Consider the following 42,980-nt stretch of genomic DNA (forward strand, 5'->3'; position numbering starts at 1 on the left):
ACCCCACTCACAGATCGGCGTGGGGCGGGACGGCGTGGGGCGGGACGGCGTGGGGCGGGACGGCCGTGGGGACCGTCCGATTCACCTCATGCCTCGTAGGGCGGTCTGCAGGCGGTCCTGGGCACGGCGGCGGCGCTCGTTGCTCGCGCCGAGCACGAGCAGCAGGATGCCGACCGGAATGAGCGCCAGCCACGGGCCGAGGCTGAACAGCGCGTGGATCGCGGTGATCGCGGTGACCGACGCGCCGACGATCACCGGTGCCTGCTGCCGGCTGGACGAGCCGAAGATCAGCACCGCGACCGCGCCGAGCAGCAGCAGCATCTGCCGCAGTGTGCTGGACTCGGTGGCCAGCACGATGGCCAGTGTCGGCACGAAGGCGGTGACCAGTGCCGGCCCGTACGCCACCCAACTGCTCAGGTCCGGTCGGTGGCGCAGTTCCAGGACTCCGACGAGAAGGGCCAGCGCGGCGAACGGCAGCGTGTACGCCTCGGGCAGCGCCACGTCGGCGACCCGCATCAGGATCCACCACGCGGTGATCTCGCAGACCACCACCGCCCAGAACAGGATCCGGCGTTCCACCGGCCGGCGACCGGGGCGCGTCGCCGCCACTCCGAGAACCGCACCCCAGGCGGCCAGCAGGGCGGCGATGTGTCGGGGCGAGTCGAAGGCGAGGGCCAACGCGATAAGCGCGGCGGCGTAACCCGTCCACTCCACAGTCGACGCCTCCCGCTGCGCCTCGGGACGGCGCAGCCGGGGCAGGGTCGCGGCGAGCACCTGCAGGACCGCTCCGACCGCGAGCACCCCGAACGCGGACCAGACCGCGGCCAGCCCAGCGACCAGGCCGGCGGTGAGGACGAAGAGTTGCGCCATGAGTGAGGCGAAGAGCCAGCCGAGGATGCGCGCCCGCTGGGTGGTGCCGAACAGCGCCCCCACCGCGCCCACCGCGACACCGCTGCCGAGGGTGAACAGGGTCAACTGACGGTCGGCCAGACTGCCGGCGAGCCCGGCGCTGCCGCCGGCCAGACCGATGGCGAACACCAGCACCCGGGCCAGTCGTAGCGAGCGGGCCCGCTCGGCCAGCGGCGGCGGTGGGGTCAGCGCGAGACCGAGCATCGCGATGGTGAAGACGGAGAGGGCGGCGACGGTGCTGGCGGGCCAGCCCCGGCCCAACGCGATGGGTGCGATCAGCAGGGTGACGGCTGCCCCGGGCAGCACCACAGGCACGGCCCGGGACCGCCGCCCGCCGCTGAACCCGGTGGCGGCCAGCGCGGCGGTCGCGGTGAGCAGCAACGCCGTCAGCACGTGGGTCGGGTTGACCACATCCGCTGGCGGGGTGAGCAGCTCCGGCGGCGGGCCCTGCCAGATCCGGCTCAGTGTGCGGTGTGGGTCGACAAGTGCGGCGACCAGCGCGGGTGCGATCGAGGCGAGTGCCAGGGCGGTCGGAAGGGCCGCCGCGGCCAGTGCGCCGGCAGCCGGGTTGACTCGCCAGCGTCGTCGCTCCGGGTCGTTCGGCAGCCGCCGTAGCGCGCCGTCGAGGCGTACCGCCCAACGCCGGACCGGTTGAGCGGACCCGGTGGGCGGCACGGTGGCCGCTCGGATCAGCTCGGCCAGCACACCGAGCAGGGCGGCGGCGGCCGCGTAGACGCCTGCGGGAAGACCGGTGGGGATCGCGGCGAGGGCGCAGATGGTGGCCCCGCCGACCACCGCGGCGCTGACCCAGGGCAGATACTGCGGTACCTGCCGGCGGACCGCGGCCACGGCGGCCAGGCCGAGGCTGGACGCGGCCAGCGTGGCGGTCAGCACCACCTGCGCCGGGTGTTCGAATTCGGCGGCCATTGCCGCCACCGCGCCGGGGAAGGCCAGCAGCGCGGCACCGATCGCCGCACCACCGATCTGTACCAGGTGTGGTGGCATTCCCTCGGTGTCGATGTCGGTCACCCGTGGGCCGGCCAGGACACGTGCCAGCGTGGCCACCACCACGCCGATCAGCGCGATGCTGCCCAGGGCCAGTGCCGTGGTCCAGGGACGGACCAGGCCGGCTCCGGCGGCGTGCAGCGCGACCACCCCGGCCACGGTGGCCCGCGACAGCCCGGCGCGCGCCTCCTCCGTGGCCACTGCGGCCATCCCGTAGATGGTGGCGACCATTCCGCCGACCAGGACCGGCGACCACCAGGCCAGGTCGAACGCCGCCGGTGCGCCGATCGTGGCGAGCACCACCGCCACGCCGGACACGTCCCAGCGCCAGGGCGGGGGGAGCAGGATGCCGGCGGCGAGCGCCAACAGTGCCAGCGCCACCGGCGCCTGCCAGGTGGCGCCGCCAACGGGCGCGGCCGGCCAGCCGCTCAGGTCGCCGTTCCAGATCGGGCCGGGGGTGGCCAGCACGCCGACCCCACCGCGCACCGCCGACCAGCCGGCGAGTACGCCGATGAGGAGCCCGCCGATGGCGAGGCCGAGGATCGGCCCGCGTCGCCACTCCTCCGGCATGGTGCGGGCCGCCACGGCGACCATCAGGACCAGGGCGGCGGCCACCGCCAACTGCCCGCCCGGGGCGAGCACCGCCCCGATCCGCACCAGCGTGGCGATCAGGGCGGTGGTGACCGCCGCTGCGGCCAGGTCCGAGCCGTCGAGGGAGAGGTCGGCGCGGCGGCCGGCGTCGATGGATGGGGCCAGGAAGAGCAGCACGGCCGCGACCAGCAGGAGCGCGCCCACCCAGGCGTCGGCGACGGTCGCTCCGGGCGCCCCGAACGCGGCGGCCGTGACCAGCAACCCGCCCAGTCCGGTGCCGACCGACAGCGGCGCGGGGATGCGGCGCTGGGAGACCTGCACGACGGCCGCGTAGCCGAGGGTCACGCAGACCGCCAGGAAGCTGGCCGCCAGGACCGGGACGGTGACTTCCCGGAGGCTGGCCGGGGTGAGGGTCGGGTCGTTCGGCAGGCTGGCGGCCACGAACGCGGCCACCGCCCCGGGCAGCGCGAACGCCGCGCCGCCGGCGGCCCAGGCGGTGACCGTGTCGGAGGCGGCCGAGGCGATCCGGACCCGTGGTGCCAGCGCGACCAACGTGCCGGCGGCGAACAGGGTGAGCAGGACCGCAGCGGTGAGCGTGGGACGGGACAGGCTGGCGCCGGCGCCGAAGAGGCCGACCACCGCCGCCCCGATGGCGTGCGCCACCGCGGCTCGGTCGGTGCGGGCGGAGAGCCCGATGACCCCGATGCCGATCGCCGTGACCACCATCGGCCAGGGCGCTGCCGCCCAACCGAGACCGAGCGAGGCCGGGACGGCGAGCGCGGTCAGCGCCGCGCCGGCGACCGCGAACTCACGACGGATCTCCGTGGGCAGGGCCAGCACCGCCGCGATGGTGAGCAGGAACGCGGCGCCCGCGAGCTGCCAGGTGGTCGGCCCGACCGCGGCGGCCAGCTCGGCCGGGTACCTGTCGAGGTCGGCACCCCAGGCGGGCAGAGCCGCCCGGACCGGTGCCACCCCGGCACGTAACGCGCCTCCGGCGACCACCAGACCGCTGACGGTCAGCGCCACCGCCGAGGCGATCTGCGGGCCCCGGCGGGCCGCCTCGGGAACCGCGCGCACCGCCAGCCCGGTCGCCGTGATGACCGCCGCGATCAGCAGCAACGCCCGACCGGGGAAGGCCACCGAGGCGATTCGGCTGAGCGCGCCGATCACGGCCAGAGTGACGATGCCGGCCGCGACGTCGGGCAGCGGCGGGCGACGCAGCACCAGCGCGCCGGCCAGCCCGACCGTGGCGGCCAGCAGCAGCACCACGCCGGCCCCGGTCGCGATCGGCACGGTCTGCGCCCGGAGGAGGGCGGTGACCGCGTACGCCAGGGCGACCGCGACCGCCACCGCGTGCAGGAGCCAGGTCAGCTCGCGCAACCCGGGCACCGGGCGGGTCGGCCGCGGATCGGCGGAGCCCGCGCTGGCGTCGATCAGCTCGGCGGCCTCCTCCGGGTCGCCCTCGGGTCGGGCCTCGGCATTGCGCTGACGAGGTGCCGACGTGGTGCCCGGCGACGGCAGGTCCGGCCCGACGGGACGTTCCAGGGCCACGCCGGAGCGGGCCAGCCAGAGGTCGACGAGGGCGACCAGGGCCAGCACCAGCGCCCAGCCGCCCGGTCCGGTGATCCGGTCGTACGCCAGCAGCGGCAGCACCGGCTGCGCGGCGAGCACGGTGGCGAAGCGGGGTGCGCGCAGATTCGTCCAGCCGGCGTACCCGAAGGCGACGCCGGCGGTGACCGCGAAGATCACCCCGGCGAAGACCGTGGCGGAGGCGTCGCCGGCGCCGATCCGTTCCACGGCCCAGAGGGCATTGCCGGCGAGCGGCACCAGCAGCAGGCCGACTGCGGCGATGGTCTCGGCGGTCGAGGTGAGCCCGCGCCGGGCCAGCGCCGGCGGGGCGAGCAGCATCAGCACGGTGGCCAGGAGCAGGATGCCGAGCCGGGCCAGCGCGTCCATCGAACTGGTCGCCACCGCGGCGAAGACCACCGCGGCCACCCCGAGCAGCAGCGCGCCCAGCCCGAGGGGGATGTTCTGCACTTCGCGCGACGACGCCTCCGGGGGGTGCTCCGGATCGTCCGCGTCCAGCCAGGAGGCCCGGGGCGGGGGCGGCGGCGGGTCCTCCGGGGCGGGCGGGGTGCCCTGGCGCGGCACCCGGGGCGGGGCACCGGTGGTGGCGGTCGGTGGCCGCCGGCCGGGGCGTCGGCGCAGCACTCGGCGTGGCCGGGTGGCCTGCTTGAGTCGCTCCTCGCTGGCGTGGGCGAGGATGTCCCGCTGGAAGAGCGCGGCCTGCATCTTGGCGGCGATCTGCCGCTGCTCGCGGGCGATGGCGGCGTCGCGTGCCTTCATCTCCGCGATCGAACGCTCGATGTCCGCCAGATGCTCGACCCACTGCGGCTGATCAGCCCCGCAGTGCGGGCAGTGGACGGCCGGCTTGATTTCCCGGCCGCACGAGGAGCATTGAAAGTTCGCCACGACACCCCTCCACCCGCACTGTGGACTTCCACTGTCGCAGCATGCCCAAAGCTGGCGCGGATTTCGACTCTTGTCGGCGGGTCCGGGGCAAACAGACGACACCGGCCGGCCACCGAGACGCTCGATGGCCGGCCGGTGTCGGTCGTTGCGTCAGGGGCGGCCCATACCCCGGTACTCCCAGCCGGCCTGGGTCCACAGCGCCGAGTCGAGGCAGTTGCGGCCGTCGACCACCTTGCGGCCGTTGACCAACTCGCCGAGGGCGACCGGGTCGGCGTTGCGGAAGTCGGCCCACTCGGTGAGGACGCAGACCAGGTCCGCGCCGGTGACCGCCTCGTTGATGCCGTCCTCGTAGGTCAGCTCGGGGACTGCGCGGCGGGCGTTCTCGGTGCCCTGCGGGTCGTACACGTGCACGTCGGCGCCGGCCTTGTGCAGCAGTGCGGCGACGGCGAGCGCCGGGGCGTCGCGAACGTCGTCGGTGTTGGGCTTGAAGGTGGCGCCGAGCACGGCGATCCGGGTGCCGGAGAAGTCCGGGCCGGCCGGCCCGGAGCGGCGGCCGAGCAGGTCCGCCGCGAGCTGGAGCACCCGGGTACGACGGCGCAGGTTGATCAGGTCGACCTCGTGCAGGAAGCGCAACGCCTCGCCGGCGCCCAACTCCTGAGCACGGGCCTGGAAGGCCCGGATGTCCTTGGGTAGGCAGGCGCCGCCGAAGCCGAGGCCGGCCTGGAGGAAGCGGTTGCCGATGCGCGGGTCGTACCCGATCGCGCGGGCGAGTTGGGTGACGTCGCCACCGGAGGCCTCGCAGACCTCGGCCATCGCGTTGATGAAGGAGATCTTGGTGGCGAGGAAGGCGTTCGCGGCGACCTTGACCAGCTCGGCGGTGGCGAAGTCGGTGACGACCAGGGGCACCTCGCGGTCCTCGGTGGCGGCCAGATCGAACACGCCCTTGTGCGCGGCGTAGAGCATGCCGTTGGCCCACTCGCTCTTCACGCCGACCACGATCCGGTTGGGCCGCAGGACGTCGTCGACGGCGAAGCCCTCCTGGAGGAACTCGGGGCTCCACGCCACCTCGACACCCAGGTCGTGGGGGGTGTGCTTGCCGACGAGTTGCTCCACCCACTCGGCGGTGCCGACCGGCACGGTGGACTTGCCGACGATCAGCGCCTTGCGGGTCAGGTGCTGCGCGAGCCCGGTGACCGACGCCTCGACGTACGACAGGTCGGCGCCCATGCCGTCGGCCCGCTGGGGGGTGCCGACGCAGATGAAGTGCACGTCGCCGAAGTCGGCGGTCTCGGCGATGTCGGTGCTGAACCGCAGGCGGCCGGCGGCGAGGTTGCGCCGGAGCAGCTCGTCCAGGCCGGGCTCGTGGATCGGCACCTGACCGGCGTTCAACATCGCGATCTTGTCTGCGTCGACGTCGAACCCGAGCACGTCGTAGCCCAGTTCGGCGTAGCAGATGGCGTAGGTCGCACCGAGGTAGCCGGTCCCCAGGAACGTCACCCGCGGCCGAGGCGCGCCCGAGGGCGGAGTCACCGCGGCGATGGCGGGGGTCGGCTGGATGGTGGGGTAGGGGATCGTCACGCCTGTCTTCTCCGCTCGCACTGGCGGCGCGTCGTCGCGTCGCATTCTGCTGCGGCGCCTGGGCGGGGCACCGGTGGGTGGCTCACTGTTGTCCACCATCATTGCCTAGCAGCGTGGGTGCACCCTCATGCCCATACCTACGCGCCGGTAACATCTCCTGAACTGCAGTCGCTAGTCTTCAGTCTGCGCGGTCGGCGGTTCGGAGTCGTCACAGACTGCGCATGATAGCGGTGAAGAGGAGGGGCCGACATGGCCGCAGGGGAGTCGTTCGACGTCTACCGGTTGCCGGAGGAGCACGAGGCGATCCGGGAGGCGGTGCGTGAGGTCTGCGCGGCGAAGGTGGCCCCGCACGCGGCCGAGGCCGACGAGACCGGAGAGTTCCCGAAGGCGTCCTACGACGCTCTGCGGGCGGCCGACTTCCACGCCCCGCACATCCCCGAGGAGTACGGCGGCGCGGGCGCGGACGCGCTGGCCACCGCCATCGTGATCGAGGAGGTCGCCCGAGCCTGCGCGTCCTCCTCGCTGATCCCGGCGGTGAACAAGCTTGGCACGATGCCGCTGTTGTTGTCCGGTTCCGAGGAGCTCAAGCGCCGCTACCTGACGCCGGTCGCGGCCGGTGAGGCCATGTTCTCGTACTGCCTGTCCGAGCCGGAGGCGGGCAGCGACGCCGCCTCGATGACCACCCGGGCGGTGCGTGACGGGGATCACTGGGTGCTCAACGGGGTGAAGCGCTGGATCACCAATGCCGGGGTGTCCGAGTTCTACACCGTCTTCGCCGTCACCGACCCGGCCGCCCGCTCCCGGGGCATCTCGGCGTTCGTGGTCGAGAAGTCCGATGCCGGCGTGAGCTTCGGCGCACCGGAGAAGAAGCTCGGCATCAAGGGCTCGCCGACCCGCGAGGTCTACCTCGACAACGTGCGGATCCCCGCCGACCGGATCATCGGCGCGGAGGGCACCGGCTTCGCCACCGCGATGAAGACCCTGGACCACACCCGGGTCACCATCGCCGCGCAGGCCGTCGGGATCGCGCAGGGCGCGCTCGACTACGCCAAGGGGTACGTGGCCGAGCGCCGCCAGTTCGGCAAGGCGGTCGCGGAGTTCCAGGGCGTCCAGTTCATGCTCGCCGACATGGGCATGAAGCTGGAGGCGGCCCGGCAGCTCACGTACGCCGCGGCCGGCAAGTCCGAGCGCGGCGACGGCGACCTCACCTACTTCGGTGCGGCGGCCAAGTGCTTCGCCTCCGACGCTGCCATGGAGATCACCACCGACGCGGTGCAGTTGCTCGGCGGGTACGGCTACACGCGGGACTACCCGGTCGAGCGGATGATGCGGGACGCCAAGATCACCCAGATCTACGAGGGCACCAATCAAGTGCAGCGGATCGTCATGGCAAGACAACTGCTCAACGGCATCGTTTAGGCTGTTTTCCCAGCTCAGGGCCGTGGGGGCTGCTGAGTTGATCTTTCGGTTGGCTTCGACTGATCCTGGCTCGTTTCGCATGCCATGCTGGTCAAATGCTGGCCTGTGAGCTGATGCATTTCTATCGACTGATCTGCATCGACCTTTGTGGACCCACCTACCCGATCATCTGATTGGTTATCGCCCATGGGTAATCGGCAGCCCTGCGGCTGGCTGCTCGCGGGGCGCGAGCCGCCCACCGTTGCCCGCCAGGCCCTGACCTGACTCGGGGGCCGGGGCGGTACGGGTTCGGACGGCCGAACGGTGGCGTCCGGTGCGCCGGGATCGGGTATGACAAAAGGGGTGGCCAGACCGGGTCTGGAGTCCCCGGTCGTGGCGGCGCCCACCCGGCGGTGGGGGTGGGGCCACCGGGCGGCGCAAGGATCGGGCAGCTCGGCTATCGGGCAGCCGCTGGACCCGAGGCCGTCATCCGGACGTCGGCCTCGAAGCCGGTCAGTTCCGTGGGCGCACTCCGGTCGCGAGACGCCGAACGCACCGCTACCCTGGCCTTCACCCGCAGGTCGAGACGGGTCTCCTGGCCGGCGGCGACCTCGACGGTCACGGTGGCGGGTCGGACGCCCACCGCGCCCGCACCGCCCAGCGGCGGCCTCGCCGTCACCGTCACCTCGTGTCGGCCCGGTGGGAGGCGGTAACACCAGGTGCGCCAGGAGAGCGGGCGCCCGGCTCCGTCGATGAGCAGCGACGGCCACGGCAGCCAGGCGTTCGGGTCCACCGATGGTCTCGCCGCGACCTGGGTGCCGTTCCAGACGTACTCGCGGGTGGCCGTGGCGGTGACGACGAGGACGCCGTGGCCGCCGTCGGCGAGGCGGGGCGGGGGAGTGCCGTCGCCGAGGAACGCTCCGGTCTCCGCCGTGCGTGCGTCCGCGTCGACCTCGTGGGACACCTCGGCACGGTACCGGCGGTCGACCCGGCGTTTCGCCCGGATGATCAGCACGGTCGCCGCCGCCGTGATCGCGAACAGGGCGGCGACAAGGGCCGCGTTCGGCCGAACGCCGGCCGCGTCGGCGACCAGCGCGACGCAGGCCAGGGCCAGGAAGGCGGCAGCGATCCCGGATACTCCCGATCCCAGCCGCCGCCGTGCCGGGGCGGACACGAGTACCCCGTCGGCGCCACCGAAGGAGGCCGGCGTCCAGTACTCCAGCTCGGCGATCTCCCCGGCCCGGAGACGTACCCGTCTCGCCGTCTCCGCCGACAACCGTCCCCGCACCTCGACGAGATGCTCGCCAGGGTCGGTCACCACCACCATCCGACCGACGCCGTGCCACATCGGCTGGTCGTCGACGCCGACCGCCTTGGCCGATACCCAGTTGGCCGGGTCGGTGGTCCTGGTCCGGATCCGTACGGATATCCCGGCCTTCCCGGCGGGCAGACCGGGGGCGGGCTGCCCCACCGGCCAGGCCACGGTGGATGCTCCCGGGAACGGCGTCGGCGGTAGCAGTCTTTCCCATCGGTTCATCGGTTGGTGTCCAGTGCCTCGTCGATCTCGGTGTCGGACATCTGCGGGTCGCCGGCCTGCTCGTTCTTGATCCCGCCGGTACTGACGTTGACGAACGGTCCGGCATAGCCCCGCCAGTCCGCCAGGACCGAGGTGGCGATCCGGACGCCGGTCGACAGGGTGGCGCTCGCGGCGGAGAACTCGATCACGCTGCTCCCGACGTTCGTCTTCAGTGCCCCCGGCAGGAGCTTGCCGAGCAGGGCACCGATCTTGTTGAGCAGGGTGATCACCCGGTCCACGATCCGCACCGCGCGCGAGGTCGCGGCGGTCGCCTGCACCGCTGTCGCCGCCCCCGCCGCGGCGACCGATCCACCCATCGTCGGGGCGGCGAGGGCCATCGCGGCGACCCACTCGATGATCATCCATTCGATCAGGGTGGCCATGATCCCGATGATGATCTGCTGTGCGGCGGCCATGATCTTCGAGAACAGCGTCAGCAGTCCGGCGATGGAAGCCGCCTCACCGCCGGTGGCCTTGATCGCTTCGCTGAACTCGGTCAACCGGGCCTTCGCCGCGTCGGCATCCTTGCCCTGCCACTCGATGAGCTGGTCGGTGGCCGCCTGCAGGGTCGCCGCGCCCAGTGGCACCAGCGCCGCGCCGAGTTCCTGCCACTTCTGCGCGTACGCCTCGATGCGCTCGGCGTTGCCGGTCAGGAGGCTCAACAGGTCCTCGAGTGGCTGGACGAAGTCGATGAGAAAGGTCAGTCCGGCCGAGATGAGCCAGTTCAGGGGATCGATCGCGAACGAGACCGCGTTGCCGACGAGGTCGGCGGCCCCGGCGTAGATGTCCGACCACTCACCCTCGCTGATACCGGTGTAGAGGTTCGCCGTCGCCTCACCGAACGGCAGGACCGACTTCGGGTCGAGGTCGACCGCGTCGGTGATGCCGAGATTGCCGGCGTACTGGCTGTCGTCGCCGCCGTCGTTGCTGAGGTAGGCGTCGTTGTCGTCCAGGTCGGTCACGAGACCCCACCCCCGTCACGGGCTCGCCGCGTACGGGTCACTTTCCGCCGCCCAGTTTCTCCTGGAAGCGCTTGAACGCCTGCTCGAGCGCCTCGTCCAGTTGGCAGTAGCGGTTCGCCGTCTCGTGGATCGCGCCGCACTGCGAGTTCAGTGCCTCGGAGATCTTTCTGATGTGATCACGGGTCTCTGCGGCCTTCTGGTCGTACGAGCCCTTCATCAGCAGCCCGAGCGCACCCCACAGCACGTCGGGTGGATCGGCGTCCTGTAGCCCGTCCGCGATCTGACCGGCGCTCGTTCCCAGTCCCTTTAGCACCTCGGCGGTGCTGGTGAGCTTGTCGGTCGGCACCACGACTCCGTCACCCACCGGCATTCCCTCTCTGCGTCGGACGTACGGTCATCGGTGCCGCTCCCGGTGCTGCTCGACCGCATCGCGGACGTGCTCGGGGATCGCCTCGCGCACCATCTCCAGGGTGCGGCCGGCACCGAGGGCCGACCCGAGTTCGGCCAGTTTGAGCGCCCGCGCGGCCTGGGCCTCCCGGATCGCGGTGAGGATCATCTCCGCGAGGTAGCGGCCCCGGCGCAGGGCGGTGTCGGGGATGTCCAGTGCGGCGACGATCCCGTCGTGGTCGACCTCGGCCCGCACCGTCCCGTCGCTGGAGAATCCCTCACCGGTCAGATCGCCGACCTGCTCGACGTACTGTTCGTAGCGCCCGATCGCGCGCCGGTTGCTCTCCCGGATCCCCTCGACGAACGCCAGCACCTCCTCGGGGTGGTGGAACTCCCGCTTGGACCCCGAACCGGTCCGCCCGGAGGGCTGTTCACTCACCGCGCACCACCGTCCCCGCCATCGAGTTGGGTGCGCAGTTGCGCTGGCGTCGGCAGCGGAGCGAACGGCGGACGCGTACCGGCGCCTAGAATGTCGGCCATGATGGCCGACAGTTCCTCGGCCATCCGGGTGTTCGCCGCCCGGATCGTCGCGACCACGACCTGGCCCAGTTCGGCGCCACCATAGTGGAACGCGCGGGTACTGAGGTGAAGGTCCCGTACTGCGCCGCCCGGACCGACCACCACGGTCACCGCATGGTCGTCGCTGGTGACCTCCACGGACGCCTCCGTGATCGCCTCCTGTATGCGTCGCGTGCGTTCGGTCATCGCGTGGGGGTCCACGGCTGGCGCTCCTCTCGCTCCGATGCCAGCGAACGCATCCGGATTGCGAACCACCATAGGGGTCGGAGGCGTCTCGTGTCCGCCCGTGATCGCGCCGTCGCAGTGCCGGTCATCGCCGCGAGACAACCTTCCATGTCCCCGGGACGTGGAAGGAGCGTGACGGACCAAGCCAAACCACTGTCGACGGCGGATGCCCCCTACGCGGCATTCGTCGAGGTGGCCTGGCAACGCCATATCCGGTTGGCGCTGGTCACAGAGCTGAGGAGTCGAATGCGATTCAGACGAGGAGTCGGCGGCGGAATGGCCGCGGCCATGCTGGTGGCGGGCACCGCACTCGCCGCAGCGAGCGCTGCGAGTGCCTCTGCGCCACCAGCCTCCGTGCAATCATCGGCGGCCCATGGCCCCGTGCGTACGGTCACCCTGGTGACCGGCGATCAGGTGACAATGTCCCCCGACGGTGCTTCCGTGTCGGCGAAGGCCGGCCCCGGTCGAAAGGGTGTCACCTTCACGATCACACAGGGAGACGGCCGCGTACGAGTGGTTCCCAGCGACGCGGTGTCGTTGTTGGCGGCCGGGCGGCTGGATCCCCGGTTGTTCGACGTGACGGGCCTGCTGGAGTCCGGGTACGACCGCCCGGATCACTTGCCTTTGATCGTGACCGGCGGCAAGGGTGCCACGGCCACCACGACGCGCCACAGCATCGCCGGGGTGGGCGGGCTGAGCGAATTACGCGACCTGCCAGCGGTCCGTGGTGTGGCGGTACGCCAGTCACGCGGAGCGTCGGTCACGTCGTGGCGTGCCCTGACCGGGGGGAGTCCGGCGCCACGCTCTCTCCGATCCGGGGTGGGGAAGGTTTGGCTGGACGGTCTGCGCAGGCCGACCCTCGACGTGAGTGTGCCGCAGATCGGTGCCCCGGCGGCCTGGCAGGCCGGCTACACGGGCATGGGCAGCACCGTGGCGGTGCTGGACACAGGTGTTGACGACACCCACCCGGACCTGGCCGGGCAGGTGGTCGGCCGACAGAACTTCACCGAGGACCTGGAGCCCGGCAGCGACCTGTCGGGACACGGCACGCACGTCGCCGCGACCATCGCTGGCACGGGTACCGCCTCAGACGGAAAGTTCAAGGGTGTGGCGCCGGGGGCGAAGCTGCTCGACGGCAAGGTCTGCACCGTCGACGTCTGCGCCGATTCGTGGATTGTTGCCGGGATGACGTGGGCGGCGGCGGAACAGCACGCGAGGGTGGTCAACCTCAGTCTCGGCGGTATGGACGACCCGGAGGCGGTGGATCCGGTCGAGGAGGCAGTGCAGACGCTGTCTGACCAGTACGGCACCCTGTTCGTGATCGCCGCAGGAAACACCGATGGCGGCATCGTCGAGGGGGAAATTTCCTCACCCGGTACCGCGCCGGCTGCCCTCACCGTCGGTGCGGTCGATGACACCGACGCGCTGGCGGGCCTGTCCCGTCGTGGCCCTGGCCCACAGGACGCGCTGAAGCCAGATATCACCGCACCTGGTGTGGGCATCACGGCAGCGCGGGGCAAGGATGCGACCAGGGTTCCCGGCAACCAGGGCGAGCAGCACACCACGCTGTCCGGGACGTCGATGGCGACCCCGCACGTGGCTGGCGCCGCGGCGATCCTGGCGCAGCGCCACGCGGGGTGGTCGGGGCAGCAGCTCAAGGCGGCACTGATGGCCACGGCTCAACCTACTGCCGGGACTGCTGTCTACGGTCAGGGTGCCGGGCGGGTCGATGTGGCCCGGGCAGTCGGGCAGGCCGTCACCACCAGTCCGGCGAGTATCAGCTTCGGTCTGCAGGGGTGGCCGCACAACGACGATCCGGTTCTGACTCGTGAGGTGACGTACCACAACTTCGGCTCGGTGGATGTGACGCTGGACCAGCGCCTGAATACCTTCGGCGCTGACGGCAACCCGTCACCGGACGGGATGTTCACCGTCAGCGCCGCCACGGTGATGGTGCCGGCGGGCGGTGAGGCGACCGTATTCGTGAAGGCCGACACCCGCACGGCAGGCCCTGACGGGTACGCCGGGGGATGGCTCACGGCCACGGCCGGTGACATCGTGGTGCGGACGCCATTTGCGGTGCACAAGGAAACCGAGAGTTACGACGTCACCTTGAAGCACATGAACCGCGCCGGTTCGTCGCCGGACGTGTCCCATACCCGGCTGTGGCGAAACGACAGGGACAACCTGCCATACGACACCGGGTACCTGTTCGGCGCGGAAGGCGACAGCGTCACCTTGCGGGTGCCCAAGGATGTGTACACGCTTGTCAGTTCGTCGAACACGTCGGGTAGCGGCCCCAAGGGAAGTGGCGGCGAAGATGTCCTACTCGCCCAGCCGGTGCTCGAGGTGGACCGACCCCGGACCGTCGTCCTCGACGGTCGACTATCTCAGCCGATATCGATCACCGTGCCAGAGCCGACGGCGAAGGTGGCGAGTGCGGGGATGCGAGCGGTCGCCAAACGCGGTGCCTACACCGCCGCCACAACGATACTCGGAACGACCTTCGAAGGGCTGTATACGGCCCGAATCGGACCCGATGTCCGCAACGAGGACTTCACCGTGAGCTTCGGCGGGCAGTGGGCCAAGCCGAAGCCGGACGGGACCTTCGACGACAGCCCCTACGCCTACCTGCTGAACTTCGCTGAACAGGGCCAGATGATGACCGGCTACAACCGGCAGGTTGCCGACCGGGACCTCGCACGGGTGCAGGTCCACTTCGCCCGCGCCAACCCGAACGCCTCGACCGGTATCAGGCGGGTTCAGGGCGGGACCGCCTTCCCCGCCGCCATGCAGTTTCAACTGCCCTTCACGCGCACCGAGTACTACAACAACAGCCCGGACGGTTGGTTGGGAATGTTTTCCGAAGCTTCCGACGATGGCGTCCTGACCAGCGTTACCGCAAACTCGTACGCCACCTACAAGCCCGGCCGTACCTACCGTGAGGTGTGGAACAAGGGCGTCTTCGGCCCTGCTTCCCCGCCCCGCTTCTTCTTCGAGGGCGCTACCCGAACCGGCGACACCATCTCCGTCGACATACCCCTTTACAGCGATGGCGCTGGCCGGGAAGGAGACAGCCTGACCGAATCGTTCACCGCAACCCTGTCCAGGAACGGCACCAAGATTGCCGAAACCGACCAACCCCGCTTTCAGTCGTTCAACGTCTCGGCCGCCGACGCGTCCTACCGGCTCGAACTTCGGGCGAACCGCGACCCGCAGCTCGAACTATCCACCACGACGCAGGTCGCCTGGGAGTTCCGCTCCAGCCACGTCGACAGCACCACCCCAGCACCGCTACCGCTGTGGACAGTCCGCTTCAGCCCGAGGCTCGACAGTCACAACACTGCCCCCGCGGATCGCACCGTCGCGGTGCCGGTCATCGCCACCCCGCAAGCCGGCTCACGCGCCGGCCAGCTCACCAACCTCACCGTCGAGGTCTCCTACGACGACGGTGCCACCTGGAAAGCCGCTCCCGTCGAGTCCGGCCAAGCGCAAGTGAGCCACCCCCACGGCCGAGGTTTCGTCTCACTACGCGCGAAGGCGATCGACGACGCAGGGAACACCGTCGAACAAAGCATCATCCGCGCCTACCGCTTCGGCTCATGACAGAACCACCCGGCTTATCACTGGGCATCACCTGCTGACCCTTCCCACGGACGTCCGGCGCGGTGGCTACGGCCGCCGCGCCGGTTTCGTTTTCTCGTAGGCGGTATCGGCGCGGCTTACGAACCTGTCGGCACTCGCCGGAAACCTGCGGGAACTGTCCACGCGGCTCGCGGCAATAACAGGTGTCCTGGGAAAACGTCGAGAGGCCGGAAGCAACGTGATCGGACAGATCTGGGCCACCGAACGCACCCGGTCCGGTAGGGATGACGAGCCCGACGATGCCACGGTCCTGAAGCGGTCCCGCCACGACCCCGAGGCGTTCGCCGTGCTCTTTCAGCGGCACGCCGGTCAGCTCCTGCGCTATGTCGGGCGCCGGATCGGACCGGAGGCCGCCGAGGACGTCTTGGCGGACACGTTCCTGGAGGCGTTCCGACAGCGGCACCGCTACGACCACAGCCGGCCGGACGCCCGGCCGTGGCTGTACGGAATCGCCACGAACCGGATGGGGCGCTACCGGCGTACCGAGCTGAAACAGCTGCGGGCGACGGAACGGACCGGTACGGATCCGGTACTGGAGGCGTTCACCGAGCGCAGTGACGCCCGGGTGAGCGCGGGCGCCCTGGGTCGGCGGTTGGCGGGCGCGCTCGCCCGGCTGCCCCGGGGTCACCGTGACGCGTTGCTGCTGGTGGCGTGGGCGGACATGACGTACGAGGAGGCGGCGGAGGCGCTCGGAGTGCCTGTCGGGACGGTCCGCTCCCGGATCAGTCGGGCCCGCAGGAGATTGCGCGAGGAGTTCGGTGGAGTCGATCCCAGGGCGGCCGAGAAGGGGCTTGTCAATGAATGAAATCGAGGTGCTGCGCGAGATGCGTGCGAATGTTCCCGTTCCAGGTCCGGAGGAGTTGATGGGTGCGCAGGAGCGGTTGAGGGCCGCTTCGGCGGCTGAGTCCGGCCGGGTGGCGACCCTGGCGCCGGGACGTTGGTGGCTGCCGCGCCCGGCGGTACGCGTCGCGGTGGCCGCGGCGGCGGTCGGCGTGGTGGCGGTCGGCGCGGTGGTCGCCGCGGGAGGTGGCGTGCCAGTCTCCGGTAAGGATGGCGCCGGCTCGGCCGTGGTGGCGGAGCAGCCGCCGAACCTGCAACTGGTCGCCGCGGCGCAGGCGACCGGGCGGACCAGTTTCAAACTGACGGTGTCGCCCTCGGACCAGAGCGCCCGGGCGGTGCAGGAGGGCGCCTACGACCCGGTGGCGAAGCGCGGGTTTCTCGCCTGGACCGACCAGCACGGCAACCGCATTGAACAGCGGGTCATCGGCAGTGATCTATATTTGATCGCCTCGGTGGACGGCCGGCCGAGCCAGGCCCGGAAGGTGACCGGTTCTGGCCGGGGATTCCGCATCTCGGGCGTGCCGGCCGGTGGCACGCTCGACGACGGCGAACGCGTACTCACCGGGGTGGATGGCGCTCTCTCGGTCGATCCTGACAAGGTCCTGGAGATCCTGGCCGAGGCGGGCACGGTGGAGAAGGCGGGAAGTTCCGGCGGGGTGGCGACGTACACGTTCCGGTACGTACTGGAGAGCCTGTCGGAGCAGACCATGGTCGGCACCGTCGAGGTGCGCTCGGGCAAGGTCAGCAAACTGACGTACGCCCTGGCCGGGCACCCGCTGTCGGAGACCGTCATGGTGTTCTCCGACTACGGCACGCCGGTCGACGTCGAGCGTCCTGCCGTCTGACAACGGTCCAGGGGTGCGCTGACCCGGGGCCCGGACAACCGGGCCCCGGTGTCGTCCTGGCGCACCTTGGCCGCGGCACCGCGGCTGCGGGTCCACGTACACTGCCCTCTCATGCCATCCGAGCACGTCACCGTCCGTTCGGTTGAACTCAGCTACACCCTCACCCAGCAGGACTGGCTTGACGGCTTCGTCGCCCACCGGCGCCGCATTCGGCGTCCCTGGCTGGTCCCGGTACTGATCGTCGCCGCGCTCGTCGGGCTCGTCCGCTCGAACGGCTTCCGGGCCATGTCGGCGACTGACGTCGCAGTCCACGCCACGGTGGGGCTCACCGCCGTCGGGCTCGGCCTGCTGATGTTCCGGCTCCTCATCGGCGCCCGCTGGATGTATCGATGGCAGGTAGGCAGGCTCATGCGCGGGAATCCCTGGCTGTCCGAGCCCATCCGAGCCACCGTGGATGACACCGGGTTACGTCTCACCAGCGCAAGCCGGAGCGAAACCGCCGCCTGGTCCCAATACCTGCGGTATATCGAGACGGACCAGTCGTTCGTTCTGCGCGCGTCCGCGCGGCTCGGTGCGGCCGTACTCGTGCTGCCCAAGCGCGGGCTGGTGACGGGCGATCCCGCGCCGCTGCGGGAGTTGCTCGAAACCCACTGCCACCAAAGCGCCTGATCAACGCAGCCCGGCAGCGCCTACGCCGACGACTGAGCCGTCGACCGCGGCGAGCACGTTCCGTGCGATCGATGTGTCGGGAGTCGATCGGCACGGTTGTGTCACAACGCCCCCCGCGGAATGGGCGACGTTGTTCCGACCGCATCTCAATCCAGGCCATTGAATGATCGCCTCATTCAGCCCTCCGGGTCGCCATGCCCGAGTCGACGAGCCGGTCGATGGCTTTCATCCGGCGCGGCCCGGGGCCAGCCCGTGGGCAGCGCCGGGTCGCTGACCATGGCTTTGGCGGGTGCAGCCGCCTCACCCATCGGGAAACAGCCAAGATTTACGGCCGAAACAAATTGCCGGAACATTAGGCTCTGCCCTGCCCTTGTTGATCAACTTGAGGAAACGTGTTGCTACCTCCACGCCTCCGCGGACGTGGGCCGATAGCGCTGTGCACCGCGCTCGCGGTGCTCGCCCCATCGCCCGCCCTGGCCTCGGCCGGATCCGCTGCACTCCCGACCCCATCCACCGTCGCGGCTGCCGCACCGTCGGCTCCGGCGACCACCCCCACCGTCACCCTGATCACCGGTGAGAAGGTCACCGCCACCAGGTCGGCGGACGGCAGCCTCAGTCCTCAGGTGCGCGACACCGAGGGCCGGCTGACCGGGTTCACCTCGTCCAGGGAAGGAGGGGACACCTACGTCTACCCGCACGGCGTGCTGCCGTACGTGAGTGCCGGGCTGCTCGACAAGCAGCTGTTCAACCTCTCCGAGCTGCTGGCGGACGGATACGACGACGCGCAGCGCGACCAGCTCCCGCTGATCGTCACCTACAACGCCGCCGCTGCCCGCTCCCGTAGCGCCGTGGCGCCTGAGGGCGCCCGCGACGTCCGCAGACTGGACAGCATCCAGGGTGCCGCGCTGAACGTCGACCGCTCGGAGACCTTCTGGTCCTCGATCACCGGCGGCGGGGAGATGACCGCCCGTTCCACAGGTAACCAGCTCGCACTCAGCGGCGGCATCGCCAAGATCTGGCTGGATGGCAAGGTCAAGGCTGATCTCGCCGATAGCACCGCGCAGGTCGGCGCCCCCCAGGTCTGGGCGTCCGGAAACACTGGCAAGGGTGTCGACGTCGCCGTCCTGGACACCGGCATCGACGCCGACCACCCCGACCTCGCCGGCCAGGTCGCCGCCACCGAGTCCTTCGTTCCCGGGGAGACGGTGAAGGACGTCTTCGGCCACGGCACGCACGTCGCCTCCACCATCGCCGGCACCGGCGCGGCCTCGGGCGGCACGGAGAAGGGCGTTGCCCCGGGCGTGCGACTGCACGTCGGCAAGGTCCTCGCCGACGACAACTTCGGCCAGGACTCGTGGATCATCAGCGGCATGGAGTGGGCCGCCCGCGACCAGCACGCCAAGATCATCAACATGAGTCTCGGGGCCGACCCCAGCGACGGCACCGACCCGATGATTGTTGCGGTCAACGAGCTCAGCGAAGAGACCGGGGCGCTGTTCGTCATCGCTGCCGGTAACACCGGTCCCGGTCCGTACACGGTCGGCACCCCCGGCACCGCGGACGCTGCGTTGACCGTCGGTGCCGTCGACGGCAACGACGCCCTCGCCGAGTTCTCCAGCCAGGGCCCGCGGGTCGGCGACCGGGCCCTCAAGCCCGACCTCACCGCCCCCGGCGTGGGCATCCTGGCCGCCCGCTCGCAGTACTCCGCCGGCGAAGGCTTCTACCGCCTCGGCGACGGCACCTCGATGGCCACCCCGCACGTTGCCGGCGCCGCCGCGCTGCTGGCCGCCCAGCATCCCGACTTCACCGCCAAGCAGCTCAAGGAAGCCCTGGTCAGCACCGCGAAGCCGATCGCTGGGCTCAGCCCGTACCAGGGCGGCAACGGCCGGCTGGACATCGCCGCCACCACGACCGCGTCCGTCGTCGCCACCACCAGTGCCGACTTCGGGTACCCCGAGTGGCCGACCGCCCCGAAGGGAACGGTCGAACGGGAGGTCCGTTACACGAACCTCAGTGACAACGCTGTCACCCTCGACCTCGCGGCGACCGTCGACGGTGGCCCGGAGAACCTCTTCACGCTGTCGTCCCCGCAGGTCACCGTCCCGGCGCGCGGCGTCACCTCGGTGACCGTGGCCACGGACTTCGACCGTGTGCCGGCCGACAACCCCTTCGCAGGTTTCCTCACCGCCACCGATGCCTCAGGCGCGGTCCGCACCCGTACCTCGCTCGCTGTCGGTCGTGAGGGCGTGCGCCACCACCTCACCTTCAAGGCCAAGGACCGCAGCGGCAAACCGACAGGTGGAGATCTCCTCCTGCTCGGGCCGGACAACACCGTCGTGCAGCAGCAGATCGATGAGACCGGCACCCTGGAACTCCGGCTTCCCGCCGGCACGTACTCGGCGTGGCTCAAGACCGACCTTGTGGGCGCGAACGGGCCGAACTCGCGAGGGCTCGGCGTGCTGCCGGTCCCGGAGATCACCCTCGACGAGGACCGCACCGTCAATTTCGACGCCACCAAGGCCCGCCGGGTCACGGTGAGCACGCCGAAAGACTCGACCTTGGACGGTGCCCGCATCGGGTTGTCTCGGGACCTCGGCGGCAACGTCTGGAGCGACGGGTGGCTCCTGGATTCCTCGTACGACAGCGTCTGGGTGCTGCCCACCGACCGCAAGGTCACGAAGGGCACCTTCAGCTTGAGCACCCTGTGGCGCACGGTGCAGCCCGCCCTGACGGTGGCGGCCGACGGCCGTGACTACGACGACCTGCGGGTGCAGCGGGCCGGAACGCCTCTGCCCCAGGGGAGCCAACACCTCGATGCGGTGTTCGCCGGCGAAGGCGGCAGCAGCGGGTACGCCAAGCTGAACGCCCGCGGCAAGGCCGCCGTGGTGCGCCGCAACGACGCCGTACCCCTGGAGCAGCAGGCTGCGGCTGCGGCGTCCGCCGGTGCCCGTGTCCTGCTCGTGGTGAACGACGGCACCGGGCGCCTCGCGCCGTGGCCGGGTTCGGTGTGGGCACCGCAGGACCCACCGCCGGTCACCGTGACCACCCTCACCCGGGACGAGGGCGAGCAGCTGATCGCCCAGATCAAGAACGAGAAGCGGGTCCGGCTCGACGTCACCTCCCACCCGACCACCGAGTACGTCTACGACCTGATCCACGAATACACCGGTGCCGTTCCGGCGGACCTTGCCCAGCGGGTCACCCCACACGACCTGGCCCGAGTCAACATGTCCCTGCGGAACTGGCGTCCAGGCCAGGCGATCGAGACTCGCAGCGGTTTCACCGCGTCGGGCTCGTCGATCAACCTCGATTACCACGAGATCCCGGCGCGCGGCGAACGCACCGACTGGGTCACCGCCGGTACGCGGTGGACCACGGACGTCGCGCTGCCGAATGAGCAGGCGCAGGTGACGGCACCCACCACCTACCGGGCTGGCTCGGTCCAGGATGAGCGGTGGTTCGGCCCGGTGCAACGGCCCCGGCTGCTGACGACCAGCAACGTCTTCCGGGGCGACGGTGACGGGATCACCGCAGTGATCCCCGGCTGGGGCGACTCGGGCACCGCGCACGAGGGCAGCACCCCCGGCAACGGGGCCGTCGACAACAGCCTACGGCTCTACCAGGGCGACAAGCTCGTCGGCGAGGCCGACCGTACCCAGCCGATGTTGACCAGCGACGTCCTCAGCCCGGAGCCGCTGCCGTACCGACTCGTGTCGGAGAACAAGCGTGACGGCTGGGCCGGGCCGTACTCCACCGCCACCAGGACGGAATGGGGCTTCACCTCCGCCAGGATCAAGCCCGGCGTCCTGTGGTGGGAACCGTCCCTGATCCAGCTCGACTACGCCGTCGACACCGACGTCGACGGCAAGGCGAAGCGCAACGCCGAACTCACCGTCACCCCGGTGCACCTGCCGACGGCGACCGAGGCGTCCGCCATCCGCACGGTGACGGTGGACGTGTCCTACGACGACGGCGTCACCTGGCACCACACCAAGCTCAAGAGCAAGGGCGACGGCTGGCGTACGCGGATCGACGCCCCGCGTACGGCAGGTTTCGTCACCCTGCGCACCACGGCCCGGGACGCCCGGGGGAACAGCGTCGAACAGAGCATCACCCGGGCCTTCGGCCTTCGGTGAGCTAGCGGAGGGCGGGGACCGGCATCGGTCCCCGCCCTTCGTCTGCCCCGGCCCGCGCGCCGGCTCAGGGCTCGGTGCGGTCGCGGTGGACGCGGCGTGACCCCCCACACAGCGGGAACGTCGGATGGTCTCTGGGCGTTGCCGACCGGAAGAATCACCCCACCCCCGCCACGACCCCGTCTCGACCCTTTTCCGCTGCCCACCGTCGGGCACCCACGCCGTGCCCCCGCATCCGTGGATGCGGTGACGTCGTGACGCACGACCTTCCGCAGAGAGATCGAGATGATGAAGCAGTTGGTGGACAAGACCGGACCCGGTGCCCGGGTGGAGACCACGGGTACGACCGAGGACGTGTTGCCCGGCGACCTGATGACCAACCGTCAGCGGGTGCAACTCGTCCTCGTGCTCGGTGCGCTGATCGCGATCGGGCCGTTGACCATCGACATGTACCTGCCCGCGCTGCCCACCATCACGGCAGGCCTGCGGACCACCGAGACCGCGGTGCAGTTGACCCTGACCGGCACGCTGATCGGCCTCGCGCTGGGCCAGCTGCTGGTCGGGCCGCTCTCCGACGTGATCGGGCGGCGTAAGCCACTGCTGGCCGGGCTGGCCACGCACATCGTGGCATCCGTGCTGTGCGTCTTCGCACCCAACATCGCCGTGCTCGGCGCCCTGCGCGTCCTGCAGGGGCTCGGCGTCGCGGCCGCCACCGTCGTCGCGACGGCCGTCGTCCGCGACCTGTTCAGCGGCGCCAGCTTCGCCCGGATCTTCTCCCGACTGATGCTCGTCATGGGCCTGGCGCCGATCCTCGCGCCGACCCTCGGCAGCGGCCTGCTGCGGTGGACCGAGTGGCGGGGCATCTTCGCGGCGCTGGCGGTGCTGGGTGCGCTGCTGATCGTCGTAGCCGCGTTCCGGCTCACGGAGACCCTGCCGGTGGCACGTCGTCGGCACGGCGGGGTGGGCGCGACCCTGCGCGACTACCGGGGGCTGCTCAACGACCGGGCGTTCGTCGGCCTGGTGCTGGTCGCCGGGCTGGCGATGGCGGCGCTGTTCGCGTACGTCTCCGGGTCGTCGTTCGTGCTGCAGGAGCAGTACGGCCTCGACGAGCAGCAGTTCGGCCTGGCCTTCGGGGCCGGTGCGGTGGGCCTGATCGCGGCCACCCAGTTCAACGTCCGGTTGCTGCGCCGCTACACCCCGCAGCAGATCCTGATCAGCGCCCTCGTCGCGGGCACGGCAGCCGGGCTGCTGCTGGTCATGTTCGCCGCGACCGAGTTCGGTGGCCTGGGCACCCTGCTCGCGTGCCTGTGGCTCGTGCTGGCCGCCGCCGGCCTGGCCCTGCCGAACGCGCCAGCGCTGGCCATGAGCCGGCACAGCGAGGCCGCGGGCACCGCCGCGGCGCTGCTCGGGGCCGTGCAGTTCGGCGTCGGCGCGCTGTCGGCGCCGCTGGCGGGCCTGTTCGGCACCGGGAGCGTACCGATGGCGGTCGTCATCGCCGGCGGCATGGCCGCCGCGCTGCTCGTCATGCTCCTCGTCGTGCCCCGCGCCGACCTCGGCACCGTCGATGCGGACCTGGCGGTCGCTCTGCACTAGCTAGAAAGAGGGCGGGCCGGTGCTCCGGCCCGCCCGACCATCAGCGGATCTCGGTGGTGTCCTCGGGGCGCGGCTGGCCGCGCGGCGGGGCGGACCAGGGCGACTCGCCACCCACCCGGCGCGGCAGCGGCTCGGTCGGTGTCGAGTCGGCTGGGTAACCCAGAGTGAGCGGCGCGGTGTCGCGCTCAGCGGCCGCCGCGGGCGGCCAGTCGGTCAGCGTGAAGTCGTCGTTACGGGGGCCTCCGTCGGACGCGGGGACCGGCGTCACGGCCGGCTCGGTCGCCGGGCACGGCCACTGCCGCCACCGCTGCACGCTGAAGGTCGCCATCAGCAGCAGCAGGCCGATCAGGGAGAGCGTGCCGTTCTCCACGGGCAGCCGCAGCGGCAACGGATCGCCGAACACCTTCCACTCGTGCGGGACCGCGTCCCGCACCGCGAAGGGCGCCACGAACATCCCGATGTACGGGGTGACCAGCAGCAACCCGGCCACCAGCGGGCCCAGCGGCGAGAAGCGCAGCGTGCCGAGCAGGCCCAGCAGGACGCCGCCGACACCGAGGTACACGGCTGGCTCGATCAGGTTGGCGGTGTTGAACGTGCCGGTCTCCACCCAGCGGTCGACCGTCCGGCTCGACCCGTCCTGCCCCAGTGTGATCAGCACCCAGGTGATGGGCGCCACCACCAACCCGGCGAGGAAGCTCCAGAGATGTCGCATCCGCGCACCGTACCGTTTTCGACATGACTGAGCACCTCTCCGACGCACCGATCGGCAAGCCGACGTCGTACTCCCGCGTCACGCTGAGCAAGATCATGACTGCCGTGGACGTGAACCTCTACGGCACCGTGCACGGCGGGGTTCTGATGAAGTTCGTCGACGACGTGGCGGGAGCCGCCGCCGCCCGGCACAGCGGCGGGACGGCCGTGACCGCGGCGATCGACGAGATCGTCTTCTCCGAGGCGGTCCGGGTCGGCGACCTCGTGCACGCGCACGCTCAGGTGAACTGGACCGGCCAGACCTCGATGGAGGTGGGCGTGCGGGTTGTCGCCGAGCGCTGGGACTCGGCCGAGGACGCGCCGGTCCGGGTGGCCACCGCGTACCTGGTCTTCGTCGGGGTGGACGTGAGTGGAGCGCCGCGGGTGGTCCGCCCGGTGCTGCCGGAGACGGCAGAGGACGAGCGCCGGTACAAGGAGGCCGAGATCCGCCGCGCGCACCGCCTCGCCCGCCGCCGCGCCATCCAGGCCCACCGCGCCGGCTGAGACGCGGCCACACAGGTCGGGACCGGGGCATGTGGGGCGGGCACGCGTCGGTTGGCGCAACCGGTGCGCAGAATGGCGCTTCGAGGTAGGGCAAGATGGCGCCACGGCCCATTCACAGTGTCGTGCCGGGCCAGGGGGAGGGTGGACCAGTGGGTGACATGCTGTGGGCGCCGCCGGCGGACGTACGTGAGCGGTCCCGGATCGGCGACTACCTGCGCTGGCTGCGGGAGCACCGTGGGTTGGACTTCGCCGACTACGACGCGCTGTGGCGCTGGTCCACCACCGATCTGGACGCGTTCTGGCGCTCGATCTGGGATTACTTCGAGGTGGTCGCGCACACCCCGCCGACCGCCACCCTGGCCGAGCGGGGAATGCCCGGTGCCCGCTGGTTCCCCGGGGCCACGCTCAACTACGCGGAGAACGTGCTGCGGATGCCGGGGCGTACCGACGACGACCCGGTGGTGGTCGCGCACAGCCAGACCCGACCGCCGGTCACGCTGACCGCCGGGGAGTTGCGCGAGCAGGTCCGCCGCGTGTCGGCCGGGCTGCGCCGGCTCGGCGTCACCGCCGGGGACCGGGTGGCGGCGTACGCCCCGAACATCGGCGAGACGTACGTCCTGCTGCTGGCCACCGCCAGCCTGGGCGCGATCTTCTCGTCCTGCGCCCCCGAGTTCGGCACCCGCAGCGTCACCGACAGGTGGCAGCAGATCGAGCCGACCGTGCTGGTCGCCGTGGACGGCTACACCTACGGCGACAAAGCCGTGGACCGGCGTGCCGAGGTCGCCGCGATCCGGGCCGCACTGCCGTCGCTGCGGCACACCGTCAGCATCGCGTACCTGGACCCGGCAGGCGCGACCGACCACGATCCGGCTTCCCCGGGGGACACGCTGAGCTGGGCTGAGTTGGCCGCGCCCACCAACGAGCCGTTGACGTTCACGCCGGTGCCGTTCGACCACCCGCTGTACGTGCTCTATTCCTCGGGCACCACCGGGCTGCCCAAGCCGATCGTGCACGGCCACGGCGGCATCCTGCTGGAGCATCTGAAGATGCTCGCCCTGCACCACGACCTGGGCGCGGCGGACCGGTTCTTCTGGTTCACCACCACCGGCTGGATGATGTGGAACTTCCTGGTGTCCGGCCCGGCGGTGGGCGCGACCATCGTGCTCTTCGACGGCAACCCGGCGGTACGGGCCGAGCCTGGCCGGCCGGCTGAGCCTGACCTCGGTGGGCTGTGGCGGCTGGCGGCGGAGACCGGCACCACGTACTTCGGCACCTCGGCTCCGTTCCTGTTGGCCTGCCGCAAGGCCGGCCTGGTGCCTCGGGACATCGCCGACCTGTCGGCGCTGCGCGGCGTCGGCTCGACCGGGGCGCCGTTGCCCGCCGAGGGCTTCCGATGGGTGTACGAGACCGTGGGCGACGACCTCCAACTCCAGTCGCTCTCCGGCGGCACCGACGTGTGCACCGGTTTCGTCGGCGGGGTGCCACTGCTGCCGGTGTACGCCGGTGAGATCGCCTGCCGGGCGTTGGGCGCGAAGGTGGAGGCCCGCTCCGCCGACGGCACGCCGGTCATCGGCGAGCTGGGTGAGCTGGTGATCACCGAGCCGATGCCGAGCATGCCGGTGGGCTTCTGGAACGACGCGGACGGCACCCGCTACGCCGAGGCGTACTTCGACGTCTACCCGGGCGTCTGGCGGCACGGTGACTGGATCACCATCAACTCCCGGGGCGGCTGCGTGATCACCGGACGATCCGACGCCACCCTCAACCGTGGCGGCGTGCGGCTGGGCACCGCCGAGTTCTACTCCGTGGTCGAGGGGTTGGACGAGGTGCTCGACTCGGTCGTCGTGCACCTGGAGGACGACGAGGGCGGTGCCGGCGAACTGCTTCTCTTCGTGGTGCTGGCCGAGGGCCTGGAGATGGACGACCCGATGCGCGCGAAGATTTGCCGGGAACTGCGCACCGCGCTCTCACCCCGGCACGTCCCCGACGAGATCCACCAGGTGCGCTCGGTGCCCCGCACCCTCTCGGCGAAGAAGCTGGAGGTGCCGGTCAAGAAGATCCTCACCGGCACCCCGGTCGACCAGGCCGCAGCCAAGGGCGCCCTGGCCAACCCCGAATCCCTGACCGCCTTCGCCGCCTTCGCCCAACGCCGGGCCACCGACAGCACTCCCGCCTGAGAGTTTCTGCGCGCCGGCTCACTCGACCGGGGGCAGCCCTGCCCTGGCAAGGTCGCCCTTTGCTCTGCTTCACCCCAGGCAACAGTGTGGGTTGCTAAGTGTTGCCTGGGGTGAAGCAGAGCAAAGGGCGCGGGGCGCACCCGCGTGCCCTCGACGCCGACGTATGCCGGCCGAAGGGGACGGCGGGTGGGTCACGGGAGAGAGTGGGTGACTTTCTCCGTGGTCACCCGGGCGGCCAGGCGGGCCGGGTCCGGGTTGGCGCAGAGGACCACGGTGGCGGCCCGGGTCAGGGGAGCCAGCAGCCAGTCGACCGGGTCGCGGTATCGGGTGGCGTCCACGAGGACCCGCGCGCCGGGCTCGATGCCCAACTCGCTGGCGCGGGCCTCGGCGCGGCCCAGCAGGTGCGCGTCGGTGGGGCCCGGACCGGATTGCGGCGTGAAGTGGTCACCGTGTCCGCGTACCTCGACCACGTAGTCGGCGAACCCGGGCGGCACCTGGCGGAGCGGGGCGGCGAGCGGGGCCAGCCCGAGAGCGTACCGCTCGTCGGCCGGCCAGGACTGCGCCTCGTCGAGCCGGTCGGCGGCGGCAAAGAGCACATCCACGTCGCCCGCTGTGTCGACGACGCTCAGCTTCGCCGACCAACAACCCAGCAGCACCGCCGCGGTCTGCCAGTGCGGCGGCAGCAGCACGCCGGCCGGGGTGCCCGGGGCGACGCCGACCTCGTCGACGAGGAGGTTGGCGGTCTTCGCCACCCAGTTCGCCAAGGTGGCGCCGGAGAGTTCGGTGCGGTCGCCACTGGCATCGTCGTACCAGGTGAGCAACGGTCGGGTCGGGTTGGTCGCGATCGCGTCGGCGAACACCCGGGCAATGTTGTCGGCCATCGGCGCGAACGATACGCCCCTGCGGGCCGTACTCGAAGACGATGACAACTCGGCATACCGTCGGGTCGCAGTCAGCGTCGGCCCCACGCCCCGGCGTAGGCTTGAGCCCCGGAGTGTTGTTCCCCACAGACCCGCCAGTGCAAGGAGTCGCCCCGTGACCGCCGGTCGCCCGCCCCGCGTGCTCATCGACGCCACGAGTGTCCCCGCCGACCGTGGTGGCGTCGGTCGATACGTCGACGGTCTGCTCGGTGCCCTCGGCAAGGTGTGCGGGTCGGGGGTGGAGCTGGCCGTGGTCAGCCTCCGCACCGACCTGGAGCGCTACACCCGGATGCTGCCCGGGGCGGAGATCATCCCCGCTCCGGCCGCCGTGGCGCACCGCCCGGCCCGGCTCGCGTGGGAGCAGACCGGCCTGCCGTTGCTCGCCCAGCAGGTGGGCGCCGACGTGCTGCACTCGCCCTTCTACACCTGCCCGCTGCGGGCCGGCTGCCCGGTCACCGTCACTGTGCACGACGCGACGTTCTTCACCGAGCCGGAGCACTACGACAAGTCCCGCCGCACGTTCTTCCGCAGCGCCATCAAGACCTCGCTGCGCCGCGCCAACCGGGTGATCGTGCCCAGCAAGGCCACCCGGGACGAGCTGATCCGGCTGCTCGACGCCGACCCGACCCGGATCGACGTGGCCTACCACGGCGTCGACCAGGCTGCCTTCCACGCCCCCACCGAGGAGGAGAAGGCCCGCGTACGCGCCCGGCTGGGGCTGGGCAACAGCAGCTACGTCGCCTTCCTCGGCGCCAAGGAGCCGCGTAAGAACGTGCCCAACCTGATCCGTGGTTGGGCGCGTGCGGTGGCCGATCGGGCGGAGCCGCCGGCCCTGGTGATCGCCGGTGGGCAGGGGCACGACGACGACATCGACCGGGCGGTGGCCGAGGTCCCGTCGCACCTGCGCCTGCTCCGCCCCGGTTACCTGCGCTACGCCGACCTGCCCGGCTTCCTCGGCGGCGCGCTCGTCGCCGCCTACCCGTCCTACGGGGAGGGTTTCGGGCTGCCGATCCTGGAGGCGATGGCGTGCGCCGCCCCGGTGCTGACCACGCCCCGGCTCTCGTTGCCCGAGGTGGGCGGCGACGCGGTCGCGTACACGTCGGAGGACGCGGAGCAGATCGGCACCGACCTGGCCGCGTTGCTCGACGACGAGCAGCGGCGGTTGTCGCTGGCGAAGGCCGGGTTCGACCGGGCCAAGGAGTTCACCTGGGAGTCCAGCGCCGAGGTGCACATCGCCGCGTGGAGCCGCGCCCGTTCGTGACCTCCGGAGCCCCGACGGTGACCCGTGCCACTGCGGACAGGGTCGTCAGGCATGATGTGCGGATGCTCTATGCGGTCATCCCGGCAGGTGGCAGCGGCACAAGGTTGTGGCCGTTGTCCCGCGCCGGCCACCCCAAGTTCCTCCACCCGCTGACCGGCACCAACTCCTCGCTGCTCCAGGCGACCGTGGAGCGGCTCGCGCCGCTGACCACACCGGATCGGACCCTTGTGGTCACCGGTGCCGCGCACGTCGCGGCGGTCGCTCGGCAGCTGACCGGTCTGCCGGAGGAGAACATCCTGGTCGAACCCTCCCCGCGCGATTCCTGCGCGGCCATCGCCCTGGCCGCCGCGGTGATCGCCGTACGCGACCCGGACGCGGTGATGGGCAGCTTCGCCGCCGACCACCTGATCCGTGACCCGGGGAGCTGGGTCCGCACGGTCCAGGAGGCGGTCCGCGGGGCCGAGCAGGGCCTGCTGATGACCGTCGGGATCACCCCGACCCGCGCCGAGACCGGCTACGGCTACCTGGAGACCGGCGAGGAGACCGAGGGCGCGCCGTGGCGGACGGTGGCCGAGTTCAAGGAGAAGCCGGGCGCCGAGGTCGCCGAGGCGTACGTCCGTTCGGGCCGGCACCTGTGGAACGCGAGCATGTTCGTGTGGCGGGTGGACGTCTTCCTCGCCGAGCTGGCCCGGCAACAGCCGGCGTTGCACGCCGGTGTCACCGCGATCGCCGCCGCCTGGGGCACCCCGGAGCAGGACGAGATCCTCGGCGCGATCTGGCCGACCCTGCCGAAGATCTCCGTCGACTACGCGGTGATGGAGGGCGCGGCCACCGCGGGTCGCGTCGCGACCGTGCCGGGCGACTTCGGCTGGAACGACGTCGGCGACTTCCACACCCTGGGCGACGTGCTGCCGGCCGACGACAAGGGCAACGTGGTGCTCGGCACCGACGCGAAGCCGGGTGTGTTGCTGCGGGACAGCAACAACCTGGTGGTCGTGCCGCAGTCGGGGCGGTTGGTGGCCGTCCTCGGGTTGAGCGACCTGATCGTGGTGGACACTCCGGACGCGGTGCTGGTCTGCCCGCGTGACCGGGCCCAGGACGTCAAGGCCCTGGTCGACGAGCTCAAGGAGCGAGGCGAAGAGGGCTACGTCTGAGGGCTGCGAGGGCCGGCGTGACCAGTTGTGCGGTCCCGCCGGCCAGCGGCTCGGGCAGTCGGTCCGATGGGAACCAGCCCAACTCCTCGGCCTCGTCGCTGACCTGCTCCACCGCGCCGGGCGGGGCGAGCACGGCGAACCGGACGTCGTAATGGCGTGAGCCGCCCTGGCAGAGCACCTCGTGCACGTCGATGTCGATCGGCACCGGGTCGATGCGCAGGCCGGCGATCCCGGACTCCTCGGTCGCCTCGCGCAGCGCGGCGGCGACCAGGGTCTCGTCGACCGGCTCGCAGTGCCCGCCGAGCTGCACCCACCGACCGAACTTTCCGTGCAGGCAGAGCAGCACCCGCGTACCGGTGGCGTCCAACACCAGCGTGCTCGCGGTGATGTGCCCCGGACGGTGCTGCCGGCTCATCGCGATCGGCCCGGCGCCGAGCAGCGTGAGGGTCCGCTCCCGCGCGTTGGCCGCCTCGGGGCTGGTGGGCTGCCAGCCTTCGAGCAGCGCGGTCGCATCGGCGTGCAGCGACGCGTACGTCTCGGGGTCGGTCGGGTGGGCGGTCGGTCCGGTGATCGCGGTGTCGGGCATCCCGTCACTGTACGAGCGTGTGCTCCGTACGCTGGCTCGGTGACTCTCCGACTCGTCGAATTCGTGGTGGCCGGCAACGAGGCCAGCGATCTGTTGCCGGTGCGCTCGGCGGCGCTGCTGCGCGCGTACGGTGCCCGGCGGGGCTTCTGGACGGTGCTGGACGAGGGGCCGGTGGAACGCTGCCTGGCGCTGCTGCTGGAGCGTGACGACGGCGAGTGGACCGCCCGGCACGTAATGGCGGACGCGGGTGCGGAGAACGGGCGGACCGAGGATGGTGAGGCGCTCGCCCACCACGACGGCTGGGTGTACGTCTTCGGCTCGCACTTCGGCTCGAAGGCTGGCCCGCTGCGTCCCCGGCGTGCCTTCGTGGCCCGGTTCCGGGAGGACGACGCGGCCGCCGGGCTCGTGCCGGTGCACGTGGTACGCAACTCGTTCCGGTTGCACCGGGCGGTGAACGACGCCCTCGCCGGGTCGCCGCTGACCCTGTTGCCGCCGGGGGAGCGGGTGCGGGCCCGGTTCATCGTCGAGACGTTGGCGAGGGGGACCGCCCGGGAGAAGCGCTGGGTGAGCCGGCTGGCCCCGGACGACCTTCCGTTGAACGTGGAGGCGGCGGCCTTCACCCCGGGCGGGACGGCGCTGCTCGGGCTGCGGTTTCCGGTCACGGAGGCGGGCGAACCGATCCTGGTCGAGGTGGCCGGTGTGCCGGACATGTTCACGGCGGAGCCGGCGTGGCCGCGGGCGTTGCGCGCGTACGTGTTGACCGGGGTCACGCCGCCGGGGGAGCTGACCGGGTTCCGCGCGATCACCCCCACAACCGACGGCGGGTACGCGGCCGTGATCGGCTCGATCGACGCGCTGGGCAAGGGATCGGTGCTGCTCGACGACCATCCGGGCGGCGGTGACGTCACCTCCCGGCACGTCCACTTCCGGCTTCCGGGCGATGCGTCGGAGGACGCGTACCGGCTGGTCGGGGAGTCGGTGGCGGACCTGTCGCCGTTCCACCACGTCGAGGGGCTGGCCGAGTTGGACGGGCGACCGTTCTACGTCACGGACGAGGATCACCGGGTCGCGCTCTGGGTCGGCTGAGCCGGGCATCTGCCGGTGCGGTGCGGGATGACCGGGCGGCACCTCTGCGGAGCAAGGGCCGCAGACCCTCGTGGCGCCGCCCGATCACCGAGGCCTCCCCGGTCCCGGTGCCCTCGGACCGGAGCATGCAGGACGCGCCGGCACGGTGTTCGGGCACTGGAAGCATGACGAACCGTTCCGGGGGACGTCGAGGGTTTTCAGTCCAGGCTTAAAGATGGAGATTAGTGCCGTCCAGGTAGAGTCGAACGGTCATCCGGCATCCCCCTGCCGGCGACACTGGAGCGCTCCATGCTGAAGATCCACTTTTCTGGGGAGGACATCCTCCGGACTCGGGTGGCGCCGGCTGCGGACCCGGTCTGGGAGCTGGTCCTCAGCCTGCACGCGCTGCAGGGCCGCAACCGCGACCCGTCGACGGCGAGTTGGCGGCGCACCGTGTCCCGAGGGCTGCGTCAGGACGTCGCCTCCGAACAACTCAGGTTGCTCTTCGCGTTGAACCCGCCGCGCGGCTACTTCCCCGACTTCCTCACCCCGTACGCCAGCGTGGACGGCTTCGAGGCCGGGCTGGACGCGGTCCGCAGCACCCCGACCGGGATGCTGCACCGGGACCTGAGCGTGCTCGCCGCCGAGAACCACCTGCCCTCCTCGGCCGCCGCGCTGGCCCGGGGTGAGGTGGCGGTGCTGCACCACCTCACCGATTCGATGGAGCAGTACCGGTCGCTGGCGATCAGCCCGTACTGGAGCCAGATCCAGTCGGCCGTCGCGGCGGACCGGGCCCGCCGGGCCAGAGCGCTGCTCGACGGCGGCGTCGAGGGCCTGCTCACCAGCCTCCGGCCGGCCCTGCACTGGGACGGCGGGGTGCTCCAGGTCCGCCACTACCCGCACAACCGGGAGCTGCACCTGGACGGCCGAGGGCTGCTACTGGTGCCGTCCTTCTTCTGCGCGGAAACACCTGTCGCCCTGCTCGACCCGGCGCTGCAACCGGTGCTGGTCTACCCGGTGGACCGGCTGGGCGGGTTGGCATCGGTCGACGACACCGCAGCGGCCCCGTCAGGTGCTGCCCGCGACTCACTCGCCGCGCTGCTCGGCCGCACCCGGGCAGCGGTGTTGCAGGCCAGCGACGAGGGCTGCACCACCGGCGAGGTCGCCCGCCAGCTCAACATCTCACCGGCGGCGGCGAGCCAGCACGCCACGGTGCTGCGCAACGCCGGCCTCCTGGTCAGCCACCGGGACCGCAACAGTGTGCTGCACACGTTGACGCCGCTCGGCCGGGCCATGCTGGACGCGTGACCCGGCCACCTGTCACAGGGCGAGCGCGGCGCTCGCCGGGCTGCTCACAGGGCGAGCGCGGCGCTCGCCGGGCTGCCGGGCGGCGGTGGCAACAGGGTCGACCCGACGCCCTCGGCGGCCAGGGCGACGCGCAGTCGGTGCAGGTCGGCGCCGAAGCGGACCAGACCGATCGGCTCGACGGGTGTCGGGGCCGAGCCGAGCACCAGAGCGGCGCCGTCCGGCCACCCGGGCATCTCGGCGACCAGTCCGGCGCGTACCTCGGCCTCGTCGACCAGGGTGAAGACCGTGCCGGGGGTGACCACCCCGGCGACCGCGTCGATCGCCCGTCGTACCGCGGTCAGGTCGACCGGCGTCGGACCGCGACCATCGGCCAGAGTGGCGGCGTCGGCCAGCCCGGCGGCGCGAGCCTCCGCGGTACCAAGCGAGAAGAGATCCTGTGCGGCGTCGCGGACCAGCGCACGCGCGCCACCCGCGTCGTCCGGGTTGGTGGCGGAGAAGTAACCCCGCACCACCGCGACCGGGACCTGGTCGCACTTGCCCTTGATCAGCTCGCCGGCACCGGCCAGCTCGTCCACCACGGCCATCTGGGTCAACTGAAGCTCGTTGCCGTACGGATCCACCTCGCCCCGGTGGTCGCGGATGGCGGGCATCCCGGCCACGCCGAGCGCCACGTCGGTGAGCCCGTTGCGCCAGGGCCGACCCATGGTGTCGCTGATGATCACAGCCACGTCCAGGTCGTAGCGCTCCCGCAGCGCGTCGCGCAGCGCCCGCGCCGAGGCGTCCGGGTCGACGGGCAGCAGCACCAGCTGGGTCTTGTCCACGTTCGACGCGTCGATCCCCGCGGAGGCCATCACGAAACCGTGCTGGGTCTGCACGATCCGGGTCGGCCCTCGGCTGGCGACCACCCGGACGGTCTCACCGGCCAGGACCTCGTCCCGGGCGGCCAGTCGCTCGGGCCCGTCCGCCGGGACGTCGACCAGTCGGCCCTCCGCCTTGGAGACGATTTTGCTGGTCACCACCAGCACGTCACCGTCTCGCAGCCACGGCGCCGCAGTCGCGATCACCGCCGCCAGATCGTCACCCTCGGTCACGTGGCCGATGCCGAGCACCGGCAGGATCTCCAGTCTCACGTCAACTCCACCGCGGCGCGGACCATGGCCACCGTCGCCGCCTCGTCGGTCATCCGCAGCGGCACCGCGCGGACCGTCACCCCCGGCACCACCGTGTCCGCGTCCTCCTCGGCCACCAGCCAGCCGTCCAGCAGGCCGCCGTCCGTCCGGCCCCCGTAGAGGCGGCCCACCCCGGCCGCGCTGCACTCGACACCGAGCACGGCGAGACAGCGATCGGCCATTCCCCGTACCGGAGCGCCGCCGATGATCGGCGCGACACCCACCACCGGGGCCGGACCGTCGGCCACCGCCTCGCGCAGCCCCGGCACGGCCAGCACCGGTGCGATGCTCACCACGGGGTTGCTGGGTGCGACCAGCACCAGGTCAGCCGAGCCGATCGCGTCCAGCACCCCGGGCGCCGGCTTCGCGGTCTCCGCCCCGACGAAGACGAACCGATGGGTACGGATGTCGGCCCGGTACCGCACCCACCACTCCTGGAAGTGGATCGCCCGCTGACCCTGCTCGTCCTCGATGACAGCGTGGGTCTCCAGGCGGTCGTCGGTCGCCGGCAGCAGACGCACCCCCGGCTCCCAGCGGGTGGACAGCGCTTCGGTGACCGCGCTCAACGGGTAACCGCCGTTGAGCATGGTGCTGCGGACGAGGTGGGTGGCGATGTCCTTGTCGCCGAGGCCGAACCAGTCCGGCTGCGCCCCGTACGCGGCGAGCTCGCCCTTGACCGTCCAGCTCTCGCCGACCCGCCCCCAGCCCCGCTCCGGGTCGGCGCCACCGCCGAGCGTGTACATGACGCTGTCCAGGTCGGGGCAGATCTTCAACCCGTGCAGCCACAGGTCGTCGCCGACGTTGACCACGGCGGTCACCTCCGCGCCGACCTCGCGGGCGTACGCCCGGACGCCGAGCAGGAACCGGGCGCCGCCGATACCGCCGGCCAGAACCACGATGTGCATGTCGACCATCCTCGCGCACGTGACGCCTCCGGTCCGCTCGTGGCCCCAGAGACTAGGCTCACGTGCGCCCTGTCCGTTCATGCCCCGAGGGGGAGCTCGTGACCAGCCCCGCCGAGCCCGCGTCCACCGACGCGACGCAGGCCCGTCAGCTGACCAAGCCACTACGCGAACTCGCTGCGCTCGCGTTGCTCGGCGCCAACGCCGTCTTCCTCTTCGTGGGCCTGCTCCGGCTGATCACCCCGAGTGGGTCCTTCACCGCTGGTGCGGGCGGCGCCTTCGGCGCGTTCATCGGGGTGGAGGCGGTGGCTCTGCCACTGCTGGCCGTGCTGCTGGCCACGCACATCTCGCCGGTGGTGCCGAAGGCGAAGTTGATCACACAGGTCGCCCTCGGTGAGTACGCGGTCAGCGCGGTGTTCGGCATGCTGACCATGCTGATCTGGACGGTGGGCCGCCTGGCCGACGTGGAGGTGCTCGACGCGCTCCTCGGTCTGCTCAGCCGGTTCGCCTGGCTGGTGATCTTTGCGGTCGCCGCCTGGGTCGTCTACACCGTCTGGCGCGCCCACTACTACGTGCCACGGCCCAAGCCCCAGCCGGGTGTCTACGGCCAGCCGCAGCCAGGGTGGCCGCAGCAGCAGGGTGGTTGGCCGGCTCCGGGGCAGCCCGGTGGCCAACCGGCAGGCGGGTGGCCGACCCCCGGCCAGCCCGGTGGCTACCCGCCGGCGCAGTTCCCCGGCCAGTACGGCCAGCCCTCGCCGCCGTTCCAGGCCCCGCAGTCGGCACCGCCGCACCCGCAGTCGGCACCGCCGTTCCAGGCGCCGCAGTCGGCGCCGCCGGTGAACTCCGCCCCGCAGTCCGCGCCGCCGTCCCCGGCCGCCCCGCAGTCCGCGCCGCCGTTCGGGCAGCCGTCCCCGGCCGCGCCGCCGTTCGGGCAGCCGCCGTCGGCCGACCCGACGCAGGCCATCCCGCGCCAGTCGGCCGACCCGACCGAGGTGATCTCCCGCCCCGCCGACGCGGACACCGACCGCACCCAGCGGATCAACCCAACCAACCACCCCGACCAACCCCACTAGCCCCACGCCCGCCCGCCACCCCCCACCCGCCCTTGTTGACCATGGAGTTGTTGTCCGTCGGCGCGGCGTGTCGTGGCGATAACCCGATGATCAACGGGGCGGACGGGGGGTGAAGGCACGGGTTGGCGGGATGGGATCGCGCAGCGCATAGGCTGAGCGGATGGTTGATCGCACCTTCTCCGCCCCCAGCGACGCCAGCGTGCGGCGGGCCCTGGGCCGGGCTGCGACCGGGCGGGCACTGGACGTCGATGAGGCGGCCGCACTGCTGTCCGCTCGTGGCGACGCGTTGGACGAGCTGCTCCGGGTGGCCGGTGGGATCCGTGACGCCGGCCTGCGCGACGCCGGGCGGCCGGGTGTGGTCACGTACTCCAAGAAGGTTTTCATCCCGCTGACCCGGCTCTGCCGGGACCGGTGCCACTACTGCACGTTCGCCACCGTGCCGCACCGGCTGCCGGCGCCGTTCCTCGACCGCGACGAGGTGCTGGCCATCGCACGAGCCGGCGCCGCGCAGGGCTGCAAGGAGGCCCTGTTCACCCTCGGTGACCGGCCGGAGGAGCGCTGGCCGGCGGCCCGGAGCTGGTTGGACGAGCGCGGCTACGACTCCACCCTGGACTACCTGCGTGCCTGCGCGGTGGCGGTGCTGGAGGAGACCGGGCTGCTGCCGCACCTCAACCCCGGGGTGCTGACCTGGTCGGAGCTGCAACGACTCAAGCCCGTCGCACCGAGCATGGGCATGATGTTGGAGACGACCGCGACCCGGCTCTGGTCCGAGCCGGGCGGCCCGCACTTCGGCTCACCCGACAAGGAGCCGGCGGTCCGGCTGCGGGTGCTTGAGGACGCGGGCCGGGTCGGGGTGCCGTTCACCACCGGCATCCTGATCGGCATCGGGGAGACCTCGGCGGAGCGGGTGGACGCGCTCTTCGCGATCCGTCGCGCTCATCGGGAGTACGGCCACCTCCAGGAGGTGATCGTGCAGAACTTCCGCGCCAAGCCGGACACGGCGATGCGCGGTATGCCCGACGCGGAGCTGCACGATCTGGCGGCCACGGTGGCGGTGGCCCGGTTGCTGCTCGGCCCGAAGGCGCGGATCCAGGCCCCACCGAATCTCATCGCCGGTGAGTACGACCTGCTGCTGCGCGCCGGCATCGACGACTGGGGCGGTGTGTCCCCGCTGACCCCGGACCACGTCAACCCGGAGCGTCCCTGGCCGCAGATCGAGGAGTTGGCCCGGCACACCGAGCTGGCCGGGTTCACGCTGCGGGAGCGGTTGACGATCTATCCCGAGTACGTGCGCGCCGGTGACCCGTGGCTCGACCCGCGACTGCTGCCGCACGTCGGCGCCCTGGCCGATGCGACGACGGGGATGGCGGTCGAGTCGGCGCTGCCCCAGGGTCTTCCCTGGCAGGAGCCGGAGGAGGTGTTCGGCGGGCGGACCGACCTGCACGAGACGATCGACACCACCGGCCGGACCGATGACCGGCGGGGCGACTTCGACAGCGTCTACGGCGACTGGTCCGAGGTCGCCGGCAAGGTCACCCCGGAGGCGGCGGCGCGGCGTGCGGGCGTACCCCCGGTGGCGGCCGGGAGCGGCGCGGACCGTGACCTGGCGGCCGGGCTCAAGCTCGCCGCCGACGACCCGGCGGCGCTGCTCGACCCTCGGCACACCGACGCCGCGCTGGCGTTGTTCGGCGCGGACGGGTCGGCGCTCGACGCGTTGTGCCGGCTCGCCGACGACGTGCGCCGGGACACGGTCGGTGACGACGTCACCTACGTGGTCAACCGCAACATCAACTTCAGCAACGTCTGCTATGTGGGCTGCCGGTTCTGCGCCTTCGCCCAGCGGGAGCGGGACGCCGACGCGTACCGGCTCTCCGTCGACCAGGTCGCCGACCGGGCCGAGGAAGCGTGGGCGGCCGGCGCCAGCGAGGTCTGCCTCCAGGGCGGCATCGACCCGAAGATGCCGGTCACCGGGTACGCCGACATCGTGCGCGCGATCAAGGCCCGGGTGCCCGAGATGCACGTGCACGCGTTTTCGCCCATGGAGATCGTCACCGCCGCCGCGAAGGCCGGCGTCCCGGTCCGTGAGTGGTTGACGCAGTTGCGGGAGGCGGGGCTGGACACCATCCCCGGCACCGCCGCGGAGATCCTCGACGACGACGTGCGGTGGGTGTTGACCAAGGGCAAACTCCCGGCCGCCGCCTGGGTCGACGTGGTCAGCACCGCGCACGAGCTGGGCATCCGGTCCAGCTCAACGATGATGTACGGCCACGTCGACCACCCCGGGCAGTGGTTGGCGCACTTCCGGGTGCTGGCCGGTGTGCAGGACCGCACCGGAGGGTTCACCGAGTTCGTGGCGTTGCCGTTCGTGCACACCAACGCCCCGATCTACCTGGCCGGCATCGCCCGACCCGGGCCGACGTGGCGGGAGAATCGGGTGGTGCACGCCATGTCCCGGCTGCTGTTGCACGGTCGGATCGACAACATCCAGTGCTCCTGGGTGAAGCTGGGCGACGAGGGCACGGTGGCGATGCTCCAGGGTGGCTGCAACGACCTGGGGGGCACGCTGATGGAGGAGACCATCTCGCGGATGGCCGGCTCCGACAACGGGTCGGCGCGTACCGAGGAGCAGTTGCGGGCCATCGCGAAGGCCGCCGGGCGTCCGGCGCGCAAGCGAACGACCGCGTACGGTCACGTCCGGCCCTGACGTCGAACCTTTCCCCGCCGCCGGCCGTACCACGCGGTGCCGGCGGCGGTCGCGGCGAGGACCGCCGCCGGTGATCCCTCGTGGGTCCGGCCGGCGTCGTTGGACGGCACCGGACCCGTCCGTCCTCGCGGGCGCGTTCGCGCCGCCGCCGGAAAGGTTGCCCATGACCAGTGATCAGCGGAAGCGGCCCTGGCCGCGACTGACCCGCCGGCAGACGTTGACTGCCGCGGCCAGCGCCACCCTCGGCGCCGCCGCGCTCACCGTGCCGGGCCTGTCGGCCGCCCAGAACGCCCCCGGACGAGGCGACGAACCGATCGTCGTGCACCTACGTGACGCCAAGTCCGGAACGATGGACGTCTTCGTCGGTGAGGCCCGGATCGAGGTACGCGACCGCAGCCTGGCGGACCGGCTGCGGCGCGCCGCCCGGCGCTGACCCGACCCTCCGCACTGCCATCCTGTCCCCGCCCAGTGAGGTTGGTCCGCCATGTCTTCCCACCGCGAGGCCCCGGAGATAGCCAAGGATCCGGTCGCCGACAGCTCCGATCTGTACGCGTTCGTCAGCCCCGACAAGCCGGACACGGTCACGTTGATCGCCAACTACGTGCCGTTGCAGCTGCCCTCCGGGGGGCCGAACTTCTTCGAGTTCGGTGACGACGTGCGCTACGAGATCCATATCGACAACGACGGCGACGGTCGTCCGGATGTCACCTACCGGTTCGAATTCACCACCGAGATCACCAATCCGAACAGTTTCCTCTACAACACCGGCCCGATCGACTCGCTGGACAGCGAGAACTGGAACCGGCGGCAGTTCTACAGCCTGACCCGGGTGGCCGACGGCCGGGAGCACCGGCTGGCACACAAGCTGCCCTGCCCGCCGTGCAACGTCGGCCCGCTGTCCACCCCGAAGTACGCCGAGCTGGTGCGGCAGGCCACCTACTCGCTCTCCACCGGCGAGCGGGTCTTCGCCGGGCAGCGCGCGGACGGCTTCTTCGTCGACCTGGGGGCGATCTTCGACCTCGGCACGTTGCGGCCGTTCCAGCAGCTGCACGTCGCTGGCAAGAAGATCTTCAAGGCGGAGGGGGAGCCGGTCAACGCCACCGACCGGATGAACGTGCACAGCATCGCCGTCCAGGTGCCGCTGAAGCAGGTGCGCCGCCGCGCCAACCGCTACGGTGCCGGTGACCAGGCATCGGTGCTCGGGGTGTGGACGTCGGCGTCGCGCCGGCAGGTGCGGGTGCTCGGCGACCGGGGCGGGGCGGACACCGCCACCGGCCCCTTCACCCAGGTCTCCCGGTTGGGCAATCCGCTGTTCAACGAGGTCATCGTGCCGATGTCCAAGAAGGACCTGTGGAATTCGCTGCCGCCGTCGGAGGACAAGCGCTTCGCGCAGTTCGTCGAGCAGCCGGAGCTGGCGGCTCTGCTGCCGGCGCTCTACCCGGACGTCTTCCCGAATCTGGACAAGCTCACCAAGGCGAAGAAGGCCCGAGCGGACCTGGTGGCGATCCTGCTCACCGGCGTGCCCGCCGGGCTGATCGACGGCTTCACCAACGCCACCGGCGAGGTGCAGGCCGACATGCTGCGGTTGAACACCGCGATCCCGCCGACCCGCCGCCCGGACCGGTTCGGGGTGCTCGGCGGCGACCTGGCCGGGTTCCCGAACGGACGGCGGGTCGCCGACGACGTGGTCAGCATCGCGCTGCGGGCGATCGCCGGTCTGACCATCCCGCTGGTGGACAAGACGTTCCGCCCGGACGCGGCGGCCGCCGCGGTCACCCCGGGGTTGAGCGCCGCCGACGTGACCGCGCCGTTCCTCGCGAACTTCCCCTACCTGGGTACGCCGTACGACGGGTTCAACAACCCGTCGGCGGCGTCCTGACCGGCGGGGGCGCGGCGATGCACGAGCACGCGTACGGGCCGTCGGAGACCGGGAGCGTCATCCTCGATCTGGGTGGCGACACCGGTGCCCTGATCGTCTACACGGGTCGAGATCTGCACGGTCGGGAAATCGAGATCAGCCGGGACGATGACCGGCGGGTCCACTCGGCGGTGCGGGAGCGCCGCGTGCAGGACGGCTCGTTCCACAGTGCGGTCTATCCCGACCTGCCGGCGGGGATCTATACCGTCTGGTGGGACGAAAGTACGCCCGCCGGGACAGTTTCTGTCCATGGTGGAGGGATTGCCGAGTTTGCCTGGCCCAGCAGCGGTTTTGGGGCTGTCGACTGACCTCACCGCACCGGTTCGAACGCCGCACCCCGTCCACATCGTGGACGGGGTGCTAGCGCTGTGCCCAGCTTGGCGGGCAGTCTGCGCCGCGTCGCGTTAACCTGTCCCCCACCAAGATCAGCTTTGGGGGGAGGGGAGTCTGGCACCGTCCTGGCGGCGACTCGTCAGGGAAGCGCCACGGCAGAAAAGTCGGGCAACTCGCCGGAGAGGGCGTTACTCGGCCGGGGTCTGAATCGATAGGGCAGGTTGCGAGGCTGGACGGCCCGAGCGGTCGTCCGGGGGTGTCGGGAGGGCGACTCCATTATCAAGTTTGGCTTGACGGCGCACGCATTACACGCGTGTAATTTGAATGGGGTTGTTCGCACGGAACGCAACAAAACGGGACCGGACGGACAAGCACGCCTTTCGCGTGGGGGGTTGCAGCGGCGATGACGCCGGTGCGCGACAAGGAGGCATTTGATGGACGGCCAGCTTGAGGTGGCCGACCTGCTCGGAAACGCGCCGGAGTGGCAGGAGCGGGCCTTGTGCTCGCAGACCGACCCCGAAGCGTTCTTCCCCGAGAAGGGCGGCTCGACCCGCGAGGCGAAGCGGATCTGCTCGCGCTGCGAGGTCAAGACCGAATGCCTCGAATACGCTCTGGGTCACGACGAGCGGTTCGGCATCTGGGGTGGGCTCTCCGAGCGGGAGCGGCGCAAGTTGAAGCGGCGGGCTGCCTGAGCGGTGCGAGGTTGGGGCGGTGGGGGCCGCCCGACTCACCCGCGCGGGGCTCAGCTCAGGCGAGCTCGTCGGGATCGACCCCGAGAAGGTTCGCCACCTGTTCGATGATCACGTCATGCACAAGGTCGGCGAGGTCCTCACGGTCCATCGCCCGGAACTCCAGAGGCCGTCGGTACAGCACGATCCGCGGCGGCACCTCCTGGCGACCGGGACGGCCGGGCAGCAGCCGGGCCAGCGGGACCTCGCCGTCCTCCAGCACATCGGAGTCGTAGACGTTCAGGTCCGGCGGGACGTCCTCGACCGCGAACTCGACCCCGGCCAACTCCTTGGCGAACCGACGCTCCAGCGTCTCGACGGTGTCCAGGACCAGGTCGTCGAAGACCTCGGCCTTGGTCCGGGCCAGCGGCACGGTGGCCGGAACCAGCCGCCCGCGCAGGCCGCGCCCGTGCCGGTCACGGTGCACGCGCCGGCCAGGGCCGGGGCGGCGGTGTTCCGGGCTCGTCATGAGGCAAAGGGTAGCGCCCGCGTCGGGCTGGTCAGCGGCAGCGCCGCTACCATGGCGCGGCGAGCCCAGGACGGCGAACTGTGATCACCACAACGGGCGTGTCGCAACGCGAACCGATGCGCCGGACCCGGTAATGGAGATACCCTGCCGCCGTGAGGTCACCACGGCGCTGCTCCCGTAACGGCTGCCCCCGGCAGGCGGTCGCCACATTGACCTATGTCTACAACGAGTCGACAGCGGTGGTGGGGCCGCTGGCGGCGTTCGCCGAGCCACACACGTACGACCTGTGTGAGCCGCACGCCCGTAGCCTGACCGCGCCTCGTGGCTGGGACGTCGTCCGGCACGAGGGCGAGTTCGAGCCGCCGCCGCCCACCACCGACGACCTGGTCGCGCTGGCCGAGGCGGTACGCGAAGCCGCCCGCCCAGCCCCGCGCCCCCCGGACCCCGACCAGGGTCACCACGAGAACCCCCACCAGACCGGCCGCCGAGGCCACCTCCGCGTAATCCCCCCCAACCACTAACCCCTCCCGGCGGCCCCGCCCGCTTCCTGGC

At 71.3% G+C, this 42,980-nt stretch carries 33 protein-coding genes; 20 read left to right on the forward strand and 13 right to left on the reverse strand.

Features of this window, described 5'->3' with window-relative positions:
* Positions 1-81 precede the first annotated feature (81 nt).
* Both C7C45_RS02930 and C7C45_RS02935 read right to left on the reverse strand, forming a co-directional pair.
* Positions 82-4,977, reverse strand: coding sequence for an SCO7613 C-terminal domain-containing membrane protein (locus C7C45_RS02930; protein ID WP_110562081.1), 4,896 nt, complete (start codon positions 4,975-4,977; stop codon positions 82-84).
* 150 nt (positions 4,978-5,127) lie between these two features.
* Positions 5,128-6,555: a UDP-glucose dehydrogenase family protein gene (locus C7C45_RS02935; protein WP_110562082.1), complete on the reverse strand. Its 1,428-nt coding sequence runs from the start codon at positions 6,553-6,555 to the stop codon at positions 5,128-5,130.
* Positions 6,556-6,804: 249 nt separating this feature from the next.
* Between C7C45_RS02935 and C7C45_RS02940 the strand changes: the two genes are divergently transcribed.
* The gene (locus C7C45_RS02940; RefSeq protein WP_110562083.1) at positions 6,805-7,974 is read left to right on the forward strand and encodes an acyl-CoA dehydrogenase family protein; all 1,170 of its coding nucleotides are present in this window, start codon (positions 6,805-6,807) and stop codon (positions 7,972-7,974) included.
* Between the two features lie 436 nt (positions 7,975-8,410).
* Here the strand turns inward: C7C45_RS02940 and C7C45_RS02945 are convergent, their stop codons facing one another.
* Genes C7C45_RS02945 through C7C45_RS33870 form a run of 5 tightly spaced genes read right to left on the reverse strand, consistent with a single transcriptional unit; the run spans position 8,411 to position 11,643 of the window.
* Positions 8,411-9,490: a hypothetical protein gene (locus tag C7C45_RS02945; RefSeq protein ID WP_146247237.1), complete on the reverse strand. Its 1,080-nt coding sequence runs from the start codon at positions 9,488-9,490 to the stop codon at positions 8,411-8,413.
* Positions 9,487-10,491 carry a hypothetical protein gene (locus C7C45_RS02950; RefSeq protein WP_110562085.1) on the reverse strand — a complete coding sequence of 335 codons (1,005 nt, stop codon included), beginning with the start codon at positions 10,489-10,491 and terminating at the stop codon, positions 9,487-9,489. The genes C7C45_RS02945 and C7C45_RS02950 overlap by 4 nt, the downstream gene beginning before the upstream one ends.
* A gap of 37 nt (positions 10,492-10,528) precedes the next feature.
* Entirely contained in the window at positions 10,529-10,855 is a 327-nt protein-coding gene (locus C7C45_RS02955) for a hypothetical protein (RefSeq protein ID WP_146247238.1), read from the reverse strand.
* A gap of 30 nt (positions 10,856-10,885) precedes the next feature.
* On the reverse strand, positions 10,886-11,317 hold the full coding sequence (locus tag C7C45_RS02960) for a YbaB/EbfC family nucleoid-associated protein (RefSeq protein ID WP_110562087.1): 432 nt from the start codon (positions 11,315-11,317) through the stop codon (positions 10,886-10,888).
* On the reverse strand, positions 11,314-11,643 hold the full coding sequence (locus C7C45_RS33870; RefSeq protein ID WP_167454625.1) for a YbaB/EbfC family nucleoid-associated protein: 330 nt from the start codon (positions 11,641-11,643) through the stop codon (positions 11,314-11,316). Before C7C45_RS33870 ends, C7C45_RS02960 begins: the two co-directional genes overlap by 4 nt.
* A 117-nt stretch (positions 11,644-11,760) precedes the next feature.
* On the opposite strand from C7C45_RS33870, the gene C7C45_RS02970 reads away from it, so the two are divergent.
* From C7C45_RS02970 to C7C45_RS02995, 6 genes are all read left to right on the forward strand, one after another.
* A complete protein-coding gene (locus C7C45_RS02970) occupies positions 11,761-15,288 on the forward strand; it encodes a S8 family serine peptidase (protein ID WP_167454626.1) in 3,528 nt (1,175 codons plus the stop codon).
* A gap of 217 nt (positions 15,289-15,505) precedes the next feature.
* On the forward strand, positions 15,506-16,132 hold the full coding sequence (locus C7C45_RS02975) for an RNA polymerase sigma factor (RefSeq protein WP_244200217.1): 627 nt from the start codon (positions 15,506-15,508) through the stop codon (positions 16,130-16,132).
* Positions 16,125-17,012, forward strand: a complete 888-nt coding sequence (locus tag C7C45_RS02980; protein ID WP_167454627.1) for a hypothetical protein — start codon at positions 16,125-16,127, stop codon at positions 17,010-17,012. The genes C7C45_RS02975 and C7C45_RS02980 overlap by 8 nt, the downstream gene beginning before the upstream one ends.
* A gap of 111 nt (positions 17,013-17,123) precedes the next feature.
* Positions 17,124-17,681 carry a YcxB family protein gene (locus C7C45_RS02985; protein WP_146247240.1) on the forward strand — a complete coding sequence of 186 codons (558 nt, stop codon included), beginning with the start codon at positions 17,124-17,126 and terminating at the stop codon, positions 17,679-17,681.
* 452 nt (positions 17,682-18,133) lie between these two features.
* Positions 18,134-21,817, forward strand: a complete 3,684-nt coding sequence (locus tag C7C45_RS02990; RefSeq protein WP_110562092.1) for a S8 family serine peptidase — start codon at positions 18,134-18,136, stop codon at positions 21,815-21,817.
* Positions 21,818-22,186: 369 nt separating this feature from the next.
* Positions 22,187-23,407, forward strand: a complete 1,221-nt coding sequence (locus tag C7C45_RS02995; protein WP_110562112.1) for a multidrug effflux MFS transporter — start codon at positions 22,187-22,189, stop codon at positions 23,405-23,407.
* A gap of 40 nt (positions 23,408-23,447) precedes the next feature.
* Here the strand turns inward: C7C45_RS02995 and C7C45_RS03000 are convergent, their stop codons facing one another.
* Positions 23,448-24,119, reverse strand: coding sequence for a hypothetical protein (locus C7C45_RS03000; protein WP_110562093.1), 672 nt, complete (start codon positions 24,117-24,119; stop codon positions 23,448-23,450).
* A gap of 23 nt (positions 24,120-24,142) precedes the next feature.
* Between C7C45_RS03000 and C7C45_RS03005 the strand changes: the two genes are divergently transcribed.
* Entirely contained in the window at positions 24,143-24,661 is a 519-nt protein-coding gene (locus tag C7C45_RS03005) for an acyl-CoA thioesterase (RefSeq protein ID WP_110562094.1), read from the forward strand.
* Positions 24,662-24,810: 149 nt separating this feature from the next.
* A complete protein-coding gene (locus tag C7C45_RS03010; protein ID WP_110562095.1) occupies positions 24,811-26,838 on the forward strand; it encodes an acetoacetate--CoA ligase in 2,028 nt (675 codons plus the stop codon).
* A 191-nt stretch (positions 26,839-27,029) separates the two neighbouring features.
* On the opposite strand, the gene C7C45_RS03015 is transcribed toward C7C45_RS03010, so the two are convergent.
* On the reverse strand, positions 27,030-27,719 hold the full coding sequence (locus C7C45_RS03015; protein ID WP_110562096.1) for a TIGR03089 family protein: 690 nt from the start codon (positions 27,717-27,719) through the stop codon (positions 27,030-27,032).
* Positions 27,720-27,873: 154 nt separating this feature from the next.
* On the opposite strand from C7C45_RS03015, the gene C7C45_RS03020 reads away from it, so the two are divergent.
* Positions 27,874-29,019 (forward strand): glycosyltransferase family 4 protein, encoded by a 1,146-nt coding sequence (locus tag C7C45_RS03020; RefSeq protein ID WP_110562097.1) that lies wholly within the window; start codon positions 27,874-27,876, stop codon positions 29,017-29,019.
* A 62-nt stretch (positions 29,020-29,081) separates the two neighbouring features.
* A complete protein-coding gene (locus tag C7C45_RS03025) occupies positions 29,082-30,173 on the forward strand; it encodes a mannose-1-phosphate guanylyltransferase (protein ID WP_110562098.1) in 1,092 nt (363 codons plus the stop codon).
* On the opposite strand, the gene C7C45_RS03030 is transcribed toward C7C45_RS03025, so the two are convergent.
* A complete protein-coding gene (locus C7C45_RS03030) occupies positions 30,142-30,759 on the reverse strand; it encodes an NUDIX hydrolase (RefSeq protein ID WP_110562099.1) in 618 nt (205 codons plus the stop codon). The two genes, C7C45_RS03025 and C7C45_RS03030, sit on opposite strands and share 32 nt — an antisense overlap.
* A gap of 39 nt (positions 30,760-30,798) precedes the next feature.
* Here C7C45_RS03030 and C7C45_RS03035 point away from each other — a divergent pair, with 39 nt between their 5' ends.
* Complete coding sequence (locus C7C45_RS03035; RefSeq protein ID WP_110562100.1) at positions 30,799-31,845, forward strand: hypothetical protein; 1,047 nt, start codon at positions 30,799-30,801, stop codon at positions 31,843-31,845.
* Positions 31,846-32,133: 288 nt separating this feature from the next.
* On the forward strand, positions 32,134-33,132 hold the full coding sequence (locus C7C45_RS03040) for a winged helix-turn-helix domain-containing protein (RefSeq protein ID WP_110562101.1): 999 nt from the start codon (positions 32,134-32,136) through the stop codon (positions 33,130-33,132).
* Positions 33,133-33,176: 44 nt separating this feature from the next.
* Here the strand turns inward: C7C45_RS03040 and C7C45_RS03045 are convergent, their stop codons facing one another.
* Both C7C45_RS03045 and cofD read right to left on the reverse strand, forming a co-directional pair.
* Positions 33,177-34,262, reverse strand: coding sequence for a coenzyme F420-0:L-glutamate ligase (locus tag C7C45_RS03045; protein ID WP_110562102.1), 1,086 nt, complete (start codon positions 34,260-34,262; stop codon positions 33,177-33,179).
* Entirely contained in the window at positions 34,259-35,206 is a 948-nt protein-coding gene (gene cofD / locus C7C45_RS03050; protein ID WP_110562113.1) for a 2-phospho-L-lactate transferase, read from the reverse strand. The genes C7C45_RS03045 and cofD overlap by 4 nt, the downstream gene beginning before the upstream one ends.
* Positions 35,207-35,304: 98 nt before the next feature.
* Between cofD and C7C45_RS03055 the strand changes: the two genes are divergently transcribed.
* From C7C45_RS03055 to C7C45_RS03080, 6 genes are all read left to right on the forward strand, one after another.
* Positions 35,305-36,276, forward strand: a complete 972-nt coding sequence (locus C7C45_RS03055) for a hypothetical protein (protein ID WP_110562103.1) — start codon at positions 35,305-35,307, stop codon at positions 36,274-36,276.
* 160 nt (positions 36,277-36,436) lie between these two features.
* Complete coding sequence (locus C7C45_RS03060) at positions 36,437-38,980, forward strand: bifunctional FO biosynthesis protein CofGH (protein ID WP_110562104.1); 2,544 nt, start codon at positions 36,437-36,439, stop codon at positions 38,978-38,980.
* Between the two features lie 163 nt (positions 38,981-39,143).
* The gene (locus C7C45_RS03065; protein WP_110562105.1) at positions 39,144-39,413 is read left to right on the forward strand and encodes a hypothetical protein; all 270 of its coding nucleotides are present in this window, start codon (positions 39,144-39,146) and stop codon (positions 39,411-39,413) included.
* A 51-nt stretch (positions 39,414-39,464) separates the two neighbouring features.
* Entirely contained in the window at positions 39,465-40,859 is a 1,395-nt protein-coding gene (locus C7C45_RS03070; RefSeq protein ID WP_110562106.1) for a DUF4331 domain-containing protein, read from the forward strand.
* A gap of 17 nt (positions 40,860-40,876) precedes the next feature.
* A complete protein-coding gene (locus C7C45_RS03075; RefSeq protein ID WP_110562107.1) occupies positions 40,877-41,206 on the forward strand; it encodes a phospholipase in 330 nt (109 codons plus the stop codon).
* A gap of 459 nt (positions 41,207-41,665) precedes the next feature.
* Positions 41,666-41,923, forward strand: a complete 258-nt coding sequence (locus C7C45_RS03080; RefSeq protein ID WP_007455784.1) for a WhiB family transcriptional regulator — start codon at positions 41,666-41,668, stop codon at positions 41,921-41,923.
* A 55-nt stretch (positions 41,924-41,978) separates the two neighbouring features.
* Here C7C45_RS03080 and C7C45_RS03085 read toward each other — a convergent pair whose 3' ends face one another.
* The gene (locus C7C45_RS03085; RefSeq protein WP_110562108.1) at positions 41,979-42,428 is read right to left on the reverse strand and encodes a metallopeptidase family protein; all 450 of its coding nucleotides are present in this window, start codon (positions 42,426-42,428) and stop codon (positions 41,979-41,981) included.
* A gap of 152 nt (positions 42,429-42,580) precedes the next feature.
* On the opposite strand from C7C45_RS03085, the gene C7C45_RS03090 reads away from it, so the two are divergent.
* Positions 42,581-42,949: a DUF3499 domain-containing protein gene (locus tag C7C45_RS03090; RefSeq protein ID WP_110562109.1), complete on the forward strand. Its 369-nt coding sequence runs from the start codon at positions 42,581-42,583 to the stop codon at positions 42,947-42,949.
* Positions 42,950-42,980 lie beyond the last annotated feature (31 nt).

The organism is Micromonospora arborensis (genome assembly GCF_003205615.1).
GTDB classification, from domain to species: Bacteria; Actinomycetota; Actinomycetes; order Mycobacteriales; family Micromonosporaceae; genus Micromonospora; species Micromonospora arborensis.

Excerpts from the sequence above, each read along its gene's own strand:
- C7C45_RS02985 (WP_146247240.1), top strand. The coding sequence starts at position 17,124 with ATGCCATCCGAGCACGTCACCGTCCGTTCGGTTGAACTCAGCTACACC.
- C7C45_RS02995 (WP_110562112.1), top strand. The coding sequence starts at position 22,187 with ATGACCAACCGTCAGCGGGTGCAACTCGTCCTCGTGCTCGGTGCGCTG.
- C7C45_RS02945 (WP_146247237.1), bottom strand. The coding sequence starts at position 9,490 with ATGAACCGATGGGAAAGACTGCTACCGCCGACGCCGTTCCCGGGAGCA.
- C7C45_RS33870 (WP_167454625.1), bottom strand. The coding sequence starts at position 11,643 with ATGACCGAACGCACGCGACGCATACAGGAGGCGATCACGGAGGCGTCC.
- C7C45_RS03005 (WP_110562094.1), top strand. The coding sequence starts at position 24,143 with ATGACTGAGCACCTCTCCGACGCACCGATCGGCAAGCCGACGTCGTAC.
- C7C45_RS03025 (WP_110562098.1), top strand. The coding sequence starts at position 29,082 with ATGCTCTATGCGGTCATCCCGGCAGGTGGCAGCGGCACAAGGTTGTGG.
- C7C45_RS03065 (WP_110562105.1), top strand. The coding sequence starts at position 39,144 with ATGACCAGTGATCAGCGGAAGCGGCCCTGGCCGCGACTGACCCGCCGG.
- C7C45_RS03060 (WP_110562104.1), top strand. The coding sequence starts at position 36,437 with ATGGTTGATCGCACCTTCTCCGCCCCCAGCGACGCCAGCGTGCGGCGG.
- C7C45_RS03015 (WP_110562096.1), bottom strand. The coding sequence starts at position 27,719 with ATGGCCGACAACATTGCCCGGGTGTTCGCCGACGCGATCGCGACCAAC.
- C7C45_RS03075 (WP_110562107.1), top strand. The coding sequence starts at position 40,877 with ATGCACGAGCACGCGTACGGGCCGTCGGAGACCGGGAGCGTCATCCTC.
- C7C45_RS03040 (WP_110562101.1), top strand. The coding sequence starts at position 32,134 with ATGCTGAAGATCCACTTTTCTGGGGAGGACATCCTCCGGACTCGGGTG.
- C7C45_RS03000 (WP_110562093.1), bottom strand. The coding sequence starts at position 24,119 with ATGCGACATCTCTGGAGCTTCCTCGCCGGGTTGGTGGTGGCGCCCATC.
- C7C45_RS03030 (WP_110562099.1), bottom strand. The coding sequence starts at position 30,759 with ATGCCCGACACCGCGATCACCGGACCGACCGCCCACCCGACCGACCCC.
- C7C45_RS02980 (WP_167454627.1), top strand. The coding sequence starts at position 16,125 with ATGAATGAAATCGAGGTGCTGCGCGAGATGCGTGCGAATGTTCCCGTT.
- C7C45_RS03085 (WP_110562108.1), bottom strand. The coding sequence starts at position 42,428 with ATGACGAGCCCGGAACACCGCCGCCCCGGCCCTGGCCGGCGCGTGCAC.
- cofD (WP_110562113.1), bottom strand. The coding sequence starts at position 35,206 with ATGCACATCGTGGTTCTGGCCGGCGGTATCGGCGGCGCCCGGTTCCTG.
- C7C45_RS03080 (WP_007455784.1), top strand. The coding sequence starts at position 41,666 with ATGGACGGCCAGCTTGAGGTGGCCGACCTGCTCGGAAACGCGCCGGAG.
- C7C45_RS03070 (WP_110562106.1), top strand. The coding sequence starts at position 39,465 with ATGTCTTCCCACCGCGAGGCCCCGGAGATAGCCAAGGATCCGGTCGCC.
- C7C45_RS02940 (WP_110562083.1), top strand. The coding sequence starts at position 6,805 with ATGGCCGCAGGGGAGTCGTTCGACGTCTACCGGTTGCCGGAGGAGCAC.